Source organism: Enterococcus sp. DIV1059_2 (assembly GCF_051713685.1).
Lineage (GTDB): Bacteria > Bacillota > Bacilli > Lactobacillales > Enterococcaceae > Enterococcus_D > Enterococcus_D casseliflavus.
In genome coordinates this window covers 2,553,871-2,610,446 of record NZ_JBIOQK010000001.1, presented here as the reverse complement: position 1 = coordinate 2,610,446, position 56,576 = coordinate 2,553,871, and the positions used below count along the sequence as shown (strand labels likewise).

Below are 56,576 nucleotides of genomic sequence, written 5' to 3'. Positions count from 1 at the left end.
AAACAGGTCGTTTACTCGAAACTTCAACGATCGCTCAATTGGTCAAACAAGCACCAGACGACTTTATCGCAGCCAGTGAAGCGATCGTGCAACGCTGGTATGAAGCGTACAAGGAAAGTGAAGATGCGCCAAGTGCGGATGCGTTTGTCGTCTTATATGAATTAGATACAAGAATGCAGCTGGCTTTTTTGAAGGTCAATTATCAAGATGGCTATACGCATTTTATTGATAATGGGGAGGCTGGGATCGAAAATAATTTGATTTTGCATCGTGCCTTACTAGCTGGTAAAACCCAAAAGGCAGATGAAGGGATCACGATCGATGTGGAGAGCTTAGACTTTGAACTGATTGAAAAGAAATATAGCTTTTCAGGTGAAAAATACGCCTACTTTTCAACAAAAGTCATTGATGCCGAACCGATCCCATCTTTAGAAGAAAATGTCAAAGTCATCAAAAAAGTAGCCGAAAAAATTGGTCAGAAATTTGAAACACCCACCTATAACGTTGTTGCCGATTTGAAAGAAGCGGTCTACGATACGATCGAAGAGTCTGGTCATATCGATGTGAGTGAAGTGGCGCAAAAAGTCTTTAAAGACAATATTACTGCTCAGCTTTCATTTCAAGAAGAAGTGGTTGAAAAAGGATTCGTCAATCAAGCACCGATGATGCGGGATGTTCGTGAGATCTCGGAGAAAAAATTTGGTAAGCAAAAACTAAAATTATCGAATGGAATCGAATTGATCGTTCCTTTGGATGTTTACCGAGATCCGAATTTGATCGAATTTATCAATAACCCCGATGGCACGATTTCCGTAACGATCAAAAATGTAGAAGAAGTGATTAATCGGATGTAACAAGAGCTGTTTCTAAGCAGACGATGGCAAAACAAGTACAAAAAAGCGGCTCTTTGTCAATAATGAAAATGGGGCTGAAGAATCAATTCTGATTCATCAGGCCCATAAATTATAGAGCACAAAAAGCAGGGCGTCCTCATTTAGAAAGAGGACGGCCTGCTTTTTTACAGACGCTTGCTTGATAGCAGCAATTATTGAGGGGTCAACTTTTCAAGAGCCGCTTGAGGAACGTCTTCTTCAGAAACTTCTTCCCAGCTTATAACGCCTTTGTTTGGATTGACCAATAGTTTCAAATAGGCGCCTTCTTTCAAAGGAGCGGAACGGTGTTCATTCATTTTGACCGTTTTGACGTCACCAGAGGCGCTGTAGGCTGTTTGTGTATAACGATAGATGTTTTCAACGACCCCCTCGTTACTGACTTCGGTATCGTGTTCCCCCGCATCGTTGATAACTGTATAGTAGTCACTTCCACCATAGTAATAGTCATAAGTAAGGAAGCAGCCGCCAAGAAAAATTGCTGTAAAAACCAGCGCTGCAATGATTTTCTTCACATTTCTCACCTCATCTTCTATTATTCATAAAAACCAGGCTTGCGTCCAATGGATCACAAAAAGCAAAGAAATTCTTAGGGATTAGCTGCCGAGACCTCTCGCTTGACTTTGACTAATTTTGACCTATAATAAAGGTAGATTTAAACTTACAAAAAATAAGTTAATCCTTATCTCTTTGGAAGCGTAAATCGCAAAAATATGATTCGAGTCAACCAACGACTCAACTTTCTCTAGGAGGGAAACAATATGGCAAAACAACATTATGATCGTAGCAAACCCCATGTCAACATCGGAACGATTGGACACGTCGACCATGGGAAAACCACCTTGACTGCTGCAATTACGACAGTTCTTGGGAAAAAAGGGCTTGCCAATCCGCAAGATTACGCAAGTATCGACGCGGCTCCTGAGGAACGCGAACGTGGTATCACAATCAATACTGCTCATGTGGAATATGAAACGGAAAAACGGCACTATGCCCATATCGATGCACCGGGACACGCGGATTATGTGAAAAATATGATTACAGGGGCTGCTCAAATGGACGGCGCAATCTTGGTCGTATCAGCGACAGATGGCCCAATGCCACAAACACGGGAGCATATTTTGCTTTCTCGTCAAGTGGGTGTGAAACATTTGATCGTCTTTTTGAATAAGACGGACCTTGTCGATGATGACGAGTTGATCGATTTAGTTGAAATGGAAGTCAGAGAATTGCTGACTGAATATGATTTTCCTGGCGACGACATTCCTGTGATCAAGGGCTCTGCGTTAAAAGCTTTGGAAGGGGACCCAGATGCTGAAGCAGCGATCTTAACGCTGATGGATACAGTAGATGAATATATCCCAACGCCTGAACGAGATACTGACAAACCATTGTTGTTACCGATCGAAGATGTCTTTTCGATCACAGGACGGGGAACCGTTGCTTCTGGTCGGATCGATCGCGGCATGGTAAAAGTCGGGGATGAAGTAGAAATCGTCGGAATCAAACCTGAAACACAAAAAGCAGTCGTGACAGGGGTAGAAATGTTCCGCAAAACGATGGACTTCGGAGAAGCTGGCGATAACGTAGGGGTATTGTTACGGGGCATCACCCGTGATGAAATTGAACGTGGCCAAGTGTTAGCAAAACCAGGTTCTATCACACCGCATACGAAATTCCAAGCGGAAGTCTATGTGTTGACAAAAGAAGAAGGCGGTCGCCATACCCCATTCTTTAATAACTATCGCCCACAATTTTACTTCCGTACAACGGACGTAACTGGGAATATCGTTTTACCAGAAGGAACGGAAATGGTGATGCCTGGTGACAACGTAACGATCGATGTGGAATTGATCCATCCGATCGCTGTAGAAAATGGAACGACCTTCTCGATTCGTGAAGGTGGACGAACAGTCGGTTCTGGTATTGTTACCACGATCGAAAAATAATGATGAGTGAAACAGTGCTTCCTTTTGAAGAAGCGCTGTTTCCTTTTTCTTGTCGAAAGATCGCCAATCCCTCGGTCAGCTTAGGATTGCTTGTTTTTTTCTAAATAATCTTGTGATTTTATTAAGGATTTTTTAGGAGAGAAAAAATTCTAGTCAGCCCGTCCATTTCATAGTACGATAGATTCTGACTTAGAAAAGATGGGATGTATTTGATGAGAAAAATTCGACGTTTCCTAGGATTTATACTGAAGCTGGCCCTCGTGCTGCTACTGATCGGGGCAGGGGTTTGGGTCTATCGAAACTACACGGCATTGAAAGCTGTCTATGCGTATGAAGAAGCAATCGCGCAACAGACGCAAGCCCACGACATCTCTGAATATCAGTCATTAGCCATGAGCATCATGCTGACGGAGTCAAAAGGACAAGGCAACGACCCGATGCAAAGTTCTGAAAGTGTTTATGGAAAACAAAATCAGTTCGATACGCCAGAACAAAGCATCGAACAAGGTGTTTCCTATTTAGCTGAGTTGATTGAAAAAGCCGAGCAAATGAACTGTGATCTTTGGACCGCCGTACAGGCGTATAATTTTGGTACAGATTATATTGATTATGTCGCTGCCCGAGGGGGAGTGAACACCTTAGAGTTAGCAGAAACATATTCCAGAGAGGTTTTATCTCCATTGTTAGGCAATGATACGGAACAAACCTATCGTTACTGGGGCATCCAATCCGTTTTTTATAATGGTGGTCACCTGTATCATAACGGCGGCAATTTATTCTACGCTGATTTAATAAAAATGAATCAATGGAAGATCAATGTTACGGCGCGTTTCTTTTCATAAGCGTTGTAAAATAACTGAAACAAAAAAGCTTGAAATACAAATAAAATATGGTAAAATCATTATGAGTGATTCTGTCTAATTATTCTTCGCACTGATATCTATTAGTGCGTTTTTTTACCTAGTAAACCGATGAATACTTACCAAATGGAGGTGAGTGGATGGCACGAATTCCTCAAACAGTCATTGACGACATTCGCGAACGTAGCAATATCGTCGATATCGTGGGACAGTACGTCCAGTTAAAGAAGTCTGGAAAAAATTATTTTGGTTTGTGTCCGTTCCATAATGAAAAATCACCTTCTTTTTCCGTTGCAGAGGACAAACAAATTTTTCATTGCTTTGGTTGTGGTCGTGGTGGAAATGTGTATGGTTTCTTGCAGGAGCTTGAAGGGATCAGTTTTCCAGAAGCAGTCGTCAAAGTAGCAGAAATGAATGATATTCCTCTTGATCCGCAATATCAGCAGTCTGAAGGCATCAATGAAGCGACCTCACAAACGAGTCAATTGATTGCGTTACATGAAAAAGCCGCCGAAGTCTATCATCACATGTTGGTGAATACGGCTGCTGGACAAGAAGCGCTTGATTATTTATTAGATCGTGGATTGACGATGGCACTGATCGAAGAGTTCAATATTGGCTTTGCACCGAATGAACGCTCGTTTTTGGAGAAAGTTTTTTTGAATGAAAAAGCCAAAGCAGAGTTTTTTCCTGATACAGGACTCTTTGTTCAGCGCAACGATGGCTCACTGGCGGATCGCTTTTACCAGCGAATCATGTTTCCGATCCGCAATCCTCAGGGGAAAACGATTGGTTTTTCTGGTCGGTGGTTAGCAAGCGAAAAAGTCGGTGATCAAGACCAACCAAAATATTTAAATAGTCCTGAAACGATTCTTTTCAATAAACGCGAGGTTCTTTTCAACTTTGACAAAGCGCGACGAGCGATGCGTAAAGATGGCCAAGTGTATTTATTTGAAGGATTTATGGACGTGATCGCCGCTTGGCAAGCAGGGATCGAAAATGGGATCGCCTCGATGGGGACCAGCCTGACCAATCAGCAGATCGCTCACATCGAGCGAGTGGCACAAGAAGTGATTCTTTGTTACGATGGAGATAGTGCAGGGGTTGAAGCCACGAACCGTGGGATCGATCTTTTGCAAAACAATAGCCGCTTGAAACTATCTGTGGTTCGAGTGCCGGAACGGATGGACCCAGATGACTATTTGCGCAAATATGGGACAGAAGCTTTTTATAAATTAGCTGTACATGGGAAAGAAACCGTCTTTGCTTTCAAAATGGATTACCATCGAGCAAATCGAAATTTGGCCAATGAGAAAGAGCAGCTAGATTATGTCCAAGTCGTTTTAAAGGAATTACAGCGGGTGGATTCTTTGCTGGAGCAAGACCGTTATTTGACTCAGTTGTCCACAGAGTTCAACTTGAGCCGTGAGACCTTGCAGCAGCAGCTCAAGCAAAACCGGCAAGAGCAGCAGCCGCGGCAAGATGCACCGCCGCCAGCGCCAACAACCAATAATCCTATGGTCTTTACGCCGCCAACGCGGCAGCAGCCCAAAACACAGGTAGAAAAAGCACAAGAATTATTATTGTACCGTTTGTTTCATGACAGTACGTTAAACCATCGCTTTCGAGCGAGTGGCATATCCTTTATCCATGATCGTTACCAACAGCTTTATCTGCTGTTTGATGCGTATATGGAAACAGAAGAACACTTTGTTTTAGCAAAGTTCTTAGATTTTTTAAAAGAAGATTCAATGAAAAAAATGGTGATCGATATTGCAGATCTTAAAGCTTCTGAGGAAGGGACTGAACAAGAATTTCAGGACATTCTGCAGGTATTTCAAAAGTCGGGCATTGCTGAAGAAATCAATCAAAAACGAATCCAGCAGCAAGAAGCAAGACAAAAAGGAAACCAGCAATTAGAACTTGAACTTGCGATCGAAATCATTGATTTGACCAAACGGTTGAAACAAGCTAAATAGCGAACTGAAAGGGGCTTTCTTTCATGGCAGAAGAAACAAAAAAAACGTATGACAAAGCAGTTGCCGAATACATCCGAGAAAACAAAACAAAGGGGCAAGTTGTTTACGATGACATTACGAATCGTTTAGCAACGCCGTATACTTTGGATGCTGATGCAATGGACAAATTAATTCAAAAACTGGAGGATTCAGGCATCAGTGTCGTGGATGAAAATGGAGAGCCTTCAGTCCATAGTCTAAAGAGCAATGAAAAACGACAAGAAACACAACCTCAAGAAGATCTGTCTGCACCAACTGGTGTGAAAATCAATGACCCCGTTCGGATGTACTTGAAAGAAATCGGTCGTGTGCCGTTATTGACCGCAGAAGAAGAAGTGGCTCTCGCACTGAAAATCGAAGAAGGCGATCAAGAGGCAAAACAGCGTTTGGCAGAAGCCAACCTACGTTTGGTCGTTAGTATTGCCAAACGTTATGTGGGTCGAGGAATGCAATTCCTTGATTTGATCCAAGAAGGAAACATGGGCTTGATGAAAGCCGTTGAGAAATTCGACTACCGCAAAGGGTTCAAATTCTCGACGTATGCGACCTGGTGGATCCGTCAAGCGATCACCCGTGCGATCGCTGACCAAGCGCGAACCATTCGTATTCCTGTGCATATGGTGGAAACCATCAACAAATTGATCCGTATTCAACGGCAATTGCTGCAAGACTTAGGGCGCGAACCGACACCAGAAGAAATCGGCGCAGAAATGGATCTGCCGACGGAAAAAGTTCGTGAAATCTTGAAGATCGCTCAAGAACCTGTTTCATTAGAAACACCGATCGGTGAAGAAGACGATTCTCATCTAGGTGATTTTATTGAAGACCAAGATGCCACAAGTCCAGCAGAGCATGCGGCTTATGAGCTGTTGAAAGAGCAGCTAGAAGATGTACTGGATACGTTGACTGACCGTGAAGAAAACGTGCTGCGCTTGCGTTTCGGAATCGATGATGGTCGTACTCGGACATTAGAAGAAGTCGGCAAAGTCTTTGGGGTAACGAGAGAACGGATTCGTCAGATCGAAGCAAAAGCATTACGGAAACTACGCCATCCATCTCGTTCAAAACAATTGAAAGATTTCTTAGAATAATCAAGGTTTATCGACTTTCCAAAGGAACCCTTTGGAAAGTCTTTTTTATTCAGATTCTGTCCTCTCGACACAAGATTGGTAAAGAACTTAATAAAAACGTAACCAAGCAAGTGTTGGCTAATTGCCAAGAATGTGATAAATTTAATTTTGTGCATCTGCATCAAAACGTAACAAACAACGAAGTGTCAAAAAAGACCCATTATTTGCTGGTCTAAAAAAAGAAGCAGTAGGTACAGCAAGCGTCTGATGAAAGAGGCGACTGCTTCATAAAAGGAAATGCAAAAAACAAAAGGAGTCAGTTTGAATCAATGAAGAAGACATGTCCTGAATGTGGATTTCAAGCAATAGAAGAAACACCTGTTTGTCCCAATTGCGGGTTCCAATGGAACCAGGCAAAGGAGAATGAACTGGAACCAACATCTGACTCTTCCGTTACGCCAGAAGAGCCACAGAATAAAAATGATGATATTCGCTGGTCAGACTTTAAAAACGTCCCGATCGGAAAAATGGAGGAGCGCTTAGGTGATCGGCCATCCTCAAATGAAGAAACGATCGACCTCGCGCAGCAAGGGACTTTTTCCGATGAGCAACATGTAACCCCCACATCAGCCTCTAAGAAAGAAGCTGAGGAAAAAACGGAAGTAGAAAGTTCTAGCGCAACGCAAGAGCATGCGACATCAGCCAGTGAGGAAGCAAGTGAAACCGATGCATTAAGTACGGAGGAACAGCATGACGCTGATATTTTGGCTGCTTATATCCGCCAACACAAACTTGATGAAGAAGAAAAAGCCGCTGCTCTAGAAGCAGAAGCCGCCACTGATGATTTGTCTGCTACTGAAGAAGAAAGTCAGGAACAAGCCAGTGAGGAACCTCTACTGATAAGCGAAGATGAACCAGTGACGGATCCAGTCATTGAAGAAGCGAAGAAGCAGCCAGAACCAGTGATCGATCCAATTCCTGAGCCGATCACCGCAGCGGATGAAGCACCGAAAAAGGCGACTACTGAAGAAAAAACGTCGACGCCTAGCGAAAAAAAGAAGAGTCCTCGCAAAGCACTCTATATTACAGCGGCTTGTTTATTAGTGGCAGCTGGTGGCGGTTGGGCGTATTACTATCAACAGCAGCAACAAGAAACAGCCCGAGAAACGCAACTGGCGCAGGAAAACCGTACACTCGATCAAATTGAAAATGAGCTGAATGATTTTTATACAAATGATGAACGAGTGTTCATTAAAAACGACAAAACATCAGAACAGCTGACGGCTGTGACGAATCAGTTGGCAGAGTTTCAAGACCATGAACGGTACGATGCCTTGTCACAAGAAGCTGCGACGATCGCTGACAAACTAGCAACTTTGACCGAGATCAACAGCTATTTTAGCAGTCCTGCCGTTGTGGAAGATCAATTGGAAGAAGTCTCATTGAAAGAAGCGGCTGCCGTCACAATGGCGAAGCGTGAGAACGGGGATGCCTTTGATGAGTTGATCAATCAAGCCATCGACATGGGACAAAAAGAGTTCAGTGCGATCGAGGAAGTTCAAAATGCGGTGAAGAGCATGGTGGCTTTAAGTGGTGATGGTGAAGCACCTGAAAGTGTCACCCGTGAGAACTACAATGCCTTGATGAAAAAAGTCCAAGCTTTACCGATCGATTCATTGGTGGAAAGTCTCACTGCTGATCTGCGCAAAGTCGATACTGCGTTGACGAAGCGTGAAACCGCTACGCAAGAAGCAGCGGCACAACAACAAGCGGCCCAAGAAGCAGCACAAGCGGCGGCTTCTGAGAACAACGCTTCCGCTTCGAGCGGCGGTTCTACAAGCGCTGCGACGCCTGCACAAAGCACGTCTGAAGAAGAGTATGTGCTTTCGCCAAATACGCCAACAAATACCAATAATCAGCCAATTATTCCAGCCCGTCAAAGTGATTTGAATGATGTAAACAATAGCGCTTGGGTGTGGGCAGATGGTGTCCAAGAAAAAATCATTGCCACAGCGATTGCCCGTGGTTACGTGGTTGATGGTGGTTATACTTTTGAACGCGTGCGGATCGTCAACGGCGAAGGCTATTACAATTTTTATGCGACAAATGCCCAAGGCAGCTTGCTTAAAGGAACGGATGATTCAGCGTTCCCGCTATACTTATTTACGGTAAACGCCAAAACTGGCTATTTCAGAGGCAATGGGAACGATCATACCGTTCGCTAAGTCTCCTGAGTCACTAGAAAACTTTCAGAGTTATTACATGCACATGTGAAAAATACTTGTTTCCCCTCCCTGTTTTCGATATGATGAAAGATAATCGTTCAAACAGGGAGGGTTTTTTGTGCAGAAAATAGAAAGATATGATCGCTTTGAAGATGGGGTCATTGCTTGTGTACCAACGATTCTTGGGTACTTAGGGATTGGTTTTGCGATGGGGGTCGTAGGAAAAGGTGTTGGGTTGTCGATTCTTGAAATTATTTTAATGTCTATTATTGTCTATGCAGGCAGTGCTCAATTTATTATTTGTGCATTACTCGCGATTCAAGCACCTTTCATGACGATCGTCGCAACCGTCTTTTTAGTGAATTTACGACATTTCTTAATGAGCTTATCAGTGGCTTCCTATTTTAAAAAGACTCCTTTGCTTTCTGCTATTGGGATTGGGACGCTTTTGACTGATGAGTCCTATGGCGTTTTGACGACGGCACTGCAACAAGACAAACCAGTCACAGCGAAATGGACCCATGGGTTGAACGTGATGGCGTATTTGAGTTGGATCTTCGCAACCTTTTTGGGCGGACTATTAGGCTCGTTTATTCCAGATCCAGAAGCGTTAGGCTTAGATTTTGCCTTGGTAGCCATGTTTGTTGGTCTTTTTTTATTTCAAGTAGGGCGACCCCTCAAGAAGAAAACCCAGCAAACGCTCTTAGTACTCGGGTCAGTTGTGGGGACATTGATTTTATTTATGCGTTTTTCTACTGCTGAGATCGCGGTAATTGCTGCGACCTTGGCAGGATGTTTGGTTGGGACGGTGACACATCATGACTAATTTTGTTATACTAATGCTAGCATGTGGGTTGGTTACTTGGATTCCGCGGATCGTTCCTTTTTTATTTTCTAAAAAGCTCGTATTTCAGAAACCTTTCACCATCTTTTTGAGTTACTTGCCGTTGTGTATTTTGGCGGCATTGTTGGTTCAAAATTTGCTGATCTTTCGAGAAGGGCAATTTCCCATCTTGAAAGTCAAAGAAACTATTGCCTGTATCCCAGCATTGTTGGTGGGGTATTATACAAAAGATTTGATGAAGATCGTTATCACAGGCGTTATTGCTATGGCACTGCTGCGTTTCTTTTTCTAGCAACGGGCAGTTTTTATGAAGAAGGAGAGAATAGATGAAAGACTTATTAGCATCCGTATTTAGCGGATTGATCATTGATGAAAATGAACAGAATTATTTTGTTCAAAAAGGCGGGGTTACCTTCCGACTAGCCAAGGAAGAAGGCGAACATCATTTAGGTGAAGCCGTCGAAGGGTTTGGCTATCAAAACCAAAAGCAAGAAAATGTACTCACTACGAATATTCCGAAAAGCCGCAAAGGGCATTATGCCTTTGGTACAGTCACAGGAAGCCGTCGCGACTTAGGCGTTTTCGTCGATATCGGTTTAAAAGACAAGGACATGGTGGTTTCATTAGATGAATTGCCAACAATGCGGGAACTTTGGCCCAAAAAAGGCGATCGTTTGATGGTCAGCTTGCGCGTCGACGACAAAGAGCGTATATGGGCTTCGTTAGCAGATGAGAAAATCTTCAAGGCACTGAGTAAGAATGGTACGGAACAGATGAAGAATCAAGATGTTACAGGTACCGTGTATCGCTTAAAACTAGCGGGAACCTACTTATTGACGGATGATTTTTATATTGGCTTCGTCCACCCATCAGAGCGCTATCAAGAGCCGCGTCTTGGGGAAGTTGTCAAAGGACGAGTGATTGGGGTTCGTCCAGATGGGGTCTTGAACCTTTCGTTGAAACCAAGAGCTCACGAGGCGATTTCAAATGATGCCGCCATGGTCCTAACCTTTTTAGAACGAGCACCAGAAAATAAAATTCCTTTTACCGATAAATCAGCACCAGAAGAGATTTTACAAACGTTTGGTATTAGTAAAGGCCAATTTAAACGGGCGTTAGGAACCTTGATGAAACAGCGTTTGATTGAGCAAAAAGATGGCTTTACGATTCTTGTTAAAAAACCTAATTGAGAATACTTGTTTCTTTTGCTGTTCTAATTTATAATGATTACAATGTTTGTCTTGGGTGATTCTCACTCAAATTAGAATCGTTATAAATTAGCGGCATACGGAGGCAACTATGAACACAACAGCAGCGTTAAAAAAGACCAAGAAACAATTGCACGAGTCGGGGTTCAAATTAACTCCTCAGCGAGAAGCGACGTTGTTGGTCTTATTAGAAAATGAGAAAGATCATTTATCCGCCGAAGAGATTTTCTTCTTTGTGCGCAAAAAAAATTCTGAGATTGGCTTAGCAACCGTCTATCGAACATTGGAGATTTTGACGGATTTGAAAATCGTCGATAAAGTCAGTTTTAATGACGGTGTCGCTCGTTATGACCTACGTAAAGAAGGCGCCAAACATTTCCATCATCACTTGTTGTGTTTGGAATGCGGCAATATCGAAGAGGTTGAAGAGGATCTGTTGGGCACAGTCGAAGAGATCGTCGAACAAAAGTACCATTTTTTAGTAAAGGATCATCGGTTGACATTTCATGGTGTCTGCCAAAAATGCCAAAACAAAGCCTAGTGTCTGTAGCTGGGTAATTTGAAAAAAATTTGTTATCACCCGAATGATAGTCAGATGGTTTCGATAGGAAGAGTGCTCTTTTTTCCAATTTGAAAGAAACCAAAATATCTGCTATGATTCGGGTGTTTCCTTGGGCAAAAGATACGGGTAGATGCCTCTTTTTTGTTGGCAAGCTACTATCTAAACGAGCCAGAATTTGATATGATAAAAAAGCTGAAAGTAGAGGAAGCCCCATGAACGAACAAATTACTGATTATCTTCATTATTTGACCATTGAGCGCGGGCTATCCCAAAATACCCGTGCCAGCTACCAGCGGGATCTGCAACAGTATCTTGCGTTTTTACAAAAAAAACAAGTGACGCAGTGGCAACAGATCGACCGAGTGATCGTTTTGTCTTTTTTGCAAAGTTTGCAAGAGGCGGGAAAATCCTCGGCAACCGTGATTCGGATGGTTTCCAGTTTGCGAAGATTCCATCAATATTTGCGTCAAGAACGGTTGACAGATCATGATCCGATGCAACATATTGATTCGCCGAAAAAACAGCAGAAGCTACCTGACACTTTGAGTTTGCAGGAAGTGGAGCGCTTGATCGAAACACCAGATACTCGAGCGGTGTTGGGCATTCGCGATCGAGCGATTTTGGAAGTGATGTATGCGACAGGTTTGCGCGTCAGCGAGTTGATCGGTTTGAAATTGAATGATTTGCATTTAAGTATGGGCTTGTTGCAAACAACCGGGAAAGGCGACAAAGAACGGATCGTCCCATTAGGGGATCTAGCGATTCAATGGATCGAAACGTATCTCAGCGATGCACGTCCGTATTTGACGAGAAAAACACCGGATGAAAGCCACCTGTTTGTAAACAACCATGGCACACAGCTGTCTCGTCAAGGAATCTGGAAAAATTTAAAAGCCTTGGTTCGACAAGCTGGGATCACCAAAAATGTGACTCCCCATACGTTGCGCCATAGTTTTGCGACTCATCTATTAGAAAACGGCGCAGATCTGCGAACGGTTCAAGAGCTGTTAGGACACGCAGATATCTCGACCACTCAGATTTACACGCATATAACGAAGAAACGGATGACGGAAGTGTACAAGCAGCACTTTCCGCGCGCCTAGAAATCGAGGATGGAATGGAAGAAATCAAAATAAAATTAGCTGTCTTTGAAGGACCGTTGGATTTGCTGCTTCATTTGATCAAAAAACTGGAAATCGATGTTTATGACATTCCAGTTGCAACCATCACCGAACAATACATGCAGTATATCCATGCCATGAAAATTTTAGAATTAGAAGTCGCTGGTGAATATTTAGTCATGGCGGCAACTCTGATGGCGATCAAAAGCCAGATGCTGTTACCGAAACAAGAGCTGATTGCTGAAGTGGAAGAGTACGAAGAAGATCCACGGGATATGCTGGTGGCACAGCTGCTAGAATACCGCAAATTTAAGTATGCAGCCGAGCAGCTTTCCGAAAAAGCGGAAGAGCGAAGTTTGTATTATACGAAAGATCCGATGGATGTCGATGAATACAAAGAGGAAGAAGATCAGTTAAGAGCCAATCAATTCAATACGATCGATCTCTTTTTGGCTTTTCAAAAAATGATCGAGAAAAAGAAAAATCGCCAAGTACTAGAAACCAAAATTTCTCCTGATGAAAGCACCATCGATGAAAAGATGGCGGCGATTCAGCTGGAGATGCAACATGTCAGTGCCAAAAAAGGCCGCAGCTTTGATTCGTTTTTTACGACCTACAATAAAACAGAAGTTGTGGTAACGTTTATGGCACTATTAGAATTAATGAAAAAAGGAACGATTCGAGTAGAGCAAACAGACAATTATGCGTCGATTCTGCTCTATCCAACAGGTAAAGAAGATGAGTAAATATAGTGAATTAGAAGCGATCTTATTCGTCGTCGGTGATGAGGGGATCGGACTTGAAGAATTGAGTTACTTAGTCAAAAGCAATACTGCCAGTGTCTATCAGCATTTGCAGGAACTAAATCAGCAATATGAAGAAAATGAACATACTGCGTTGCATATTCTTGAAGTGGGCAATCATTTCATTTTGACCACCAAGAAACAATTTGCCCCTTTATTGAAGAAATATGCTGAATCACCGATGGGCAGCTCGTTGTCTCAGGCCGCTTTAGAAACGTTGTCGATCATTGCTTACAAGCAGCCGATCACTCGGATGGAAGTAGAAGAGATCCGCGGCGTCCAATCTAGCGGATCGGTTCAAAAATTGGTGGCAAAACGACTGATTGAAGAAAAAGGCCGCGTTGACGGACCAGGACGAGCGATCCTATATGGTACGACGGAATACTTTATGGATTATTTTGGCTTAAAAAGTTTGGCTGAATTACCCGATATCCAATCCATGGAAGATGAACTTGAAGAAGATGCACCGTTTGATCTTTTTTACGACCGCTACAAACAAGCAGAAACAGAAGGAGAATGAAGATGGAACGTTTGCAAAAAGTGATTGCCCATGCTGGCATCACCTCAAGAAGAAAAGCTGAAGGATTGATAACCGAAGGCCGAGTGCGTGTCAACGGGCAAGTGATCAAAGAATTAGGGGTCCAAGTTAGCTCAAAAGATGTTGTTGAAGTCGATGGTGTACCAATCGAACAAGAACAACACGTCTATTATCTATTCTACAAACCTCGTGGTGTGATCTCAGCTGTAACGGATGATAAAAAGCGCAAAGTCGTTTTGGATTATTTTGCTGAAGTTCCTGAACGGGTGTATCCCGTCGGGCGCTTGGACTATGATACCTCTGGTTTGTTATTGCTGACAAATGACGGGGAACTGTCACAGACACTGATGCATCCGAAACACGAAGTCGACAAAGTGTACGTTGCCAAAGTCAAAGGGATTGCGGATAAAAAGCAGCTGCTCCCATTGACAAAAGGGATTCGGATCGAAGGTCGTAAGACGGCACCTGCTCGCTTTGAGATCTTGTCGACAGACCAAACAGCGCAATCTAGTATTGTGCAATTGACGATCCACGAAGGACGCAACCATCAAGTCAAAAATATGTTAAAAGCAGTTGGTTTGCCTGTGCAAAAATTAAAACGGGAAAATTATGGTCCGTTAGATTTGAAAGGTCTTCGTCCAGGGGAATATCGAGAATTGTCGAAGAAGGAAGTCAGCCAGCTGAAAAACAGTGCAAAATAATTGAAAAGTATCTGAAAACGTAACTATTGTTAATTTTTAGATTTTGTGTATAATAGAACATGTAATAAATAGAATAAAGGTTCGTCTTCAGGGGCAGGGTGCAATTCCCGACCGGTGGTTATAGTCCACGACCTATTTCTTCGGAAATAGCTGAATCGGTGAAATTCCGATACCGACAGTACAGTCTGGATAAAGAAGATAGAGCGTATTTGATTTGCTTATGGCTATTTCGAATACCCTCTTTTTTCCCTGTGGAAAAAAGAGGGTATTTTTTGTCTGGCGCCGACAAGAAAGCCGAGGAAATTTAATAGGTTCGTTTGAAGAGGAATCCTGAATTTAGGAGGATTTATACTGATGAACAACAAAACAAGAAAAATGGTGACGATCGCCATGTGTGCTGCTATGGGAACAATTTTGCAATTTATCGCTTTTCCGATTTTCCCAGCATTCAGCTTTTTAAAGATCGATTTTAGTGATATTCCCATGATGATCATGATGTTTTTATTTGGTCCTTGGAGCGGGGGATTGACTGCTTTCATTCGTTCGGTGCTGCATTTGTTCTTATCTGGTTTTTCACCTGCTGATATGGTGGGGGATACGGCAAGCTTTTTAGCATCATGTGCCTTTACTTTGCCAATGTACTACTTTTTCCGCAAAGGTATTCACACCAAAAACAAAATGGTTGGTGTCATCAGCGGTATCTTGTCGGTAACGATTTTTATGAGTGTGGCGAACCTATTTGTGATCACACCGCTTTACCTGCGCTTTTTCGGGGTCACAGCCGATCAATTTTTAGGAATGTCTTTGCCGCAATATGTGGCGATCGGGATCTTACCTTTCAATTTGGTCAAAGGCGCAATCGTCAGTGCCGTCTTTTTAGCACTTCACGCCAAACTGCTGCCATGGTTGGCTCGTAAGCAGCCCCATCATTCTGCTATAGGAAAATAAAAAAATGAGCCGACTTGCTGTTGCAGACGAAAGGTCTGTCAATGGCAAGTCGGCTTTTTTTATTTTTCCATGATAATCGCACGGGTAGGGCATTTGCGATAAGCAGTTTTGACTTTTTCTTGTTGGTCTTCTATGATAAACTGTTGCCGAGCATTTGGTTCTTGGGCAAATAAAACGATCCCGTCTTCATCATAATCGAAGATCTCGGGGGCATAGATCGCACATAGGCCACAAGCAATGCAGCGCTCAGGAATAATTTTACAGCGTTGTGACATTTTTTAGTCCTTTCTGGAGGGGAAATATGGATTCTTTTATTTTAGCGCTGTTTTCTGATACTGACAAGCTGCGCCCATCAACACTTTATCAAATTCTCATTGGTAAGCGTACTAGCTCTGTCTTGAGTTATGCCTTTTTTTATGATCGCTTAGGTCTCTTTCAATCGTTGCCCCAGTTGAATGAGAAAGCGTATCAACAGACGCTCGCTGACTTGATCCAACGAGGGGCTCTAAGTCGAGATTCAGATGGTCTGCTGCTCAAAACGACCGCTAGAAACAGCCAGCAGCCAGGTGAACGATTGTTGCGTTATGCGAATTACTTTCGTTATGGACGAACGACGGAGGAGGCTTGGCGTTTTGTTCGGCTGCTGGTTCAAGCAGCTGCGTATCAAGGCGTGACCAATCAGTATATTCCCGTTGAAAACACGCCACTCTATACAGAACCTGTCCGTCAGCTGATCCGTCACAATCCTGACATCAAAACGTGCCTGTATCAAGAGCTATCAGCAATTTTTGACCAGCTTCCCGCAGAAATGGCAGATTTTTTAGCGGGCACCTTATCTGGTCCAGATATTCTAGGGCAGGCGTTTTTTCAGCTTTTACCAGAAAATGTTCAAAGTAAGCCTTGGGACACTCTTTATGTAGGAGCTTCGATCCATCAATTTTTAACCTTGATCGAAAAAACGCCCCAGACGATCCTGTTTCGAGGATTGTCGCCTTTTCTAAAGAGAAATTTAAACCAAAGCATGGTGGAAAGCCGAGCATTGTTTTTGCGAGGCGATTCTGTCGAGCAGATTATGGAAAAAAGAAGGATCAAACGAGGAACTGTTAATGATCATTTGATTGAGTGGGCATTGCTTGATCCCACGTTTCCTTTTCAGCGCTTTGATACAGCGTTGTTGAAAAAGCTGCCAGAAGCTTCTTGGAAAAATAGCTATCAAGAATTACAGGCGCTTCTTACGACTGATTTTTTGACGATTCGTTTGTTACAGATTGCTCAGAAGCGGGGGATTCGATGTTAGAAGATGCACTGAATCAGTATTTTGGTTTCAAAACATTCCGCCAAGGACAAAAAGAAGTCATCGAAAGTGTTTTAGCACAGCAAGATACGTTAGCGATTCTACCTACTGGGAATGGCAAAAGTCTGTGCTATCAGCTGCCAGGGTACCTAGTAGACGGGATCGTGATCATTATCTCGCCGTTAGTCTCTTTGATGGAAGATCAAGTCTACGGCTTACAAAAGCAAGGGGAAAAACACGCGATTGCGTTTAATAGTCAATTGGACCTTGCTGATCGCCAGTATGTGATGCAGCATTTGCAGAAGTACAAGTTTTTGTTTTTAAGTCCAGAAATGATCGTACAAGAAGCTGTTTTGCATCAATTGGAACAGGTTAAGATCGCCATGCTCGTGGTGGATGAAGCCCATTGTGTTTCGCAATGGGGCATTGATTTTCGACCAGAGTACTTGCAGCTTGGTGAAGTAAAGAAACGCTTGAAGGCACCCGTCACATTAGCCTTGACGGCTACTGCAACAGCACAAGTGGAAGCAGACATACGGCAAGTATTATTAGCAAAGAACGCCAATGTCTACCGTTATTCGATGAACCGCAGCAATATCGGCTTGTTCGTAGAGCAAACGACAGACAAAGATGCGGCATTAGCAGACTATCTCAGCCGCTTAGGCGGGGCTGGGATCATCTACTGTTCCACAAGAAGCAAAGTCGAAGAAGTCTATAACAAACTGCGTCAGCGCTATTTGGTAGGCTATTATCATGGTGGTCTCGCGAGTGATCAAAGAAAAACGTTGCAGCAGCAGTTTTCTCAGAATAAATTAAAATTACTCGTTGCTACCAATGCCTTTGGGATGGGGATCAATAAGGAAGATATTCGCTTTGTGATCCATTATGATCTACCTGATTCGTTAGAGAATTACAGTCAAGAAATCGGGCGAGCTGGTCGTGATGGCAAACAAAGCAATGCGATTTTGCTTTATCAGGAACATGATGAGCAGATCCATTACTTCTTTCAGCGAGAAAATAAAGAAGAACGCCTTGCTTTAGAACGAATGGTTCAGGAGAAGAGGAAAGAACCCTTGACACCGTTGCAAGAAAAGTGGCAGCAAAAAATGAAAGAGTTGGGGACTTCCTTTTGGCTGGAAACATTAAAACGCAATGAACAGCAAAAACAAGAACAATTACAGAAAATGTTGGCTTATATTCATTTTACAGGTTGTCGCCGACAATTTTTACTGGCGCATTTCGGAGAGGAAGCCCAGGAGAATCCTTATTGTTGCGACAATGACGGGATCGAAATAGCGGGTGAAGAACAGCTGCCCGAGAAAAAGGAAGCCCATCATTGGCAGGAACGTTTAATAAAAATTTTTAAAGATATAAATTGAATCGTATTTTGTAGGACAGTTTTTATTTACCTATGGTATAATACATCGGAAGGAAACTAGGAGGGAATACGAGTGAGCAAGAAAGACAATGACTACAATTCAGAAAATCAAGAACCGTGGGAACAACCAATCTATGATACAGAATACGATGATTCTGCATCAAGATCCCAACAAAGAAAACAAAAGCGTGGGAATTCACTCTTTTTGACGATCGTTTTAGTTTTGCTTTTCTTGATCGTGGCAATTCCGGTTGGTGCCGGTATTTGGGTATTGAACCATAACAATGATGCCCCAACCACAGCAAGTTCGAGCAGTACTGTAGAAAGTACGACAGAGTCTTCAACAACCGAATCATCAACGACGGAATCATCCACTACGGAATCGACAAGTGAAACGAGTTCGTCAACAAGTGAATCAAGTTCTTCATCAAGTAGCAGTAGTTCTGCACCAGCTTCAACGACGCCATCAAGTAGTGAACCGGCGCAACAAGAAAACAATGCGGGACAAGAGAATACGCAAACTGATCAAGGTCAAGGCGCAACTGGTACCGAGGAATACACGACAGTCCAAGCTGGCGAAGGTCCTGAACAAGTGGCAGCCCGTACAGGCATCTCAGTTGAAACCCTATATCAATTAAATGGGATTGATCCAAACAACTACATGCTTTACCCTGGCGACACCTTACGAATTAAATAAAAAACCGCTTTGGCGGTTTTTTTTCTTGAAAGAAAGAAGCCAAGGTGGGCGATAAGCAGAAACGATGAAGGAATACACATCGTTGGGAAACGAGGAGTAAGAAAAATGAAAAAAATCAACATCGCTATTGATGGTCCTGCGTCATCTGGGAAAAGCACAGTGGCAAAAATCATCGCGAATGACCTGGGATTTATTTATACGGATACTGGTGCCATGTATCGAAGCATCACGTATTTAGCTTTAAAAACGGGCTGTTCACTTGAAGATGAAGCGGCGATCGCTGCTTTGATCGATCAATACCCCATCACTTTTGAACCGACTGAACACGGTCAAGAGGTCTTTGCAGGAGGAGAGCAAGTCACCGAAGCGATCCGTCAGCCAGAAGTAACCAACGCAGTTTCGAAGGTGTCGGCATACCCTGCGATCCGCGAAAAACTCGTCCAACAACAGCAGATGATCGCTAAAGATGGCGGTGTCGTGATGGATGGCCGCGATATTGGTACGGCGGTTTTACCACAAGCAGAAGTCAAGATTTTTCTGGTAGCAAGTGTGGAAGAACGCGCACAGCGCCGTTTTAAAGAAAATCAGCAAAAAGGGATCAAAACCGATTATGAGACGTTGAAAGAAGAGATCCAGCAAAGAGATTATCTGGATTCTCACAGAGAAGTCTCCCCTTTGAAACAAGCGGAGGATGCGGTTCGAATCGATACGTCTGGTTTAACGATCGAGCAAGTCGTCAAAGCAATCAAAAAAAACATCAAAGAAAAAATTGATTAACAAAAACAATGGGTGTTCCCCATTGTTTTTTTATTTTTCGAAACCAAAAGATGAAAGTGAGTAAGAAAACAGAGGTGAAAAGACTTTTTTAACGAAAAAACCGTAGTTTTTTAGGAAAATAAGAGAAATCGCTTTATTTTTTTTTCATTCTATTTTAAACTAAAAGATGTAGTGCAATTATTGCAGAATTGTTGGTTAGGAGGACATGAGAGATGACAGAATTTGAAAATAATCAGGTTGAGAGTGGAAATGAATCAATGGAAGCCGCTTTAGACAATTTCCAAGAAGTAAAAGTTGGAGATATCGTTAAAGGTGAGGTATTGGCCATTGAGGATAAACAAGCGATCGTAGGGATCGAAGGCGCCGGCGTTGAAGGCGTTGTTCCTGCAAAAGAATTATCAACTTTACCTGTTGAAGACATCAACGAAGCAGTCAAAGTTGGGGATGTCTTAGAATTGGTTGTGATTTCAGCAATTGGTAAAGACAAAGAAAACGGCAGCTATCTCCTTTCTAAACGTCGCTTAGACGCGAAAAAAGTTTGGGAAGATATCGAAAAAGATTTCCAAGAAGGAAAAATCATTGAAGCACCAGTCACCAACGTCGTTAAGGGCGGGTTAGTGGTTGATGTAGGTGTTCGTGGGTTTGTCCCAGCATCAATGGTCGAAGACCATTTTGTTGCGGATTTCGAAGATTACAAAGGGAAAACATTGACCTTCAAAATCGTTGAGATCGAGCCTTCAGAAAACCGTTTGATCCTTTCTCATAAAGCAGTTGTCGAAGCAGAAAAAGCAAAACAAAAAGAAGCTTTATTAGCTGATTTATATGAAGGACAAGAAGTAGAAGGAAAAGTAGCGCGTTTGACCGACTTTGGTGCCTTCGTAGACCTTGGCGGCATCGATGGACTTGTCCATGTCTCTGAAATTTCTCATGGACATGTTGGCAAACCGAGTGATGTTTTATCTGTTGGCGATACCGTCAATGTGCGTATCTTATCTGTTGATGCAGACAAAGAACGTGTGTCACTTTCGATCAAAGACACATTGCCTGGACCGTGGACCAATATTGAAGAGCAAGCGGCTGTTGGCAGTGTCTTGACGGGGACTGTTAAACGCTTGACAAGCTTCGGTGCGTTTGTGGAAGTCTTCCCAGGTGTTGAAGGGCTGATCCATATTTCACAAATCTCCCATAAACACATTGCGACACCACATGAAGTCTTACAAGAAGGTGATGAAGTGCAAGTGAAAGTGCTTGAAGTGAACCCTTCAGAACACCGAATCGCATTAAGTATCAAAGCATTAGAAAAAGCCGAAAACACCAACGAAACACAAGAGGTTTCAGAGGACGACTATCAATTGCCAGAAGAATCAACTGGTTTTACTATGGGTGATATCTTAGGTGATGCCTTAAAAGACAGCGACGAAGAGTAATTGTATGCCATCAGCTTATAACGATTCGATGTTTGAATTTGTTATAAGCTGGTTTTTTGTTTGCCAGGAAAGCTTGCAACTTTCCATGGCTTTAGGTAAACTAAGTAAGATTGAATACAAGAAGCAGCGTACAAGGACTGCTTTTTTAAATGGAGGGTAAAAAATGTCAAATCCAACAATAGCGATCGTTGGACGTCCGAATGTGGGGAAATCGACCATTTTCAACCGGATAGCTGGAGAACGAATTTCGATCGTTGAGGATACTCCAGGAGTGACCAGAGATCGTATTTATGCCACTGGTGAATGGCTAGGCCGTGAGTTTAGCGTAATCGATACAGGTGGGATCGATTTAAGTGATGAGCCGTTTATGGATCAAATCAAGCATCAAGCAGAAATCGCCATCGATGAAGCAGATGTCATTGTTTTTATTACGAGTGCTCGTGAAGGAGTAACCGATGCTGATGAGCTTGTGGCTCGTTTGCTGTACAAAAGCAACAAACCCGTGATTTTAGCCGTCAACAAAGTTGATAATCCCGAGATGCGTACCGACATCTATGAATTTTATGGTTTGGGTCTAGGCGATCCATACCCAATCTCAGGAAGTCATGGATTAGGGATCGGGGATGTTCTTGATGAAGCAGTCAAACACTTCACCATTGAAGCAGAAGAAGAAGATGATTCCATCATCAAGTTTAGTTTGATTGGTCGACCAAATGTCGGTAAATCCTCTTTGATCAATGCAATTCTTGGGGAAGAGCGAGTGATCGTTTCTGATATCGAAGGAACGACTCGTGATGCGATCGATACCCATTTTACCAGCGAAAGCGGTCAAGAGTTTACCATGATCGATACCGCCGGCATGCGTAAAAAAGGGAAGGTCTACGAGTCTACTGAAAAATACAGTGTCATGCGGGCGATGCGGGCCATTGAACGCTCAGACGTCGTCTTGATGGTCTTGAACGCTGAAGAAGGGATTCGCGAGCAAGACAAACGGATCGCTGGCTATGCCCATGAAGCAGGCCGTGGAATCATTATTGTTGTCAATAAATGGGATACTTTGAAAAAAGAAACGAATACGATGCGTGATTTTGAAGAAGAAATCAGAGACGAATTCCAATATTTGGATTACGCGCCAATCATTTTTGTTTCCGCAGTGACGAAACAGCGCTTGAATAAGCTGCCGCAATTGATTGAAGAAGTCAGCATGAATCAAAACATGCGTATTCCATCTGCGTTGTTGAATGACGTCATTATGGACGCTGTGGCGATCAACCCAACCCCAACAGACAAAGGCAAACGTTTGAAGATTTTTTATGCGACGCAAGTAGCTGTCAAACCGCCAACTTTTGTTATTTTTGTCAACGAAGAAGAACTGATGCATTTCTCTTATGCACGTTTCTTAGAAAATCAAATCCGCAAGGCATTCACTTTTGAAGGAACGCCGATTCGGATCATTCCTCGCAGAAGAAAATAGAGATTTTATCATACTTTGTTTCTTTTTACAAAGAAATCTGTCCTTTTCTAGAAAAATGGGAAAAAACCAAAAAAAAACCCCCTAAAAACGTTAAAATCCTTGATATTACAAGGTTCTTATGATAACGTTATATCAGAATATTGATGGTAATCAATATTTGACAAAAACCTTGGACCACTCAAGATTTTTGTTGATGCATGACATCAAAAAAAATATCAGGAGGTGAAACCATCCATGGCAAATAAAGCAGAATTAATCGAAAAAGTTGCAGCAGCTACTGACTTAACTAAGAAAGACGCAACTGCAGCAGTAGACGCTGTATTCTCAACAATTCAAGACGCTTTAGCTAACGGTGAAAAAGTTCAATTGATCGGCTTTGGTAACTTTGAAGTTCGTTCTCGTGCAGAACGCAAAGGACGCAACCCACAAACTGGTGAAGAAATCAAGATCCCTGCTAGCAAAGTACCTGCATTCAAACCAGGTAAAGCTCTTAAAGACGCAGTGAAATAATTGAGTCTTGTAGAAACCCTTGAGTAATCAAGGGTTTTTTCTTTTGTCTAACTAGGGACTGCCACCATGCAGGCGGATCGAATGGGAAAAGAAACGGTTATTATTGTCAGAAAATTCAAAAATATATTTTGTTTTTCTTTTGGTCTAAAAAAAACAAGGGTTGCGGGCACACTTTAATTCTCAAGCAAGAATAAAGGTGATTTAAAAGTCATTTTTATCAAAAGAAGCAAGCGATTAAATGACATCTAATGTGAGGAAGGGTTCCTTGGAATTGTCATTATTGAAAAAAAATTCAGAAAATTCGTTGACAAGTGTTTTTGCAAAGGGTATATTGGTAAACAATTACAAGAACGTTACTATTTCTAATGAAGGAGCCATTTTCTATGCGCAATTTTAATCAATATTTATTAGTCATTATTATTGATACCAGGACTTAGAACACGGAAGCAAAAATTATCCGTTTGTTTGAGTCCTATTTGCGTAAGTAAAATGGGATTCTGGCAAAGCATCCCAGTTTTTTATAACCGGGATGCTTTTTTTTATTCCAAAATGCAGGAGATGATGAGTGTGAGAAGTGATCAGATTAAAAAAGGGATCGATGCAGCGCCAGCTAGGAGTCTGCTCTATGCCACAGGACAAGTAAAAAATATCCATGACATGAACAAGCCATTTATTGCGATATGTAATTCCTATATCGATATTGTGCCTGGACATGTGCATTTACGGGAGTTAGCAGATATCGCTAAGGAAGCGATTCGTGAAGCTGGCGGCATCCCTTTTGAGTTCAATACGATCGGTGTGGATGATGGCATTGCGATGGGCCATATTGGTATGCGTTATTCGCTACCCAGCCGAGAATTGATCGCTGATTCCGCAGAAACCGTGATCAATGCTCACTGGTTTGACGGCGTATTTTATATCCCGAATTGCGACAAGATCACTCCTGGCATGATTTTAGCAGCGATGCGGACGAACGTACCGGGGATCTTTTGTTCTGGCGGTCCGATGAAAGCCGGTATTGATCCACGGGGCCACCAGATAACCTTGTCTTCCATGTTTGAAGCCGTGGGGACTTACAAGACTGGCAACATGACGAAAGAAGACTTTGAATTTATGGAGCAAAATGCCTGTCCGACTTGCGGTTCCTGTGCAGGGATGTTTACTGCCAATTCAATGAACTGTCTCTTAGAGATCTTAGGATTGGCAATGCCAGGCAATGGTACGATTCTTGCCGTGTCTGAAGAACGACGAGAACTAGTTAGACAAGCCGCCTTTAAGTTGATGGATCTTGTTGAAAAACAAGTGAAACCTCGAGACATCGTGACCAAAGAAGCTATTGATGATGCCTTCGCTTTAGACATGGCGATGGGGGGGTCCACCAACACAGTGTTGCATACCTTAGCGATCGCCAATGAAGCTGAGATCGATTATGACTTAAGACGGGTCAATGAAATCGCTAAAAGAGTGCCTTATCTCTCAAAAATCGCGCCATCATCAGCCTATTCGATGCACGATGTTCATGAAGCTGGCGGCGTTTCGGCAATCATAAGGGAGCTTTGTGATATCGAGGGAGCGATACATCCTGATCGACCGACTGTCACAGGCAAGACGTTACGAGAAAATGTCGCTGAAGCGAAGATCCACAACGAAGAAGTTATTCATCCCAAAGAAAACCCGTATAGTCCTGTGGGTGGTCTATCGATCTTGTACGGTAATATCGCCCCAGAAGGCAGTGTCATCAAGGTCGGTGGGGTCGATCCAAGTGTCCAAGTGTTCAAAGGCAAAGCGATCTGTTTTGATTCACATGATGAAGCAGTTGCTGCCATCGACAATCATACCGTACAAAAAGGACATGTTGTAGTGATCCGCTATGAGGGACCAAAAGGAGGACCAGGTATGCCAGAAATGTTGGCGCCTACCTCAAGCATCGTTGGACGTGGGTTAGGCAAAGATGTCGCCTTGATCACCGATGGTCGCTTTTCAGGAGCGACCCGAGGAATCGCCGTTGGCCATATTTCGCCAGAAGCCGCTGCAGGCGGTCCATTAGGCCTTGTCAACGATGGCGATGAAATCATTATCGATTTACCAAATCGAACGCTGAATCTGCAAGTATCTGATGAAGAGCTTGCCCAGCGTGCGCAAGAACGACCGAAGTTTCGTTCAAAAGTGAAAAAAGGATGGCTTGCACGTTATACCGCTTTAGTGACTTCTGCCAATACGGGCGGGATTATGCGAGTACCTGATGAGGAGGAGTAGCAATGGAAAATATCGAGTATCAAGCATCGCATCTAAGGACTGGCGCACAAGTATTAGTGGACAGCTTACAAGAGCAAGGCGTCGAAATGATCTTTGGCTATCCGGGCGGCGCCGTCCTGCCGTTATATGATCAATTATATGATGCAGCGATTCCGAATATTTTGACGCGTCACGAGCAAGGCGCGATCCACGCCGCTGAAGGCTATGCCAAAGCTACTGGCAATGTTGGGGTCGTTTTAGTGACGAGCGGACCAGGTGCTACAAATGTCGTCACGGGCATTGCCGATGCTATGAGTGATTCCGTACCATTGGTAGTTATCACAGGGCAAGTGGCGGTACCAGGAATTGGCAAAGATGCCTTCCAAGAGGCGGATATTCTGGGTATCACGTTGCCGATCACGAAGCACAACTACCAAGTCCGCTGTGTCGATGAGCTGCCAAAAGTGATCGCTGAAGCCTTCCATATCGCTTCCACAGGGCGAAAAGGACCGGTTGTCATCGACCTTCCGAAAGATATTACATTACAAGAAACCGCTGAAACCTGCTCATTGCCGATCACAAGGAAAAGTTATCAGCCGACGGCAGAGCCATCCCGTCTGCAAATCGAAAAACTGATGCAAGTCTTGGAAAAAGCTCAGCGACCAGTGGTACTGGCGGGTGCAGGCGTGATCGCTGCTGAAGCTGCAGCTGAACTAAATGCATTTATTGCCAAGTACAAGTTGCCGACAGTGACAACGTTGCTTGGCTTAGGCTTACTGCCAAGTGATCATCAATTTTTCTTAGGCATGGGCGGTATGCATGGCACCTATGCGGCGAACATGGCTTTATCAGAAGCCGATTTGATTATCAATATCGGCTCTCGCTTCGATGATCGCCTAGCAACGGCCGGCAGTCAGTTCGGCAAGCAGGCGATCGTTGCTCATATCGATATTGACCCAGTGGAGATCGGCAAGATCGTAACGACAAAGATCCCAGTCGTCGGCGATGCCAAGGCTGCTTTGCAGCAAATGCTGCGATACCCACCAACAAGAGGAACCTGGACGACTTGGTTGGATCTATGCCAAAAACGGAAAAAGGAAAAACCTTATCGCTATGATCGCACTCAGACACAAGAGATCAAACCACAAAAAGTCATCGAAGAAGTAGGGCGTTTGACCAAAGGAGAGGCTTACGTCATCACCGATGTTGGTCAGCATCAAATGTGGGTCGCGCAGTATTATCCTTTTCGCTTTCCCAAACAATTGATCACCAGTGGCGGACTAGGGACGATGGGCTATGGCATCCCTGCAGGAATCGGCGTTCAATTTGCTCATCCAGAAAAAATGGTCGTGGTGTTCGTTGGCGATGGTGGATTTCAAATGACGAACCAAGAATTTGCGATTTTGAATGAGTATGGCTTGAATGTCAAATTTGTGTTATTGAACAACTGCTCTTTAGGAATGGTTCGCCAATGGCAAGAAACATTCCATGGCAAGCGGCGCTCTGCCTCCGTTTTTGCGCAGCAGCCTGATTTTGTCAAACTGGCACAGGCTTATGGCATTGAAGGCTGTCGGATCAATGCCCCAGAGCAACTGGTTGATCAATTGGCAGCAGCTTTTTCTCAAGCAGGGCCGCAGCTGATCGAAGTAATGGTCTCACCATCTGAGCATGTGCTGCCGATGATCCCACCGGGGAAAGCCAATCATGAAATGATGGGGGTCTAAGGGGATGAAACGGGTATTAGCAGCAATCGTCCATAATGAAGCAGGTGTTTTGAGCCGTATCACGAGTGTCTTGAACCGTCGTCAAGTCAATATCGAGAGTATCTCTGTCGGTACGACAGAACGACCAGAGTTTTCACGTATGACGATCATTGTCAACGTGAACGATTTGGCAGAAACAGAACAAGTGACTAAGCATCTGAACAAGCAGATCGATGTCTTGAAGGTTTCTGATATTACAGAAGTTCCTCATATCGAACGGGAGCTGGTGCTGATCAAAGTCAATGCGCCAACCACAAGCCGTTCGGAGATCCAAGCAGTGATCGATCCATTTCGAGCACACATTGTCGATGTGGCACTAAAAACAATCGTTGTGCAAGTTGCTGGCGATACGAAAAAGGTAGAAGCGTGCATCGAGGTTTTACGTCCATACGGCATCAAACAATTGGCACGGACGGGTGTCACTGGCTTTACAAGAGGGTAAGTGCAATTTTGAATTGCTTAAAATAAAGAAAGAATTCGGAGGAAACAAGTATGGTAAAAGTATATTACAACGAGGAAGTTACAGATAATTTAGGAGACAAGAAGATTGCGATCGTCGGCTACGGCTCTCAAGGGCACGCTCATGCGCAAAATTTACGGGACACAGGTCATGAAGTCTTTATCGGCATTCGTGAAGGAAAATCAGCGGAAGCCGCAAGAAACGATGGATTTGAGGTTTTCCCAGTAGCCGAAGCCGTTCAAAAAGCGGATGTAGTCATGATCTTGGCACCCGATGAGATCCAAGGATCGTTGTATAAAAATGAGATTGAACCGAATCTTTCTGCGGGCAATGCATTAGCATTTGCTCATGGTTTCAATATTCATTTTGATGTGATCGCGCCACCAAAAGAGGTGGATGTTTTTCTAGTTGCGCCAAAAGGACCAGGTCATTTGGTGCGTCGAACCTTTACCGAAGGGTTTGCGGTACCAGCCTTGTTTGCAGTTTATCAAGATGCGACTGGTAACGCACAAGCAACGGCTTTATCCTATGCAAAAGGCATTGGTGCCACACGGGTCGGCGTTTTGGAAACGACCTTTAAAGAAGAGACCGAAACCGATCTTTTCGGTGAGCAAGCCGTACTTTGTGGCGGTTTGACCAGTATGATCGAAGCGGGCTTTGAAACATTGGTAGAAGCGGGGTACCAACCGGAATTGGCTTATTTTGAAGTTTGTCATGAATTGAAACTGATCGTTGATTTGATTTATGAAGGAGGCTTCAAAAAAATGCGCCATTCGATCTCGAATACGGCTGAGTATGGTGACTACGTTTCTGGTGCTCGGGTGATCACTGCACAAGCCAAAGAAAACATGAAAGCCGTATTGACAGACATCCAAAACGGCCAATTTGCGAAAGGATTCATTGAAGACAATCAAAACGGCTTCCCTGAATTCCATAAAATGCGTGAGGAAAACGGCAATCATCAAATTGAAAAAGTCGGCAGCGAGTTACGGAAAATGATGCCGTTTGTTGCGAAAGATTAGGAGGGACGCGTTTGTTGGTGACAGTTTCTGCAATCGAACAAGCCTACGAGCGACTGCGGGGAGCAGTTAGTCATACGCCGCTGCAGTATGATCGCTTTTTATCTGAGAAGTATCAAGCGACGGTCTTGTTGAAGCGAGAGGACTTGCAAAAAGTCCGCTCCTTCAAATTACGCGGTGCCTACTATGCGATCACCCAGGCAGATCCTGAACTGACTCGTCGTGGCGTCGTCTGTGCCAGTGCCGGAAACCATGCGCAAGGTGTTGCTTATACCTGTCAAGAACAGCAGATCCGAGCGGTTATTTTCATGCCGACAACGACGCCACAGCAAAAAATCGCGCAAGTCCTCTTTTTCGGTGGAGATTATGTCAAAATCGAATTGGTGGGAGATACGTTTGATGCGGCAGCCCAAGCGGCTAAACACTTTGCAAAAGAACAGCAAATGGCTTTCATTGCTCCCTTTGACGACCCTAATATTATCGCAGGACAAGGAACCGTTGCTGTGGAGATGCTGGCGGATGCTGAAAAAAAACAAGTAACGATCGATCTGGTCGTGGCAGCGATTGGCGGGGGCGGCTTGATCAGCGGAACCGCAGCCTATTTGAAAGAAAAGCAACCGAAGATAAAAGTTGTTGGAGCAGAACCTGTAGGGGCAGCCTCGATGCAAGCAGCCTTTGATCATCAAGGACCAGTGGCACTGGAGCATATTGAAACCTTTGTGGATGGTGCAGCGGTCAAACAAGTCGGAGCTCAAACCTATGCCCATGCCAAACGCTACGTGGATCAATTGGTAGCTGTGGAAGAAGGCGCAATCTGTCAAACGATTCTGGAATTGTACAGCAAGCAAGCGATCGTCGCTGAACCAGCTGGTGCCTTGAGTGTGGCAGCTTTGGATCTGATCAAAGAGCAAATCAAAGGCAAAACAGTCGTCTGTATTGTGAGTGGCGGTAACAATGATAGTTCCCGTATGGCAGAGATCGAAGAGAAATCACTGATCTATCAAGGATTGAAACATTATTTTATCGTCAATTTCCCACAACGTCCCGGTGCGTTGAAGGAATTTGTTAGCCATGTATTAGGTCCCGATGATGATATCACTAGGTTTGAATATACAAAAAAAATCAATCGTGGAACAGGACCAGTAATGCTGGGAATCTTGTTGAAACACAAAAAAGATCTCCCCGCATTACTGTCACGAATTGAACAGTTTGACAAAAACTATATTAACCTTCAGCAAAATCAATCACTCTACTCACTTTTGGTTTAAGAAAAAACATGATTTTCCTTTGGAAGAAGAGGAAATCATGTTTTTTGCTTTTTATCGAATCATTGAACCAATCACAGGAAAATACTTCCTAATCATTAGCGATTTAGTAGGTGTTTAAGCTCCTTCTTGTTATAATAGGAAGTAGTAGCAAAGGAGTGAGCCGATGGAAGCTGTTTTTTTCCGAAATGAACAAGAAACCCAAATTTCTTATGGTGAAACACTAGCATCGGTCATGAGAGAACAGTCGATCGAGCCGCAGCAGGTGATCATTTTGACGAATCAGCGCTATTATGACCGCTTTTCAGAAAAATTGACCCGCCTGTTTTTGCCACGAGAGGTCAATTGGTATATTTGTACCAATCAAATGTATTGCAACAACTTTAGCGAGTTTAAAGCTGCAATGGATTTCTTCGGTCGCTTTTCAAAACAAGAGCCGCTGCTGATCGTCGGTTTTGGGAATGAAGGCGTGTTGGCATTGAGCAGTTTTATCCACGCGACGTCGGTTCTGACGACACAGCTTTGGCTGGTTCCCGTTTCCTTGCGGGCCTTAGCTAAAAGTGTGAAAGAAACAGCGATCGTTGTGAAAAAGCCAGATATCCCGATGCTGGAAAATCCTAATACACCCGAATTTGTTATTTACGATCAGACGATCGCAGAAAAACAGATCGATGGGAAATTGGTCGATTTTTTGACTCTGATTCGTTGTGGCGTGCTTGCCGATAGTGAGTTTTTAAAAGAGCTTTATCGAACCTATCCCAGTCATCAGGCGTTGATGAGACATTCGTTGGCTGCGTATACCGATCGGTTGATCCAACTATACCAGCAATCAGGCGGCGAATTGGAGGAGTTTGGCCAACTCTTTGCCGATGCTGCTTATCGAACGGAAAATGGGCACTTGCTGTCTGATGCGATGAAATTATTCTTTGGCTTTTTGTTTCATTTTATGTGGACCGTCCAGCAGCAGCAATTGACTGTCGATCTGCCCGTGTTCTGCCAATGGCTTGCCCGATTGGGTTTTCCTATCGAATTGCCCGAGTCTTTTTCATTAAGCGAATATTTCAGTCATGTACTGGAATTGCAGCAAAAAGAAAAAAAACTGTTATTTTTGGCAAAAGTTGGTACAATAGGGGGCAGAACGAAAATCGAGGAAAAAGATCTCGTCCAGACGATGGAGACTTATCAGCGATTAATCAATGAGATTCGAGGGGTTTAAATGGAAACATATAGTGAAAAAATGTTAAAAGCATTAGCCGCGGAAGAACTGGCTGAAGCACAATTAAATTTTACCGAAGCTCTGCAAAAAGATGATGATGAGACATTAGGCGCTTTAGGTGATGAACTATTGCAGATCGGCTTTTTGGAAGAGGCGAAAACGTTATTTGAAACCTTGCAGCAACGACATCCTGATAATGAAGCTTTGCTGCTTCCTTTAGCAGAAATTGCGATGGAAGAAGACCAGATCGAAACGGCTTTTGCCTATATTGATCAAATACCACCGACCAGTGAAGCGTATTTGCAAGCCTTGCTATTGAGTGCGGATCTTTACCAATTGATCGGTATCCCTGAAGTTAGTGAAGCCAAACTAAAAGAAGCGCAAAGCATTGTGCCAGATGAACCTTTGATACGGTTTGCCTTAGCTGAGTTAGCCTTTTCGACTGATCGCTATCAAGAAGCCGTTGACCTTTATCAAGGATTGCTGGAAGAAGAAATCACGGATATTTCGGGGATCTCGATCGTTGAACGGACTGGTACATCATTGAGTATGGCGGGCAAGTTTGAAGAGGCATTGGAATATTTTGAAGCAAGCCTAGAAGACGAACAGACCGATGAGCGTCTTTTTCAAACAGCTTTAGTCTATTTGCAGCTAAAAGAAAATGAACAAGCGATTCGCTACTTGCAGCAGTTGCGGGTCATGAATCCGCAATACCGTGCCTTGTATCTTTATCTTGCAGAAGCATTGCAAGAAGAAGAGCAGCTGGAAGAAGCGCAGCGTGTGATCGAAGAAGGGATTCATGAAGATCCATATCAAGTGGATTTCTATCATTTTGCTGCCGAGAATGCTTACCGACTTCATGACAGTGAAGCAGCAGAATCATTTTTACTAAAAGCATTGGAGACTGGTGACAAAGAAGATGATACGTTACTGACCTTAAGTAATTTATACTTGAATGAAGAGCGTTGGCAAGAAGCGATCTTGACCATCGAACGAATGGAAGACAATGAGCAGCCGCATGCCCTTTGGAATTTGGCGCAAGCGTATAATGCGCTGGAAGATTTTGACAAAGCAGCAAACTATTACGAAGAAGCCAATGCTGATTTGCACCATGAGCCAGCATTTATGAAAGAATATGGAATTTTCTTACGTGAAGAAGGGCGTTTACCTGAAGCACTTCATTTGCTGCAACATTATTTGGCGCATGAGCCAGGTGATTTAGAAGTACAGTCGATCGTGGAGGACTTATTAGAAAGATAGGTGAGAGAAATGAACATCAATGTACAAGAAAAGAAAAAGTTTCTTAATTGGTTAGTTTCGACCGTTTCCTTCAGCCGCCGAGAAGTCTCTTGGGTGTTAAACTATCTGGCGAACCATGAAGCGATCTTGACCAATGTTCATTTTGTAGAAGGGGCAGCCGCAGCCAAACGGGGCTTGAGTGTCCGCAGTACAGAAATTGGGGGCGAACCGTTTGTCTTGAGCATCGAAGGGCAGACCTTTTATGACATTGATCAGATTTTTCATGAGATTCGCATGAATTGGAAACAACCCTTGTATCTTGAATGTCTCTTCCCAGATTCTTGGTCGCAATCCTTTTATTTAGCAGTTTTAGAAGACAATCCTTATGAACGTTGGAACGACCACTTGGATCAAGAAATGACCCAACATGTTACTCAGTATCTTGAAAAAGAAGAAACAAAAACCAAAATCGATACCTTGTATCGGCAAATCGATCTAGCCTTGGAAAATGGGGATCGTGATGCCTTCTTAGAACTTTCCGATGAAGTAAATCGACACTTGCTCCAGCAAAAAGAAGAAAGCCGGTAACAAGCAAAAAGCAGCCCTTTAACCGGGGCTGCTTTTTTCAGTCTCTATTTTGTTTTAGGAACAGCGGTTTTGCGCTGTAAGAACCGCGACTTAGGTCTTAAGTAGGTAAAGCCTTCACCTTCGACTTCATGGACATTAATGACAGAAACAAACGCTTGCGGATCAAAGTCATGAACGATGCGCTTGACTTCAGAAATCTCCCGCCCGCTGACCACCATATAAATGATTTGTTTCGACACTCTTGAGTAAGCCCCTTCGCCCTGTAAAAACGTGACGCCTCGTTCTAATTCATCCATTAAAACAGGAGCCATCTCTTCGCTGTGATTGCTGATCACTAAGATCCCTTTGGCTGAATAGCCGCCATCTAGGATCGAATCGATCACGCGCGTGAAGACATAAGAAAAAATCAAGGTATACATCATGCGGTTCAAATCTATATAAGTCAAAGAAAGCAACAGGACGAACACATCAAAGATCAAAAGCGAACGACCGATCGTCACCCCAAAGTTTTTCTCTAAAATACGTGCCAATACATCGACTCCGCCAGTCGTTCCCCCGACCTTGTAGACGATCCCACTACCGATCCCTGCAATCAAACCAGCCAAGAGCGCAACGATCAGCAGATCGTGCTGCAGATCGATCAACAGGGGAACACTCTGCCAAAATGCCAACCAAAAAGACAAACCAAAAGTTCCTAAAATCGTATACACTAATGAGCGTCGACCAAGAATTTTGCCACCGATCAAAATGATCGGAATATTTAAGATCAGTGTACTGATGGCAGGATTGATTCCCCATAAGGCTCGCAGGATCAAGGTGATCCCCGTCACACCGCCTTCTGCTAAGTCATTTGGGATATTTAGATAGACTAGACCGAAGCCATAGATACTTGTACCAAAAATAATCAAAACAATATCGCGAATCGTTCGCCATGAAAAAAATGCCCGCATCCTGTTTCCTCCGTTATTCAACTTCCACAAGTATCAATGTAGCACGAAATCATTGAATGCACAACAAATCCTGAAGGGGGCTCTATCTAGGCAGTCAGCCATTCTTTTGGTAAGATAAACGAGAAAGGGTGGAGAAAATGACAGAAAAACGTTCTTTGGCATCGATGCAAGAAGAAGTCGATGCGTATATTCAGCAATTCAAAACTGGCTATTTCAGCCCCCTCGCCCAAATGGCTCGTTTGACCGAAGAAGTCGGCGAATTGGCGCGAGAAGTGAATCACTATTACGGGGAAAAAAATAAAAAAAGCGATGAAGTTGAAAAAACAGTGGCAGAAGAGCTCGGTGATGTACTCTTTGTGACGATGATCATGGCCAATTCACTAGACATCGACCTGACTGAAGTGTTTGAGGAAAATATGGCAAAATTCAATCAGCGGGATGCGTATCGTTTTGAAAGAAAAGATGGGAAAGTAAATGAAACTGACTAAACTACCAAAAGAATTTGCAGAAGCTGCACCGCTTTTAAAAAAAATCGAAGCCGCAGGCTATGAAGCATACTTTGTCGGCGGCAGCGTGCGAGACACGATCTTAGGCCAGCCGATTCATGATGTCGATATTGCTACCAGTGCATTTCCAGCCGAAATCAAGGCGCTTTTTCCTCGAACCATTGACATTGGCATCGAGCATGGGACGGTGTTGGTTTTGTGGGAGCAGGCGCAGTATGAGATCACTACGTTTCGAACGGAAGCAGCCTATCAAGATTACCGCAGACCCGACAAAGTGGATTTTGTCCGTTCCCTGAAAGAAGATCTAAAACGGCGGGACTTTACCATCAATGCGTTGGCACTTCAAGAAGATGGTGTCATCATTGATCTTTTCGATGGTCTGGCAGATATCGATAATCAGATTTTACGAGCAGTGGGTCACCCCCAGGAACGTTTCCATGAGGACGCCCTACGAATGATGCGGGGGCTGCGTTTTGTCAGTCAATTGGGCTTTGTTTTAGAAACAGAAACATTGGCTGCTATCCATGCGAATCATGCCTTGTTGGGAAAAATCTCTGTTGAACGGATCATGATTGAATTCGTGAAATTGCTGTTAGGCAATCATCGGAACCAAGCACTACGGGCGCTAGTAGAAACCGAATGCTATATCTATTGCCCAGGCTTGCGGGAATACGGTGAGGCGTTACTGCGGATGGCAGACCTGCCAGCGATCCCATTAGAAAACGAAACGGCGGCCTGGGTTTTGCTCATTGACCAAATGGGTTTAGCGCCAGAGGCAGTCCGCAGCTTTTTAAAAGCTTGGAAATGTTCCAATGACTGCATCCGCCAAGTACACACGGCTTATCAAGCACTGCTCGCGCGTCGAAACGGCGAATGGAATGACCTAGTGTTGTATCAGTTCGGTCTAGAAGCAACCTGTTTAGCCGAAGGATTATTGCGTTATGACAATCAGCCCAACGATCCAGCAAAAATCAGTCAGCGCTATCAGCAGCTGCCGATCCATTCACTGAAGGAGTTGGCGATCAATGGACGTGATTTACTGCAAACGATCGATCGTTCTTCTGGTCCGTGGCTCAAAGAAGTCTTGACCGCTGCCGAAGCTGCAGTCATCACACGAAAAATCCCTAATGAAAAAGAAGCACTATTAGCGTTTGTCCAAGCGTATTTAGCAAAGGAGGGATAACTGAAGAATGGAAAGCAAAAAAGAATTTATCGTGGGACAGCAAGACACTGCGGCTGTTTTGGGTTCTGGAGGATTAGACGTTTTAGCAACCCCGCGATTGGTAGCAATGGTGGAAAACACCTGTTGGAAAGCCCTTGAGCCTACTTTAGATAAAGGGTTTACTACCGTCGGTACAAAGTTTTCGATCAATCATTTGAAGCCTTCACCAGTTGGAGCGACAATCACAGTTCTTGTGCAGTGGGAAAAAGAACAGGGGCTCCAATTTCATTATCAGGTAATAGACGCGAAACAACAGATCATTGCCAATGGGACGCATCAACGAGCAGCAGTGGAAATCTCTCGGTTCATGAAAAAAGTCAACGAAAAACAAAGTTAATTTGTGTGCCGATGGCGACTATGTGTTAGAATTAAAGTGTATTACTAATAAAAAGGAGCGTTTTGTCATGGCTAGAGAAATGAAAGCTTTAAAATTTTATTTCCGTAATGGAGAAACATGGACGATTGAGCGCCGTTACATCGGTGACTTGTGGATCAAACAAATCACGACCAGTTTTGGCCGCATCCACGGAAGCGAATTTGTTGAGATTCATCCATGTGCTGGGTTCAAAATTGAAATCTTCCAAGAAGGCGATCATGTGGCAACGCATGACATCAACTTAGGTGGGCTTGAATTAGGGATGTTTGCCCGTGCGTTGAAATATGAAGATATCGAACGGATGGAAATTCTTTACCGTAACGGTACACCGGATCTTGTGTATTTCCCATATAAGGACAAAGATACGGAAGGATTGGATAACGTATACCAATCAACAAAAATCAGTGAGAAAACGAAGAGCCTTTATATCGTGATCGACCCGAACCAGACAGTCGATGATGTTTATAAAGAACATTTCGAAGAATAAGAAAAACGCAGAACCAGCTGGTTCTGCGTTTTTTTTTAGAATGATTCTTGGAACATATCCGTATACTTTTTTAATAAAAGATAATCTTCGGCATATTCATCTTTTAAAACGATCGTATCGCCAAAGAAACTCTTACGCGCATGTTGGATGATACGATGCTGAATATCTTTTTCTAAAAGGTAATCGATCTCAGACTGTTTCAGGTTTTGTGCAGCAGTCGCCCGATTCTTTTCTAAATATTGCAGCAAATCGTACTCAAGGTGTCCCGCACCGTTGATGACTCGTTTGTATTCGATTTTGTCAATTTTCATCTGCTCACACTCCTTGCTATTAAAGTACCTTAGAAAAGAACAAAGGGGGAGGTGGGCGAATCGAAATTACATAAATCTTTAAAAAATGGACCGTTTGTTAATGTTATCTTAAGATTTGTCAGCAAAAAGGAAAGAAAAACGAATCAAGTGCCAGTATTTTTCGAACCATCAGCAAACGGTTCTTTTTCCTTTTGCTGATGGACGGGTCCTATATTAGCGATCCCATCTAGACCACCGGCATGTCCGCCGACTAATTTGCTGCGAGCAATGGCGCGAGCGCCTTCCATTCGGCTTGTGGCATGAACGATCGAAGTGAAGCCATATTTCTCACGAATCTTATCGATGATCAAATCTAATTTACGCTGGCGCAACTGCGCTTCTGCTTGCTCAAAAAGATCCAGCTGGACATTTTCTGTATAAACCAATTTTGAATAGGTAATACCAATGTGGCGAACGACTTGCCCCGTATAAAATTTTCGAAAGAGAAACAGGCAATGAGCCACAAGTTTGCGGGTATTGTCAGTTGGCGGGATCTTCATTTGTCGGGAAAAACCAGAGGCAGTTTCACCAAAGGCTACGCCGATGTAAACATTGATACAAGCGGTCTGACAATGATGACGGCGAATCCGAGCGGCAACTTGCTCCGCCATTTCCTTGATGACGATCTCGATTTCTTCTTGTAAATAATAATTGCGATGTAAGACTTGACTATTGCCGTAGCTTTTTTCCATCACTTGTGGTGTCGGTTCAGATAAAATCGTACGATCAATGCCATGGGCGTGATGATAGAGCTGCTCGCCAATGATCCCCATGCGACTGCGTAAAAGATCAGGACTGGCGTGAGCCAGTTGCTCGATCGTTTCAATCCCCATCAAGTGAAGTCGCTTTTCTGTACGCCGTCCGATCCCCCAGAACTCTGTCATAGGGGCGATCTGCCAAACTTTTGTCGGTACATCGTCATAGGTCCATTCAGCGATCAAGGAACGATTGTGTTTGGATTCGTTATCTAAAGCCAGTTTTGCTAACAATGGATTGTCGCCAATGCCGATGGTGACATACAATTTCGTTGTTTCGTAAATGTCTTTTTGAATTTGCTGGGCAATCAACCAACGTTTTTCTTCGCGAGAGATCGTTTTATCGGGAATGAAAAGATCCAGTGTACGGGTCAGATCCATCATCGTTTCGTCGATCGAATAGAGCAGCAAGTCGTCTTGTCCAACATATTTGCGAAAGACATTATTGACTTTGGTATTTTCTTTGATATAAAAACTCATACGCGGCGATGCTTTGTACAAATCGGGATGTGTCGGCAGGTTGTCATTGCGAGTCACATTTGAAATCCCCAATACCGATTTTGCCTTTGGGGAAGCTGCTAAGACTAAGCCGTTACCAGTATTGTCAGAATGTGACATGACGACCAGCATCGCTTGGATAGGATCTAACCCGCGAGAGATGCATTCGACAGAAGCATAAAAACTTTTGACATCGATAAATAAGATATCGCGTTTTGGCTCGAGCGCATAATTAAAACCACCCATTTTTATCACTCCTTACCGAGATTATACGAACGTTTGTTCTTTTTTGTCAAGCGAACAGGAGTGGATGAGGGGGATTTGTTTTTTTATAGAGAGATTATTTTTGTTTTATAATGATGGGAAACATTGGTTTATAAGGAATACATTCATTTCATATTATCAGAATTCGATTGGACATAAATACGGGGTTTTGTCTTTTTACCCGAAAAACGGATAAAAAAACAGCCGCTCCATTGGACCGACTGTCGTAGCTTAAATCAATTTTCGGCAGGTAGGGTTGCAAACAAACTTAAGAGATTGCCGTCTATATCTTTGACAATGGCATAGCGTTGCCCCCAAAAGGCAGACCAAGGTTCTTTGAAAGATTGATACCCGGCAGCAACGACTTTTGCATGAAGGGCATCAACTTCTTCAGGAGAATCACATAAAAAGGCTAATTCAATCGTATCACCCACAGTCATTGGTGCATGTCCGTAGATCCCAGCAACCATCTGGCGGCTATTCAAGGAGATGCGAACCCCGTCGTTTGCTAATTCCATATAATCTTCTGAGTGCTGACCTAATGGCGTGAAGCCAAGTACTTGATAAAAAGCCAGTGCCTGTTCCATGTTTTTTGTGATAATACCGACCATATCTAGTTTCATTGTTTTCTTCCTTTCATGTGGGCGTTCTTTACATAACAGTCAATGCAGTTGCTAGCAATGAAGATCACCTCGTTTTTGTCAGACGGTAATGGTGCAACCGTTCAGCCAACGTACCAGTATGCAATTCAAATAAATGGTTGTCATCGTCATAAAAATAAATAGAAGCACCTTCGCCTTTGATGCGGGAACGATCTTTTTCGATCTTCAATCCTAGTCCTTGGATGCGCGTAATCAAGGAATCGATTTGAGCTTGATCGATTTTAAAGGCAATATGGTTATACGTTTTTGGCAGCTTCTGGGAGGCATCCTCCATAACAGCAAGCCATAAGCCATCGATCAAAAAGAATTTTTCTGGGAAGTAAGAATGGGCCTGGTCCTGACTATCATAAACTTCCTCTGCATCAAACAATGTTTCCAGCATCGTTGTCGTCTTTGCTAAATTCTGTACGATCAACGTGATATGGGAAATCTCCATCGCATCAACACTCCTTTGTTATGACGAAATAGGGGAAAGAGAAACAATCAGTATCAAAAGAAGCATTATGTTAGTGATTGTGAAATACCAAGAGGAAGAGCAGAACATAAAACAGTGCATCTGTTGCGCAAGGAATAAGTTTCTTCGTGTATTTTGTCCAAAAGAAGACATTTATTAAGAAGAGGACAATCACCGTCGGTAGACTAAAGGTCCAAGCAGGGTGTTTGATGAAAATGAAAAGCATATTTCCAATAAGTGCAAAAAGAAAAGCGCCATAAAACAGACGATAGTTACTAGGTAGATACGCAAAATTGCCAAGCATGGGTTCACCTCCTATAGGCAGTATAGCATGAAAGAGCTGACTGGCACTCAAAGTATATTGAAAGGGCAGCTGGTTGTATCAATTGTATCCATACTGAAATTTTCCATCTCGCTTCTCCTCTGGGAGTCACTCCGTATAGGGGGTGGTCGCTTTATTTGGCCGACAAAAATTCCTTCAAATTAATCTGGTTACCATATTTTTTCGAAGCTTCTTTATCTTTTTCTAATATTACGGAGGTTAAATCGATGTTAGCAACACTAGCAATAGCAATTGTGTAATGTAAAACATCAGCAAGCTCTTTCTCAAGAGATGTATCCACTCCGTTTTTTCTTCCATTTGCTTGATTGAGAGCCTCAGCTACTTCTCCAATTTCTTCGACGAGTTTCATGAATAAACTTTCAGGTGTTCCTTTATCATTGTATTTATTTGACAGGTAATCTTGAATATCTTTGATTGATAAACTTTCCATTAAGCTCCTCCTCATTGAACTGAAATTTTTTATTATCACTTATTAAAATCTTAGAAGTAGTATATTACTAGACAAAGTTTATAGCAACAGCTAATTGTAGTGAAAGAATTCGAAAAAAACATTGAAGAACAGATTTGGATCAAATACCAGTAAAATAGATCTGAAATTTTAGAGTATGTAGGTTTTAACCTCGTATAGGAGTGAATAAAATGAATGCAATTCAAAGCGGGGGCTATAAAAATAAGATGTCTTTGATTTTTGAGTTGTGCTTTTATCGCTATTGCAACGTGGTTTACTTTACTTATGAGAGAAATTATCCAGTGGAAGAAGTTTTGTTAGGTAAAGATACTATTTATAACTTATTGACAGTTAATACAATTTTTACAGGGTTCTTGTATAGTATGCTTGGTAATATGGTTGAGTTTTCTGCCAGAGAAGATATTCAAGAATTAGACGCAGCTGATTACATAGACTCTTGTTTTAGTCCTATGTACTTTGGTTTATTTTTCTTTCTTATTTCAATCTTTATAGAATTGCTTCTAGTGTTTTTTGATATAAAATGGCAATTGAATTTTTTTAATTATTTGCATCAGGCAGTTTATTAGGTTTATTTTTCTTTGCTAGAAGTACTTTGAAAATGCGTAAGAAAATTTGATTATTTTTTATTGATAAAGTGTCGAATCTATGTAGATGATGTAGAAATGACACAACTACTGTCAATATTGATAAAATCATATCTAAAAAGCCCTACCCTTAATTGGATAGGGCTTTTTTGCGTTTTTTTTACATGATGAAGGGGCAACTTACAGTTTACACTATAGGTGCTACTAGGATGTAAACAATATGTTGCTATTGTTTTTGAGGGAGATATGCGATAGTTATTGTATAAATAAATTAAATTGGCACATTATGAATAGAGGTGATATTTATGAAAAAAATACTGTTATTTTTATTGGCCATTTTGGTTATGGGATCTTGTGTGACTTATGCATACCAGATTCCGTATAAAAAATATGTTGCTGAAAAAGAATTATATCGATTACTTGAAAATGAACATGGCTTAAAGCCAGACGAAATCCATATTATTCAGGTAATTAAAGATATAAAAAGTGTGCGGGGAGGTGTAGATATTAGATTTACCATAAGAAATAGTCCTGTGACGTATAGCTATGATTATTCGGTTACAAAAGAGGATTGGATTCGTGGGTATGTAGAAAGGGGCTATTACCATAGTACTGACCAAATATTTTTAGAAGAGGAATGATTATGAAAAAAATCATTTGGATTTTGGGCTTTATCGGAATTCTTACTGTCGTAGTATTTAATGGTGAAAAAGTAATCGCAGATGAGATGAAAGACTTTTTGAGTAAATATGCCTTGACCGGAGAAGACCTAGATAAGTTTGAGGAAAACGAGTTAAGACAGAACCAACAGCGATCATCAAAAAGTTTTGATTTAGAGACGTTACGAGATCAATATGAACAGTACCGAGAATTAGGAATTTTCGACGAAGAAGTAACGTTTGAGATATATGTCCAATTAGCTACCACGCCTCCACCGACAGATACGGTTGCACCAGAATTCCGAAGTGTCGCTGGAAACCCACAGGCGGGTGATATTTTAATTACGAACGGAACCTCTCTAGGAGGATTGACTGGCCATGCAGGAATTTTTTTAGGTACATTAGGTAATGGCGGGATTTTATCTATCCAAGGTCCGGGATATAAACCGGAAGTAATTGGGATTTTTGAATGGATGAGACGTTACAGCGGAACAAATAGATGGACTAAGTTGTATCGTCCGACCTCACAATACCGACCAACAGATGCGGCTCGATGGGCTAAGAATAACTATGAATTCAAAAACTATAGTTACGGAATCAATATGAAGATCTTTGAAAAGGATCCTACATATTGTTCAAAGATTGTCTGGCAGGCATATTGGTACTCATCCGCGGCTGCTCAAGTGGGCGGAATGTATCAACCTTTGATCGCATCACCATACGATTTACCTAATTATTTCGACAAACGACCAACGCATGTCGCTACATGGCAATAATATAGTCGATCGCAATATGACAATTCAAAAGCCCTGTCCTAAACTCGATAGGGCATTTTGCGTTCTGCGATCAACTTCTCTAATTCCTGCAATTCTTCAAGAGATGCGTTTTTGATGTATCCCTTAGCTACAGGGCGATTGCGGACGTGCTTCATTTGTTCTTTATTCTTTTCTTGCCATCTTCTCGATGCTTTAAGTTGAGCATCAGATGTTTTCTTTTCAATCAACACTCGCTCTCCTTCCTAAAAAAGTTGAATAAGTTTCATTACGATAGAGATGGCGATTAAAACCACAAGTATCACCAAGGCGGAATTTAGAATTTTCCTTCTTTTCATATTCTTCGACATTAGATTCATTCCTTTCATTTGCATCAAGATAAAGAGTAGTGACGATTGATGATGAACTGCAAAAAAAGTAGCACTAGTTTCAAAAGTCATGGTTGCTGTTTACGTCTGACGAGCTGGATCGGAGCAGTGGAAACTGTTGCTCTTCGGCAGTAATCTAAGTCAATTACTGCAAAATTAACCCCTCGCCCATGAAAAAGTAGGCGAGGGGTGTTTATGTTCGAATGGTAATCTTAAATCTACGGTGAAAGTATTGATTCAAAAAAGAAGTTCGCAAACGCCTTGGTTATCAGCGTTTGCGAACTTCTTAAATAGCATTATTTTGTTTCGCGGTGTAAAGTAACTTTTCTTTCGCGTGGGCAATATTTTTTCTTTTCCAAACGATCAGGATTGTTACGTTTGTTTTTGTTTGATAAGTAGTTGCGTTCTTTACAAGAAGTGCACTCTAATGTGATGTTTACGCGCATGATTTTCCCCCCTAACGATACAAGAATCCTCTAAGAAATCTCTCAGACTAAAATATAATAGCATGTTTCGTGAGGGAATGCTAGCTTTTTCCTGAAATTTGTTAAGTAGTTTTACTTGACGAATTTCTTGAAACGCATTAGTCCAATTTGCTCTGGATATCTTCGATCATTTTGGTGTAGGCGATCGGACCGTTGTAGAGCCAGCTTGATTCAGGGCCGAATTCCCATAAATGATTGTTTTTGACTGCATCAAGATTTTGCCAGACTTGTTCACTGAAAAAATCAGCGCCTTTATCACTATTCACTAAAATCAGGTAATCGGCATCCAATTCTGCTAATTTTTCCAGAGAAACGGCAGACCAATCAGCAGTGGCACTTTCACTGATTTCCGAAACCAGTGCGGGAACTTCAAACCCGAGTTCGTGATACAGCAGCTGACCGCTTGATTTTGTTTCTGAAACCATGAAGACAGAGTTATTGACCACCCATAAAACAGCGATCGACTTGCCTTGGATTTGATCAGCGTACGTTTCCTTGGTAGCAGCGACTAAGTCATCATAATCAGCTTCTACTTGGGCAGCTTGCTCTTCTTTGTGTAACACCTTTGCAATATCTGTCAGACGTTCCCGCCAGGTCACGTCTTCGCCATTTGTGACCACATAGGTCGGCGCGATTTTACTGTATTGATCATATTTGTCACCTTCCACCATGGAATTGCTATCCATCAGTAGCAGGTCTGGCTCAAAGCTCAAGACATCTTCAAAGGGCAGATCGTAGTTGATCCTTGGAACCTCCGCCAGTTTGTCTTGCAAGTATGCTTGATCACTGTCATTGCCGACGGTCCATTGAGCAACCGGTGTTACCTCTAAAGCGACCAAATAATCTTCCAAATAACTACCAATCACCCGCTGTGGGTTTTCGGGAACAGTGACTTCATTTCCCATCGCATCGGTAAAGGTTGTTGCTATTTCTGAAGAAGTAGTGGCTGATCCACTGCTATCCGTTGAGTCATTATTCGTGCTGCAAGCACCCAGTAGGGTAAGGGAGCAGGCAGCTAGCAGGGTAAGCCAAGTACTTCTTTTTGACCATTGTTTCATAGAAACACTTCCTCCTTTGTTACATGTTGAGCACTTATTGTTTTAATTGAGAATAGTTCTCATTTGCTGATAGCTATTATCACGAAGAAACGCGCCTTTGTCAATCTTATTTTTTTATTTCCTTTTTTTAGAACTATTGACGAATAGTAGGATTACATTCATAATTGATAAGCATTATCAATCATTTGTTTTGGGGACGAATATGGCGAAATTACGAACAGTTGACTTGAGTGTCGGCTATCAAAAACAAAAAATTGTGCAAAATCTAACAATTGAGATGCCAGAAGGGAAAATCATCGGCTTGATTGGTCCGAACGGCAGTGGGAAATCGACGTTTTTAAAGGCACTTGCCCGAATTTTACAGCCATTGTCTGGTGAGGTCCTCTTAGATGCACAAAACCTGCAAAACATCAAAACCAAAGAAGTAGCAAAAAAGATTGCGCTGCTCTCACAAGTTAGCGATTCATCGATTGGCTTGACGATTCGCGAAATTGTTTCTTATGGTCGTTTTCCCTATCAAAAAGGACTAAATAGTTTATCGGAACAAGATCTTGCGGCGATCGACTGGTCTTTGCAGGCAACGGGTTTGACAGCACTAGCAGATGAAACGATCAGCACGCTGTCAGGGGGACAAAAACAGCGCGTTTGGATCGCCATGGCACTTGCGCAAGATACGGATATCGTGATTTTAGATGAACCAACGACCTTTTTAGATCCAGCGCATCAATTAGAAATTTTGCTCTTATTACAGCAAATCAATAAAACCTACGGGAAAACGATCATTATGTCGATTCATGACCTGAATCATGCCTCACGTTTTTCTGATTATATTTATGCATTAAAAGGTGGAGAACTGTTGGTCTCTGGTACACCAGAAACAGTGCTGACCAAAGAGTGGCTACAGCGTTTGTTTGAGATCGACGCCATGTTAGGAACCTTTCCTAATAGCACAAAGCCATTGGTCTTGACCTATGAGTTAGGAGCCCAAGCATGAAAAAGTTTTCTTGGTTGCTGCTGCTTTTTAGCTGCTGCTTTATTATCTGTTTCTTTTTGGCGATCACCCAAGGCGCTGCAGACCTTTCCTTTGAAACGATCTGGGATGCTATCTTTGCTTTTGATTATGAGAATCAGCTGCATCAAGTCTTGCGCAATATTCGATTGCCCCGTGTGTTGGCTGCTTTTCTAGTAGGAAGTTGTTTTGCTGTTACGGGAGCTATCATGCAGGGAATTACGAAAAACGCTCTGGCAGATGGCGGTCTTTTAGGTGTCAACAGTGGGGCTGCGATGGGATTAGCGATCGCATTTATCCTATTTCCTAGTATTCAACCGAGTCAAGCGGCGCTATTTTCGTTTTTTGGTGCCTTTGCGGCAACTGCGCTGCTTTTTTTATTGACTCGCTATGCCAAATTGGGTATGTCACCTACAGGTTTGATTTTGGCTGGTGTGGCACTAAGTTCTTTTTTCTCAGCCATCAGTCAGACCCTGTCACTGCAATTTGATTTAAATCAAGAGCTAGCCTTTTGGTTTATCGGTGGTGCCGCAAATGTGACTTGGCAGCAACTGCGTTTTGTGGGCCCCATCTATCTGATTGCCATCGTTTTTGTGCTACGTCTAGGAAAAGCGTTGAATCTGTTAGCGCTAGGAGATGACACCGTGATTTCATTAGGCAAGCACCCGCATCTGATTCGGGCATCTGCCTTACTGTTAGTCGTAGTTTTGGCGGGAATGGCGGTTTCGCTTGTTGGACCGGTCAGTTTTGTCGGCTTAATGGTTCCTCATGTCGTGCGGGGAATGGTGGGCAAAAACTATCAACTGATTTTGCCTTTGACGATTCTTGGAGGAGGAACACTGGTGATGGCCGCTGATCTGGCTGGCCGCCTGATCAATCCGCCCTTTGAGACACCCTTTGGGATACTGATGGCATTGATTGGTGTGCCTTTTCTATTGATCAAGATACGGAGGGAAGGCTGATGAAAAAAACACTCTCTGTTTTTTTCCTACTGCTGATGGTCGCTTTTTTAGGAAGTGTCATGGTGGGAAAAACAATTTTATCCTTTCAGGCATTAGGGGCAATCTTTCAAGGAACGGCATCTTCGAGTCAAGTACTGACTTTTACTGAGTTTCGACTACCACGGGCTTGTCTAGCGCTGATCGCTGGTGGTGCCTTTGGTTTTTCTGGGTTTGTCTTGCAAGGAGTGACGAGAAATGAGTTGGCTGATGCAAGTATCGTAGGAATCAACAATGGGGCAGGGCTCTTTGTGATGATCTACTTGGGTTTTTATACCCAAGGATCGCAGCTTTTGCCTGTCGTTGGGATCATCGGTGGTTTATTAGCTGCTGTACTGGTCTATTTGATTGCCTATAAACACCGCCAATTGTTGTCGATGGAGCGAGTACTGCTGGCGGGAATCGCCGTCAATGCAGGGCTGGCGGCGGCTACCTTACTCTTTACGGTGGAATTATCAAAAGACCGCTATCGCTTTGTAACAGCGTGGCTTTCTGGTTCGATTTGGGGAACTTCTTGGCAGCAAATCACCAGTCTGCTTCCTTGGGTCATCGTATTGTCTGCCGCAGCTTTCTGGACCGTACCAAGGCTTAACTTACTTGGCTTTGGCGAGGAGCAGGCAATTAGCTTAGGGGTTTCTTTGACCCGTTTGCGGACGTGGTTTTTAGTGATCGCGGTTGGTTTGGCTGCCAGTACGGTTGGCTATACTGGTAATTTAGCCTTTGTGGGCTTATTGGCGCCTCATATCGCTAAGGGACTCATCGGCAGAGAATCTCGCAGTGCCTTTTTCTTAGCGGGAATGATCGGCAGTCTGCTAGTCTTAGTCAGTGATACGATCGGTCGTTTGCTATTGACAAGCGGCGAGATCCCAGCTGGTATCATCATTTCTATCGTAGGGGCACCATACTTTGTCTTTTTGCTGATCCGACGTAAAGAAGGATGAGCAACTAGTCATGATCTTGTCAAGAAATCTGCGATTCTAGTTTGCTATTTGGACACAGTTTTTGGTACTATTTCTGAGAGGAGTGATCCAATGGAAAAACCAGTCATTAGAGAGCACATGATCCAAACATTAAAACAAATGCCAATCAAACAAAAGCAGCAGAAAGAAACGGTGATTTTGCAGTTGCTGTTTTCTTCTCAGATTTGGCAAACAGCTGAGTCAGTAGGTGTGATCCGTTCGTTGCCATTTGAATTTGACACAGCGGCTATTTTTGCTAAAGGATTTGAACAAAACAAACGAATCGCAGTGCCGAAAGCACAACAGAAAAAATTGCAGTTTTATCATGTGGAGCCGACAACGCGTTATGAAGCGTCGGCATTTGGGGTTGAAGAGCCGATCAGTGAGCAAGAAGCCCATCACTTGGATTTGCTGATTGTTCCCGGTTTGGCGTTTTCTAAAAACGGCTATCGCATCGGCTTTGGCGGCGGCTATTATGATCGTTTCTTGTCAGCTTTCGATGGCAAGACCGTTTCTTTGGTCTTCGGAGAGCAATTCAACGATCAATGGACACCAGATGTATTCGACATCCCAATCGATAAAATCTATACGGATTCTCTTATTCGCACGTAAAGGAGCACGTCAATGAATTCTCAAATGAAAAGATGGCTGAATCAGCCGGTCTTCACGTATCTGTTTTTAGCTATCCAAACAATTGTGTTTATCTTAGGTTATTTTAGTCCCTCTATTCAATCAGGCGGGGTGATGTTTGGTCCGTTTGTCGTTTATTTAAATGAATATTGGCGTTTCGTTACCCCGATCTTTCTACATTTCGGTTTGGCTCATTTTGCGATCAATTCTGTGATTCTGTATTATATGGGGCAGCAAGTAGAAGCCATCTATGGTCATAGCCGTTTTTTTGCCTTGTATTTGCTAAGCGGCATCATGGGCAATACCATGAGTTTTGCCTTCAACCAAATAGGGGTTCAATCAGCAGGCGCTAGTACTTCTTTATTCGGACTTTTCGGGGCATTTTTGATTTTAGGTTGGCATTTTAGAAATGATTACCGCATCCAAGCAATGGTACGGCAATTTGCCCTATTCGTTGGATTGAACCTGGTTTTTGGGGTGTTTGATCAAACGATCGATATGTGGGGACACATTGGGGGGATCCTCGGTGGGTTATTGTTAGGGAATCTTTTGGCATTGCCAAAGAACTATGGAAAATATTCGATCCACACCAGAATCCTCTCTGGCGTACTCTTTGTTTTCTTATTGGCTATTTTTGTGATATATGGTTTTAAAAAATATTAATTACTTGTATAATAAGCAGGAAGTGGTTAAATGGAAACGTTATATGACGTACAACAATTACTGAAACAATTTGGTGTTTACGTATATGTCGGCAAGCGGATCTACGATATAGAACTGATGCAAATCGAGCTGAAAAACTTTTATGACAGTCGCTTGATAGAGCGGGATGTATATCTGACTGCCCGGCGAATTCTTACGCGGGAGCATCGAATTGAAGAAAGCCGGGAGGAAAACAAGTGATGGACAAAAAAATCATCGGAATTGATTTAGGCGGAACAACGGTGAAATTCGCTATTTTAACGAGCGAAGGCGAGATTCAGCAAAAATGGAGTATTGAAACCAATATTCTTGATGAAGGCTCACATATTGTGCCAGAAATCGTGGCATCGATCAATCATCGCCTAGAATTATATGGCTTACAGCCAGAAGCATTTATCGGTATTGGTATGGGGACACCAGGAAGTGTCGATCGTGACAAAGGAACCGTCATCGGTGCCTACAATCTGAACTGGAAAACACTTCAGCCAGTCAAAGAACTGATTGAAAAAGGCACAAAAATCCCCTTTGCCATCGATAACGATGCCAATGTAGCAGCTTTAGGTGAGCGCTGGAAAGGGGCAGGGGATAACAATCCTGATGTCATCTTTATCACACTAGGTACAGGTGTTGGCGGCGGTATCATCATGGAAGGGCAATTGCTTCATGGGGTTGCTGGTTGTGCTGGAGAAATCGGTCATATCACTGTTGATCCTGAAGGGTTTGAATGTACTTGCGGCAAACGTGGTTGTTTAGAAACGGTTTCTAGTGCGACGGGTGTTGTGCGAGTTGCTCGACAGTTGGCAGAAGAATATGCTGGCGATTCGGCATTGAAACAGCAGCTGGACAATGGGGAAGATGTTTCAAGTAAAGATATTTTTGAAGCGGCTCAAGCAAACGATCCATTTGGCTTGATGGTCGTTGATAAAGTGTGCTTCTACCTTGGGTTGGCATGCGGAAACTTAGGAAACACATTAAATCCATCGAGTATCGTTTTAGGTGGAGGCGTATCAGCAGCCGGTGAATTTTTACGTGAACGGGTTGCTGCCTACTTTGCTCAATTTACCTTCCCACAGGTAACGGAAAGTACCGAAATCAAATTGGCTGAACTTGGGAATGACGCCGGTGTGATCGGGGCAGCATCATTAGCTTTGCAATTTGCAGCAAAAGCTTAGATGTCAAGCTGCTAGGCAATGATACATTCAAGCAGCATAAATCAAAAAAAGAATGATTGTTACAATAGAGAGGAATAGAAGAAATGACACCAATTATGTGGCTAAACTTGGTTTTGGGATTAATCATCTTAGCAATCGCTTTGAACTGGGCGTATTTTCAAATCATGGGACGCCGTTCAGCAACGATCATCACAGAAGATGAATTCAAAGCAGGAATGAAGAAAGCCCAAGTGATCGATGTTCGGGAAAAAAATGAGTTTGACAGTGGACATATTTTAGGGGCGCGTAATATTCCCTTTACTGTTTTAACCAATTCCTTCAGCGCATTTCGTAAAGATCAACCGATCTACTTATATGACACGCGTAAATCGTTGAGTATTCGCGCAGCGAATAAATTACGTAAAGAAGGCTTTACCAATGTCTATATCCTAAAAGAAGGATATGAAGGCTGGAGCGGCAAGACGAAAAAGAAAAATAGTTTATAAAATAGAGAACTCAAGGCAAAAGAACACAAGCAAATTTGAATGAGTGACGAAACACCAAACGGAGTGTTTCAAGTAAGTCATTGTTCAATTTACATTGTGGGCTTTTGCCTTTATTTGAACTTAGGTCTATTAATAAGGAGAGTGTGCGTTGATCAAGCGAAAAAGAATTTATGAAGCGGCGGAAACGACAGATGGCTATCGGGTATTGGTGGATCGCATCTGGCCTAGAGGGATGAAAAAGGAAACAGCTCAGATCGATCTATGGCTCAAAGCAGTCGCACCAAGTACTGAATTGCGCAAATGGTTTGGGCATGATCCTGAACGTTTTGATGCGTTTAAAGACCGCTATCTACAAGAATTAGAGAAAGCGCCCGCAAAAGTTGCCCTGGCGCAGTTAAACGCGTTGGTTGCTGAACAAGAGACCGTGACCTTACTATACGGAGCGAAAAATGAAGAACAAAATCAAGGCGTGATTTTGCAGGACTTATTGGAGAAGGAAGAATGATTACCTAAAAGAGCCGCCAGCCTATTGAAGGCTGACGGCTCTTTTGTAGCTAATGATTAACGGGCAACGCTTTTACGCATCGCACGTTTCCGTTTTTCATCATGATCCGCTTGTTGTTCATCAATTGGATCAATCACTTGTTTCTTGACCGTCATAACAACACTTGCAGCTGCAGCAACCGTTGCGACTGTTCCTACTAAAAATCCTGAAAGAAATCGTTTCATCATTAAACACCTCGCCTTTAGTTATAGGTTCATTATGAATGAAAACGGAAAAAATATCAAAAAAAATCACTTTTGGGATTGAAAACGCTTGAAATAATTTAGTAAATATTTTACAATAAGTTTACTAAAAAGAAAGTGGGAGTGAGAGAAATGGAGCAATTGCAACAGATATTTATTGATAAATTTGGAACAGAAGGCACAGGCATGTATTTTGCACCAGGGAGAATCAACTTGATCGGTGAACACACGGATTACAATGGCGGTTATGTTTTCCCGGCGGCGATCACATTAGGGACGTATGCAGTAGCGCGAAAACGTGAAGACCAGTTGATCCAACTCTATTCAGAGAACTTTCCAGAAAAAGGCGTGATCTCCTTTTCGTTAGATGAGCTGGATTACCGAAAAGAAGATGATTGGACAAACTATCCGAAAGGAGTCGTTCGTTTTCTAAAAGAAGCGGGGCAAGTGATCGATCGAGGCTTTGACATCGCTTTTTATGGCAACATTCCGAATGGCGCAGGTCTTTCTTCTTCGGCATCGATTGAATTGCTGACGGGGGTTTGTCTAAAAGATCTCTTTGATTTAACCCTGACGACCTTGGACTTAGTTAAAATCGGCAAAAAAGTCGAAAATGAGTTTATTGGCGTTAACTCAGGGATCATGGATCAATTTGCGATCGGAATGGGTCAAAAAGACCATGCATTGCTTTTAGATACGAACACGTTAAATTATGAAGTCGTACCAGCGGCATTTGGCGATTATGTCGTAGCGATCATGAATACCAATAAGCGACGCGAATTGGCTGATTCTAAATACAATGAACGACGTGCAGAATGTGAAGAAGCATTGGCTCGTTTGCAAAAATCATTAGCCATTGATTCATTGGGCGCATTAGACGAAGCAACCTTTTTTGCAAATACAGCATTGATCGATGATCCACGCTTGATCAAACGGGCGAAACATGCGGTGACGGAAAACCAACGGACATTGAAAGCAAAAGCTGCTTTGACTGCTGGTGATCTTGAAGAATTCGGCCAGTTATTAAATGCCTCCCATGCTTCATTGCGAGATGATTATGAAGTGACAGGGCATGAACTAGATACACTAGTCGCAGCCGCTCAAGCGCACCCTGCTGTTCTAGGTGCGCGGATGACGGGTGCGGGCTTTGGCGGTTGCGGGATCGCATTGGTCAAAGCAAGTGAATGGGCTGATTTCGAAGCGTCAGTCAAAGCAGCCTATTTAGCAGAAATCGGCTACGCAACCGACATTTATCAAGCAAGTATTGATGATGGTGCACGAAAACTGTAGAATAAGAAACGATGAAGGAATGAAGAAAGAAGGCTGAAAATATGGCGATTTTAGTATTAGGAGGAGCCGGCTATATCGGTTCTCATGCAGTCGATCAATTGATCGAACAAGGAAAACAAGTCGTTGTCGTTGACAATTTGCTGACAGGACATCGCCAAGCGATTCATCCAGCAGCAACCTTTTATGAAGGAGATATTCGCGACAAAGCATTTTTACAATCGGTATTTGAAAAAGAAACGATCGATGGCGTGATTCACTTTGCTGCCAGCTCTTTGGTGGGAGAATCTGTGGAAAAACCATTGAAGTATTTCAACAATAATGTGTATGGGATGCAGGTCCTCTTAGAAGTGATGAAGGAACATCAAGTGAAACATATCGTCTTTTCCTCTACAGCAGCAACTTATGGGGAACCTGACCATAGTCCAATCACGGAAGAAACCCCAACAAATCCTAAAAATCCATATGGCGAAAGCAAGTTGATCATGGAAAAAATGATGCGTTGGTGCGATGAAGCTTATGGAATGAAGTATGTCGCATTGCGTTATTTCAATGTGGCTGGCGCGAAGTCGGATGCTTCGATCGGTGAAGACCATGATCCAGAAACACACTTAGTACCGATCATCTTGCAAGCTGCTTTAGGACAACGTAAAGAGGTAGCGATTTTTGGGGAGGATTACGATACTCCAGATGGTACTTGTGTTCGCGATTATGTCCATGTCGAAGATCTGATCGCTGCTCACCTGTTGGCATTAGAATATTTACAAAAAGGCAATGAGAGCAATGTCTTCAATCTAGGCAGCAATCATGGGTACTCTGTGAAAGAAATGGTGGAAGCTGCTCGCAATGTAACGAAAAAAGAGATCCCAGCCAGAGTGGCGCCTCGCCGTGCCGGTGATCCAAGTACCTTAGTGGCATCGAGTGAAAAAGCACGAAAGGTTTTAGGCTGGAAACCAGTCTATACCGACGTCGAAGCAATCATCGAGACTGCTTGGAATTGGCATGTCAGCCATCCAAATGGGTATCAAGGGCAGGAGGAATAACCAATGACGATCAGCCAAACAATCAGCGATTTCGTCACTTTAGCAATCAAGGCTGGCGGCTGGATGGAAATGGATCGTATTTATTTGCAAAACCGAGTACTAGCCATGATCGGGGAAGCTGTTTTTGAGCCCAGCGAAATTCGTTCTGTCGATCGGTCCTCCACTGATTTGATGGACGAGCTGGTGGCATGCGCTTTGAGCAATCAGCGAATTGGCGATTCTCACGCAGAAAGAGAAATCTTTGAAGCCCAGTTGATGGACTTTTTGACGCCACCGCCTTCGGTAGTCAATGCTTTTTTTGCGCAGCATTATGCCAATGATCCTAAAGAAGCGACGGATTATTTCTTTGAGCTGTGCCGTCAAAATGATTACATCAAGACTCGGGCCATCGCAAAGAATATCGTGTTCCCAGTTGATACCGAATATGGGGAGATCGAGATCACGATCAATTTATCAAAACCTGAAAAAGATCCCAAGCAAATAGCGAAAGAAGGAGCTGCTGCTTCTGTAGATTATCCGAAATGTATGTTGTGTTTGGAAAATGAAGGCTACCAAGGACGAGTCAATTATCCAGCGCGGACCAACCATCGGATCATCCGTATGAATTTGGATAATGAAGCATGGGGCTTTCAATATTCGCCCTATGCCTACTACAATGAGCATTCGATTTTTCTCTCTTTAGACCATCGTCCTATGAAAATCAATTTGCAAACCTTCGCTCGCTTGTTGCAGATCATTGAAGTGATGCCGCATTATTTTGTCGGGTCCAATGCCGATCTGCCGATCGTTGGGGGTTCGATCTTGTCTCATGACCATTATCAAGGGGGACGGCACACGTTTGCCATGGCAAAAGCGCCGATCGAGCAACACTTTTCTTTAACTGGTTTTCCTGATGTCGCTGCGGGGATCGTGAAGTGGCCAATGTCGGTGATACGACTACAAGCGAAAAACAAACAAAAATTAGCCGCCGCTTGCCAATATGTGTTAGCCCAATGGCAACAGTACTCAGATCCAAGTGTTTCGATCAATGCCTTTTCAGAAGATGGAACGCCTCATCATACGGTGACACCGATCGCACGCAAGCAAGGAGAGCTGTTTGAAATGGACTTAGTCTTGCGGGATAATAATGTTTCCCAAGAACATCCTGACGGCATTTTTCATCCGCATCAAGAAGTGCAGCATATCAAAAAAGAAAATATCGGATTGATTGAAGTCATGGGCTTGGCAGTTCTCCCGCCGCGTTTAGCTCCGGAACTAGAAGAAGTGACTGCTTATCTATTGGATCAGCCCAATCAAATCGCGGCATACCATATTCCTTGGGCAGATGCGATCAAAGCCCAGCACCCAGAATGCAATGCCGAAAACGTGTCGCAGATTTTACGTAATGCATTAGGGGAAGTCTTTACACAAGTATTGACGCATGCAGGCGTCTTCAAGCGAGACCAGACAGGGCAAGCGGCCTTTGCTCGCTTTATAGCTACTTTATAAAAAAGTTCCCCGCAAAAAAAGGAGGCTGGAAGATGGCAACGATCAAAGATATTGCACAACAGGCTGGCGTCTCGCCAGCCACTGTATCACGGGTGCTGAATTACGATTCAGAATTGTCGGTCAGTTCTGAAACCAAAGAGAAAATTTTTAAAGCCGCAGAAGCACTCAATTACACAAAACATAAAAAAAAGAGTCAGCCAGAAACCAGTAGTATGCGCTTGATCCAATGGTTTGATACCGAGGAAGAATTAGCGGATCTTTACTATTTAGCGATCCGTATCGGGATTGAAAACAAAACCGAAGAATTAGGGATTCGTTTGCTGAAAGAACCCTACGAAGGATTGACTGATACCGCAGTCGATGGAACGATTGCACTAGGAAAATTCGATGATCACCAGATTCGACAATTGAAAAAAAGCCAATCCAATTTGTTGATGGTCGATTTTGACGCATTGGCTCAAGGCGTCAATTCCCTGGTGGTGGACTTTCAACAAGCGGTGGATTTAGTGATCGATGACTTTATTGCAAAAGGCCACCAAAGGATCGGCTTGTTATCAGGCGTTGAGTTTACCAAGGATCATCACCAAGAAATCGAAGACCCTCGGCGCCGAATTTTTGAGGAACGGCTCCGTCGGTTGAAGCTGCACCACCCGCAATATCACCTCAGCGCACCGTTTACAGTAGAGGGCGGTTATGAGGCGATGAAAGAGTATTTGCAGCAAAACAGAGAGTTGCCAAGTGCTTTATTTGCTTCCAGTGATGCCTTAGCGATTGGCGCTATGCGTGCTTTGCAAGAAAAAAACATCAAGATTCCTGAGGAGATCGCAATTATCGGCTTCAACGATGTCAGTGTTGCAAAGTACGTCTTTCCGACGCTGTCAACCATCAAAGTTCATACGGAATGGCTGGGGGAGCTGGCAGTGACGACCTTGCTGGATATCATTACGAATGCAGCCCCCGTTCCTCGCAAAGTTACGATCGCAACGGAACTGATCACGCGCCAATCCTCCTAGCAACCAGTTGAATCACCGAAGGATGTCGTTACACACGTCAACTGAGTTTTAATGGAATAACAAAAAAAATGACTATCGTCTTACCCGAACCTTTAAACAGCCTCGTCGGTTTGCAGCTGCAGCCGTGCTTGCTTTTTTCAAAGGTTCGGGTATTGTTGTCCTATTGCTTTTTTTCTAAACGCAGGCATCTTTTTGGAGACTTGGTTGGGCATTTGATTAGAATATGGTAGAATATGAGAGAGTTTTTTGAATGGGGAGAAGATAGATGAAAACATTAGCGATTGATACCTCAAACCAGACACTGGCGGTTGCGGTGGTCGATGGTCAAGAAGTGTTGGGACAAAGCCAGACGATGGCGATCAAAAACCACAGCACAGCATTGATGCCTGCCATTGATGGATTGATGCAAGCGGTGGGGATGGCACCTAAAGAGCTGGAGCAAATCGTTGTTGCGAAAGGTCCTGGTTCGTATACAGGTTTGCGAATCGGCGTCACAACAGCAAAAACGCTGGCGCAAACATTGAACATCCCGCTGATTGGTGTTTCTAGTTTGAAAGCAGTCGCTGCCAATTGTGTGGGCGTATCGCAAGTGATCGTGCCGTTGTTTGACGCTCGCCGTCAAAATGTCTACGCAGGTGCCTACCAATGGCATAATGGGACCTTAGAAACAAGGATCAAAGACCAGCATATCTCACTGTCTG

At 43.1% G+C, this 56,576-nt stretch carries 64 protein-coding genes and 1 riboswitch (2 of these 65 only partly in view); of the genes, 51 read left to right on the top strand and 13 right to left on the bottom strand.

The annotated features are described in order from the left end of the window. A protein-coding gene (locus tag IGI72_RS12095) for a nucleoid-associated protein (RefSeq protein ID WP_005229284.1) crosses the window boundary here: on the top strand, window positions 1-854 show its 3' portion. The gene continues 151 nt to the left of window position 1, outside the view; the window shows 854 of its 1,005 coding nt (coding positions 152-1,005); its start codon lies beyond the left edge, outside the window; it ends in the stop codon at window positions 852-854. 191 nt (window positions 855-1,045) lie between these two features. Here IGI72_RS12095 and IGI72_RS12090 read toward each other — a convergent pair whose 3' ends face one another. After that, window positions 1,046-1,405: a YxeA family protein gene (locus IGI72_RS12090; RefSeq protein WP_438754337.1), complete on the bottom strand. Its 360-nt coding sequence runs from the start codon at window positions 1,403-1,405 to the stop codon at window positions 1,046-1,048. 246 nt (window positions 1,406-1,651) lie between these two features. Here IGI72_RS12090 and tuf point away from each other — a divergent pair, with 246 nt between their 5' ends. The 14 genes from tuf to IGI72_RS12020 all read left to right on the top strand — a co-directional run bounded on the left by tuf (window position 1,652) and on the right by IGI72_RS12020 (window position 15,737). After that, entirely contained in the window at window positions 1,652-2,839 is a 1,188-nt protein-coding gene (gene tuf, locus IGI72_RS12085; protein ID WP_005229289.1) for an elongation factor Tu, read from the top strand. A 212-nt stretch (window positions 2,840-3,051) separates the two neighbouring features. Continuing rightward, the gene (locus IGI72_RS12080) at window positions 3,052-3,681 is read left to right on the top strand and encodes a lysozyme family protein (protein WP_005229291.1); all 630 of its coding nucleotides are present in this window, start codon (window positions 3,052-3,054) and stop codon (window positions 3,679-3,681) included. Between the two features lie 158 nt (window positions 3,682-3,839). Further along, window positions 3,840-5,678 (top strand): DNA primase, encoded by a 1,839-nt coding sequence (dnaG, locus tag IGI72_RS12075; protein WP_015510081.1) that lies wholly within the window; start codon window positions 3,840-3,842, stop codon window positions 5,676-5,678. A 23-nt stretch (window positions 5,679-5,701) separates the two neighbouring features. After that, entirely contained in the window at window positions 5,702-6,808 is a 1,107-nt protein-coding gene (gene rpoD / locus IGI72_RS12070) for an RNA polymerase sigma factor RpoD (RefSeq protein ID WP_005229298.1), read from the top strand. A 308-nt stretch (window positions 6,809-7,116) separates the two neighbouring features. Then, window positions 7,117-9,012, top strand: coding sequence for a cell division site-positioning protein MapZ family protein (locus tag IGI72_RS12065; RefSeq protein WP_438754335.1), 1,896 nt, complete (start codon window positions 7,117-7,119; stop codon window positions 9,010-9,012). A 118-nt stretch (window positions 9,013-9,130) separates the two neighbouring features. Further along, window positions 9,131-9,838, top strand: a complete 708-nt coding sequence (locus tag IGI72_RS12060) for an AzlC family ABC transporter permease (RefSeq protein WP_438754333.1) — start codon at window positions 9,131-9,133, stop codon at window positions 9,836-9,838. Continuing rightward, window positions 9,831-10,148 carry an AzlD domain-containing protein gene (locus IGI72_RS12055; protein ID WP_438754331.1) on the top strand — a complete coding sequence of 106 codons (318 nt, stop codon included), beginning with the start codon at window positions 9,831-9,833 and terminating at the stop codon, window positions 10,146-10,148. The genes IGI72_RS12060 and IGI72_RS12055 overlap by 8 nt, the downstream gene beginning before the upstream one ends. A 34-nt stretch (window positions 10,149-10,182) precedes the next feature. Then, on the top strand, window positions 10,183-11,046 hold the full coding sequence (locus IGI72_RS12050; protein ID WP_015510077.1) for a CvfB family protein: 864 nt from the start codon (window positions 10,183-10,185) through the stop codon (window positions 11,044-11,046). Window positions 11,047-11,155: 109 nt separating this feature from the next. Then, the gene (gene fur, locus IGI72_RS12045) at window positions 11,156-11,605 is read left to right on the top strand and encodes a ferric iron uptake transcriptional regulator (protein ID WP_015510076.1); all 450 of its coding nucleotides are present in this window, start codon (window positions 11,156-11,158) and stop codon (window positions 11,603-11,605) included. 233 nt (window positions 11,606-11,838) lie between these two features. Further along, window positions 11,839-12,729, top strand: a complete 891-nt coding sequence (gene xerD, locus IGI72_RS12040) for a site-specific tyrosine recombinase XerD (protein WP_438754329.1) — start codon at window positions 11,839-11,841, stop codon at window positions 12,727-12,729. Window positions 12,730-12,743: 14 nt separating this feature from the next. Next, complete coding sequence (locus IGI72_RS12035) at window positions 12,744-13,493, top strand: segregation/condensation protein A (RefSeq protein WP_005229314.1); 750 nt, start codon at window positions 12,744-12,746, stop codon at window positions 13,491-13,493. Then, the gene (scpB, locus tag IGI72_RS12030) at window positions 13,486-14,070 is read left to right on the top strand and encodes an SMC-Scp complex subunit ScpB (protein WP_005229316.1); all 585 of its coding nucleotides are present in this window, start codon (window positions 13,486-13,488) and stop codon (window positions 14,068-14,070) included. The genes IGI72_RS12035 and scpB overlap by 8 nt, the downstream gene beginning before the upstream one ends. A gap of 2 nt (window positions 14,071-14,072) precedes the next feature. Beyond that, window positions 14,073-14,789: a pseudouridine synthase gene (locus IGI72_RS12025; RefSeq protein WP_060792339.1), complete on the top strand. Its 717-nt coding sequence runs from the start codon at window positions 14,073-14,075 to the stop codon at window positions 14,787-14,789. A gap of 79 nt (window positions 14,790-14,868) precedes the next feature. Further along, window positions 14,869-14,993: riboswitch (FMN riboswitch) on the top strand. Window positions 14,994-15,143: 150 nt separating this feature from the next. Continuing rightward, the gene (locus IGI72_RS12020; protein ID WP_438754327.1) at window positions 15,144-15,737 is read left to right on the top strand and encodes an ECF transporter S component; all 594 of its coding nucleotides are present in this window, start codon (window positions 15,144-15,146) and stop codon (window positions 15,735-15,737) included. 59 nt (window positions 15,738-15,796) lie between these two features. Here IGI72_RS12020 and IGI72_RS12015 read toward each other — a convergent pair whose 3' ends face one another. Then, the gene (locus IGI72_RS12015; RefSeq protein WP_005229322.1) at window positions 15,797-16,012 is read right to left on the bottom strand and encodes a ferredoxin; all 216 of its coding nucleotides are present in this window, start codon (window positions 16,010-16,012) and stop codon (window positions 15,797-15,799) included. 26 nt (window positions 16,013-16,038) lie between these two features. On the opposite strand from IGI72_RS12015, the gene IGI72_RS12010 reads away from it, so the two are divergent. The 15 genes from IGI72_RS12010 to IGI72_RS11940 all read left to right on the top strand — a co-directional run bounded on the left by IGI72_RS12010 (window position 16,039) and on the right by IGI72_RS11940 (window position 33,079). Then, a complete protein-coding gene (locus IGI72_RS12010; RefSeq protein WP_438754325.1) occupies window positions 16,039-17,034 on the top strand; it encodes a helix-turn-helix domain-containing protein in 996 nt (331 codons plus the stop codon). After that, entirely contained in the window at window positions 17,028-18,410 is a 1,383-nt protein-coding gene (locus IGI72_RS12005) for a RecQ family ATP-dependent DNA helicase (RefSeq protein ID WP_086338031.1), read from the top strand. The genes IGI72_RS12010 and IGI72_RS12005 overlap by 7 nt, the downstream gene beginning before the upstream one ends. A gap of 72 nt (window positions 18,411-18,482) precedes the next feature. Next, window positions 18,483-19,106, top strand: coding sequence for a LysM peptidoglycan-binding domain-containing protein (locus IGI72_RS12000; protein WP_015510072.1), 624 nt, complete (start codon window positions 18,483-18,485; stop codon window positions 19,104-19,106). 105 nt (window positions 19,107-19,211) lie between these two features. Beyond that, window positions 19,212-19,883: a (d)CMP kinase gene (gene cmk, locus IGI72_RS11995; RefSeq protein WP_438754322.1), complete on the top strand. Its 672-nt coding sequence runs from the start codon at window positions 19,212-19,214 to the stop codon at window positions 19,881-19,883. A gap of 212 nt (window positions 19,884-20,095) precedes the next feature. Then, window positions 20,096-21,310 carry a 30S ribosomal protein S1 gene (rpsA, locus tag IGI72_RS11990; protein ID WP_005229333.1) on the top strand — a complete coding sequence of 405 codons (1,215 nt, stop codon included), beginning with the start codon at window positions 20,096-20,098 and terminating at the stop codon, window positions 21,308-21,310. 163 nt (window positions 21,311-21,473) lie between these two features. Beyond that, on the top strand, window positions 21,474-22,784 hold the full coding sequence (gene der / locus IGI72_RS11985; protein WP_438754320.1) for a ribosome biogenesis GTPase Der: 1,311 nt from the start codon (window positions 21,474-21,476) through the stop codon (window positions 22,782-22,784). Window positions 22,785-23,018: 234 nt separating this feature from the next. Next, window positions 23,019-23,294: an HU family DNA-binding protein gene (locus tag IGI72_RS11980; RefSeq protein ID WP_003126821.1), complete on the top strand. Its 276-nt coding sequence runs from the start codon at window positions 23,019-23,021 to the stop codon at window positions 23,292-23,294. Window positions 23,295-23,861: 567 nt separating this feature from the next. Next, on the top strand, window positions 23,862-25,550 hold the full coding sequence (ilvD, locus tag IGI72_RS11975) for a dihydroxy-acid dehydratase (protein ID WP_015510070.1): 1,689 nt from the start codon (window positions 23,862-23,864) through the stop codon (window positions 25,548-25,550). A gap of 2 nt (window positions 25,551-25,552) precedes the next feature. After that, a complete protein-coding gene (gene ilvB, locus IGI72_RS11970; protein ID WP_438754318.1) occupies window positions 25,553-27,253 on the top strand; it encodes a biosynthetic-type acetolactate synthase large subunit in 1,701 nt (566 codons plus the stop codon). A 4-nt stretch (window positions 27,254-27,257) separates the two neighbouring features. Continuing rightward, window positions 27,258-27,734, top strand: coding sequence for an acetolactate synthase small subunit (gene ilvN / locus IGI72_RS11965; protein ID WP_005229349.1), 477 nt, complete (start codon window positions 27,258-27,260; stop codon window positions 27,732-27,734). A 50-nt stretch (window positions 27,735-27,784) separates the two neighbouring features. Continuing rightward, window positions 27,785-28,774 (top strand): ketol-acid reductoisomerase, encoded by a 990-nt coding sequence (gene ilvC, locus IGI72_RS11960; RefSeq protein WP_005229350.1) that lies wholly within the window; start codon window positions 27,785-27,787, stop codon window positions 28,772-28,774. A gap of 11 nt (window positions 28,775-28,785) precedes the next feature. Next, complete coding sequence (gene ilvA / locus IGI72_RS11955) at window positions 28,786-30,039, top strand: threonine ammonia-lyase IlvA (protein WP_005229352.1); 1,254 nt, start codon at window positions 28,786-28,788, stop codon at window positions 30,037-30,039. Between the two features lie 163 nt (window positions 30,040-30,202). Continuing rightward, window positions 30,203-31,252 (top strand): hypothetical protein, encoded by a 1,050-nt coding sequence (locus tag IGI72_RS11950; RefSeq protein WP_438754316.1) that lies wholly within the window; start codon window positions 30,203-30,205, stop codon window positions 31,250-31,252. Beyond that, on the top strand, window positions 31,253-32,512 hold the full coding sequence (locus IGI72_RS11945) for a tetratricopeptide repeat protein (RefSeq protein ID WP_005229356.1): 1,260 nt from the start codon (window positions 31,253-31,255) through the stop codon (window positions 32,510-32,512). 9 nt (window positions 32,513-32,521) lie between these two features. Continuing rightward, on the top strand, window positions 32,522-33,079 hold the full coding sequence (locus IGI72_RS11940) for a YpiB family protein (RefSeq protein WP_005229358.1): 558 nt from the start codon (window positions 32,522-32,524) through the stop codon (window positions 33,077-33,079). 44 nt (window positions 33,080-33,123) lie between these two features. On the opposite strand, the gene IGI72_RS11935 is transcribed toward IGI72_RS11940, so the two are convergent. Then, window positions 33,124-34,029: a YitT family protein gene (locus IGI72_RS11935; protein ID WP_128432492.1), complete on the bottom strand. Its 906-nt coding sequence runs from the start codon at window positions 34,027-34,029 to the stop codon at window positions 33,124-33,126. 137 nt (window positions 34,030-34,166) lie between these two features. On the opposite strand from IGI72_RS11935, the gene IGI72_RS11930 reads away from it, so the two are divergent. The 4 genes from IGI72_RS11930 to IGI72_RS11915 all read left to right on the top strand — a co-directional run bounded on the left by IGI72_RS11930 (window position 34,167) and on the right by IGI72_RS11915 (window position 36,620). Beyond that, window positions 34,167-34,517 carry a nucleotide pyrophosphohydrolase gene (locus IGI72_RS11930; protein ID WP_005231912.1) on the top strand — a complete coding sequence of 117 codons (351 nt, stop codon included), beginning with the start codon at window positions 34,167-34,169 and terminating at the stop codon, window positions 34,515-34,517. After that, a complete protein-coding gene (locus IGI72_RS11925; protein ID WP_005229364.1) occupies window positions 34,504-35,718 on the top strand; it encodes a CCA tRNA nucleotidyltransferase in 1,215 nt (404 codons plus the stop codon). Before IGI72_RS11930 ends, IGI72_RS11925 begins: the two co-directional genes overlap by 14 nt. 7 nt (window positions 35,719-35,725) lie before the next feature. Beyond that, window positions 35,726-36,094, top strand: coding sequence for a thioesterase family protein (locus tag IGI72_RS11920; protein ID WP_438754314.1), 369 nt, complete (start codon window positions 35,726-35,728; stop codon window positions 36,092-36,094). A gap of 67 nt (window positions 36,095-36,161) precedes the next feature. Beyond that, window positions 36,162-36,620 (top strand): hypothetical protein, encoded by a 459-nt coding sequence (locus IGI72_RS11915; RefSeq protein WP_005229368.1) that lies wholly within the window; start codon window positions 36,162-36,164, stop codon window positions 36,618-36,620. Between the two features lie 35 nt (window positions 36,621-36,655). On the opposite strand, the gene IGI72_RS11910 is transcribed toward IGI72_RS11915, so the two are convergent. The 6 genes from IGI72_RS11910 to IGI72_RS11885 all read right to left on the bottom strand — a co-directional run bounded on the left by IGI72_RS11910 (window position 36,656) and on the right by IGI72_RS11885 (window position 40,376). Further along, window positions 36,656-36,931, bottom strand: a complete 276-nt coding sequence (locus tag IGI72_RS11910; RefSeq protein WP_005229370.1) for a hypothetical protein — start codon at window positions 36,929-36,931, stop codon at window positions 36,656-36,658. 143 nt (window positions 36,932-37,074) lie between these two features. After that, complete coding sequence (locus IGI72_RS11905; protein ID WP_015510066.1) at window positions 37,075-38,469, bottom strand: Y-family DNA polymerase; 1,395 nt, start codon at window positions 38,467-38,469, stop codon at window positions 37,075-37,077. A 254-nt stretch (window positions 38,470-38,723) separates the two neighbouring features. Beyond that, complete coding sequence (locus tag IGI72_RS11900) at window positions 38,724-39,110, bottom strand: VOC family protein (protein WP_086338038.1); 387 nt, start codon at window positions 39,108-39,110, stop codon at window positions 38,724-38,726. Between the two features lie 64 nt (window positions 39,111-39,174). Beyond that, the gene (gene fosX / locus IGI72_RS11895; protein WP_438754312.1) at window positions 39,175-39,585 is read right to left on the bottom strand and encodes a FosX/FosE/FosI family fosfomycin resistance hydrolase; all 411 of its coding nucleotides are present in this window, start codon (window positions 39,583-39,585) and stop codon (window positions 39,175-39,177) included. 70 nt (window positions 39,586-39,655) lie between these two features. After that, the gene (locus IGI72_RS11890; protein ID WP_005229381.1) at window positions 39,656-39,907 is read right to left on the bottom strand and encodes a hypothetical protein; all 252 of its coding nucleotides are present in this window, start codon (window positions 39,905-39,907) and stop codon (window positions 39,656-39,658) included. A gap of 151 nt (window positions 39,908-40,058) precedes the next feature. Then, on the bottom strand, window positions 40,059-40,376 hold the full coding sequence (locus IGI72_RS11885) for a MazG nucleotide pyrophosphohydrolase domain-containing protein (RefSeq protein ID WP_213335545.1): 318 nt from the start codon (window positions 40,374-40,376) through the stop codon (window positions 40,059-40,061). A gap of 209 nt (window positions 40,377-40,585) precedes the next feature. Here IGI72_RS11885 and IGI72_RS11880 point away from each other — a divergent pair, with 209 nt between their 5' ends. The 3 genes from IGI72_RS11880 to IGI72_RS11870 all read left to right on the top strand — a co-directional run bounded on the left by IGI72_RS11880 (window position 40,586) and on the right by IGI72_RS11870 (window position 42,434). After that, window positions 40,586-40,981: a hypothetical protein gene (locus tag IGI72_RS11880; protein ID WP_016610715.1), complete on the top strand. Its 396-nt coding sequence runs from the start codon at window positions 40,586-40,588 to the stop codon at window positions 40,979-40,981. Between the two features lie 323 nt (window positions 40,982-41,304). Beyond that, window positions 41,305-41,640, top strand: coding sequence for a DUF3139 domain-containing protein (locus tag IGI72_RS11875; RefSeq protein WP_438754310.1), 336 nt, complete (start codon window positions 41,305-41,307; stop codon window positions 41,638-41,640). A 2-nt stretch (window positions 41,641-41,642) separates the two neighbouring features. Further along, window positions 41,643-42,434 (top strand): hypothetical protein, encoded by a 792-nt coding sequence (locus IGI72_RS11870; RefSeq protein WP_413157833.1) that lies wholly within the window; start codon window positions 41,643-41,645, stop codon window positions 42,432-42,434. A 38-nt stretch (window positions 42,435-42,472) separates the two neighbouring features. On the opposite strand, the gene IGI72_RS11865 is transcribed toward IGI72_RS11870, so the two are convergent. From IGI72_RS11865 to IGI72_RS11855, 3 genes are all read right to left on the bottom strand, one after another. Further along, window positions 42,473-42,664, bottom strand: coding sequence for a hypothetical protein (locus IGI72_RS11865; RefSeq protein ID WP_413157832.1), 192 nt, complete (start codon window positions 42,662-42,664; stop codon window positions 42,473-42,475). Window positions 42,665-43,095: 431 nt separating this feature from the next. Continuing rightward, window positions 43,096-43,245 (bottom strand): 50S ribosomal protein L33, encoded by a 150-nt coding sequence (rpmG, locus tag IGI72_RS11860; RefSeq protein ID WP_005229384.1) that lies wholly within the window; start codon window positions 43,243-43,245, stop codon window positions 43,096-43,098. A gap of 137 nt (window positions 43,246-43,382) precedes the next feature. Continuing rightward, window positions 43,383-44,342 (bottom strand): ABC transporter substrate-binding protein, encoded by a 960-nt coding sequence (locus IGI72_RS11855; protein WP_395997763.1) that lies wholly within the window; start codon window positions 44,340-44,342, stop codon window positions 43,383-43,385. A gap of 202 nt (window positions 44,343-44,544) precedes the next feature. On the opposite strand from IGI72_RS11855, the gene IGI72_RS11850 reads away from it, so the two are divergent. From IGI72_RS11850 to IGI72_RS11810, 9 genes are all read left to right on the top strand, one after another. Next, a complete protein-coding gene (locus IGI72_RS11850; RefSeq protein ID WP_015510060.1) occupies window positions 44,545-45,336 on the top strand; it encodes an ABC transporter ATP-binding protein in 792 nt (263 codons plus the stop codon). Further along, entirely contained in the window at window positions 45,333-46,313 is a 981-nt protein-coding gene (locus tag IGI72_RS11845; protein ID WP_142968316.1) for a FecCD family ABC transporter permease, read from the top strand. The genes IGI72_RS11850 and IGI72_RS11845 overlap by 4 nt, the downstream gene beginning before the upstream one ends. Continuing rightward, entirely contained in the window at window positions 46,313-47,290 is a 978-nt protein-coding gene (locus tag IGI72_RS11840; RefSeq protein WP_087627760.1) for a FecCD family ABC transporter permease, read from the top strand. Before IGI72_RS11845 ends, IGI72_RS11840 begins: the two co-directional genes overlap by 1 nt. 90 nt (window positions 47,291-47,380) lie before the next feature. Continuing rightward, window positions 47,381-47,920 carry a 5-formyltetrahydrofolate cyclo-ligase gene (locus IGI72_RS11835; RefSeq protein WP_005229392.1) on the top strand — a complete coding sequence of 180 codons (540 nt, stop codon included), beginning with the start codon at window positions 47,381-47,383 and terminating at the stop codon, window positions 47,918-47,920. A gap of 12 nt (window positions 47,921-47,932) precedes the next feature. Then, window positions 47,933-48,601, top strand: a complete 669-nt coding sequence (locus tag IGI72_RS11830; RefSeq protein ID WP_005229393.1) for a rhomboid family intramembrane serine protease — start codon at window positions 47,933-47,935, stop codon at window positions 48,599-48,601. 30 nt (window positions 48,602-48,631) lie between these two features. Then, window positions 48,632-48,841: a YqgQ family protein gene (locus tag IGI72_RS11825; protein WP_438754306.1), complete on the top strand. Its 210-nt coding sequence runs from the start codon at window positions 48,632-48,634 to the stop codon at window positions 48,839-48,841. Continuing rightward, a complete protein-coding gene (locus tag IGI72_RS11820) occupies window positions 48,841-49,812 on the top strand; it encodes an ROK family glucokinase (protein ID WP_438755099.1) in 972 nt (323 codons plus the stop codon). The genes IGI72_RS11825 and IGI72_RS11820 overlap by 1 nt, the downstream gene beginning before the upstream one ends. An 83-nt stretch (window positions 49,813-49,895) precedes the next feature. Further along, window positions 49,896-50,297, top strand: coding sequence for a rhodanese-like domain-containing protein (locus tag IGI72_RS11815; RefSeq protein WP_438754304.1), 402 nt, complete (start codon window positions 49,896-49,898; stop codon window positions 50,295-50,297). A 148-nt stretch (window positions 50,298-50,445) separates the two neighbouring features. After that, window positions 50,446-50,802: a DUF488 domain-containing protein gene (locus IGI72_RS11810; RefSeq protein WP_438754302.1), complete on the top strand. Its 357-nt coding sequence runs from the start codon at window positions 50,446-50,448 to the stop codon at window positions 50,800-50,802. Window positions 50,803-50,858: 56 nt separating this feature from the next. Here IGI72_RS11810 and IGI72_RS11805 read toward each other — a convergent pair whose 3' ends face one another. After that, entirely contained in the window at window positions 50,859-51,026 is a 168-nt protein-coding gene (locus tag IGI72_RS11805) for a DUF3042 family protein (protein WP_017144401.1), read from the bottom strand. Between the two features lie 150 nt (window positions 51,027-51,176). Between IGI72_RS11805 and IGI72_RS11800 the strand changes: the two genes are divergently transcribed. The 5 genes from IGI72_RS11800 to tsaB form a co-directional block, all read left to right on the top strand. Then, window positions 51,177-52,334, top strand: a complete 1,158-nt coding sequence (locus IGI72_RS11800) for a galactokinase (RefSeq protein ID WP_010749309.1) — start codon at window positions 51,177-51,179, stop codon at window positions 52,332-52,334. Between the two features lie 41 nt (window positions 52,335-52,375). Beyond that, entirely contained in the window at window positions 52,376-53,374 is a 999-nt protein-coding gene (gene galE, locus IGI72_RS11795) for a UDP-glucose 4-epimerase GalE (protein WP_005229400.1), read from the top strand. 3 nt (window positions 53,375-53,377) lie between these two features. Then, entirely contained in the window at window positions 53,378-54,862 is a 1,485-nt protein-coding gene (galT, locus tag IGI72_RS11790) for a UDP-glucose--hexose-1-phosphate uridylyltransferase (RefSeq protein ID WP_438754300.1), read from the top strand. A 32-nt stretch (window positions 54,863-54,894) separates the two neighbouring features. Then, window positions 54,895-55,875 carry a LacI family DNA-binding transcriptional regulator gene (locus IGI72_RS11785; protein ID WP_438754298.1) on the top strand — a complete coding sequence of 327 codons (981 nt, stop codon included), beginning with the start codon at window positions 54,895-54,897 and terminating at the stop codon, window positions 55,873-55,875. A gap of 265 nt (window positions 55,876-56,140) precedes the next feature. Next, a protein-coding gene (gene tsaB / locus IGI72_RS11780) for a tRNA (adenosine(37)-N6)-threonylcarbamoyltransferase complex dimerization subunit type 1 TsaB (RefSeq protein WP_010749312.1) crosses the window boundary here: on the top strand, window positions 56,141-56,576 show its 5' portion. The gene runs 290 nt beyond the window's last position; only the first 436 of its 726 coding nucleotides appear in the window; it begins with the start codon at window positions 56,141-56,143; its stop codon lies off the right edge, out of view.

Bases quoted from the DNA above. Each gene is read 5' to 3' on its own strand.
- IGI72_RS11925 (WP_005229364.1), top strand. From the start codon at position 34,504: ATGAAACTGACTAAACTACCAAAAGAATTTGCAGAAGCTGCACCGCTT.
- IGI72_RS11850 (WP_015510060.1), top strand. From the start codon at position 44,545: ATGGCGAAATTACGAACAGTTGACTTGAGTGTCGGCTATCAAAAACAA.
- rpmG (WP_005229384.1), bottom strand. From the start codon at position 43,245: ATGCGCGTAAACATCACATTAGAGTGCACTTCTTGTAAAGAACGCAAC.
- IGI72_RS12080 (WP_005229291.1), top strand. From the start codon at position 3,052: ATGAGAAAAATTCGACGTTTCCTAGGATTTATACTGAAGCTGGCCCTC.
- IGI72_RS11820 (WP_438755099.1), top strand. From the start codon at position 48,841: ATGGACAAAAAAATCATCGGAATTGATTTAGGCGGAACAACGGTGAAA.
- IGI72_RS11880 (WP_016610715.1), top strand. From the start codon at position 40,586: ATGAATGCAATTCAAAGCGGGGGCTATAAAAATAAGATGTCTTTGATT.
- fur (WP_015510076.1), top strand. From the start codon at position 11,156: ATGAACACAACAGCAGCGTTAAAAAAGACCAAGAAACAATTGCACGAG.
- IGI72_RS11875 (WP_438754310.1), top strand. From the start codon at position 41,305: ATGAAAAAAATACTGTTATTTTTATTGGCCATTTTGGTTATGGGATCT.
- IGI72_RS11915 (WP_005229368.1), top strand. From the start codon at position 36,162: ATGGCTAGAGAAATGAAAGCTTTAAAATTTTATTTCCGTAATGGAGAA.
- ilvC (WP_005229350.1), top strand. From the start codon at position 27,785: ATGGTAAAAGTATATTACAACGAGGAAGTTACAGATAATTTAGGAGAC.
- IGI72_RS11840 (WP_087627760.1), top strand. From the start codon at position 46,313: ATGAAAAAAACACTCTCTGTTTTTTTCCTACTGCTGATGGTCGCTTTT.
- IGI72_RS11835 (WP_005229392.1), top strand. From the start codon at position 47,381: ATGGAAAAACCAGTCATTAGAGAGCACATGATCCAAACATTAAAACAA.
- IGI72_RS11785 (WP_438754298.1), top strand. From the start codon at position 54,895: ATGGCAACGATCAAAGATATTGCACAACAGGCTGGCGTCTCGCCAGCC.
- IGI72_RS12005 (WP_086338031.1), top strand. From the start codon at position 17,028: ATGTTAGAAGATGCACTGAATCAGTATTTTGGTTTCAAAACATTCCGC.
- fosX (WP_438754312.1), bottom strand. From the start codon at position 39,585: ATGGAGATTTCCCATATCACGTTGATCGTACAGAATTTAGCAAAGACG.
- IGI72_RS11885 (WP_213335545.1), bottom strand. From the start codon at position 40,376: ATGGAAAGTTTATCAATCAAAGATATTCAAGATTACCTGTCAAATAAA.
- IGI72_RS11855 (WP_395997763.1), bottom strand. From the start codon at position 44,342: ATGAAACAATGGTCAAAAAGAAGTACTTGGCTTACCCTGCTAGCTGCC.
- dnaG (WP_015510081.1), top strand. From the start codon at position 3,840: ATGGCACGAATTCCTCAAACAGTCATTGACGACATTCGCGAACGTAGC.
- IGI72_RS11825 (WP_438754306.1), top strand. From the start codon at position 48,632: ATGGAAACGTTATATGACGTACAACAATTACTGAAACAATTTGGTGTT.
- IGI72_RS11935 (WP_128432492.1), bottom strand. From the start codon at position 34,029: ATGCGGGCATTTTTTTCATGGCGAACGATTCGCGATATTGTTTTGATT.
- IGI72_RS12015 (WP_005229322.1), bottom strand. From the start codon at position 16,012: ATGTCACAACGCTGTAAAATTATTCCTGAGCGCTGCATTGCTTGTGGC.
- galT (WP_438754300.1), top strand. From the start codon at position 53,378: ATGACGATCAGCCAAACAATCAGCGATTTCGTCACTTTAGCAATCAAG.
- IGI72_RS12055 (WP_438754331.1), top strand. From the start codon at position 9,831: ATGACTAATTTTGTTATACTAATGCTAGCATGTGGGTTGGTTACTTGG.
- rpoD (WP_005229298.1), top strand. From the start codon at position 5,702: ATGGCAGAAGAAACAAAAAAAACGTATGACAAAGCAGTTGCCGAATAC.
- scpB (WP_005229316.1), top strand. From the start codon at position 13,486: ATGAGTAAATATAGTGAATTAGAAGCGATCTTATTCGTCGTCGGTGAT.
- IGI72_RS11920 (WP_438754314.1), top strand. From the start codon at position 35,726: ATGGAAAGCAAAAAAGAATTTATCGTGGGACAGCAAGACACTGCGGCT.
- IGI72_RS12010 (WP_438754325.1), top strand. From the start codon at position 16,039: ATGGATTCTTTTATTTTAGCGCTGTTTTCTGATACTGACAAGCTGCGC.
- IGI72_RS12025 (WP_060792339.1), top strand. From the start codon at position 14,073: ATGGAACGTTTGCAAAAAGTGATTGCCCATGCTGGCATCACCTCAAGA.
- IGI72_RS11815 (WP_438754304.1), top strand. From the start codon at position 49,896: ATGACACCAATTATGTGGCTAAACTTGGTTTTGGGATTAATCATCTTA.
- der (WP_438754320.1), top strand. From the start codon at position 21,474: ATGTCAAATCCAACAATAGCGATCGTTGGACGTCCGAATGTGGGGAAA.
- IGI72_RS11830 (WP_005229393.1), top strand. From the start codon at position 47,933: ATGAATTCTCAAATGAAAAGATGGCTGAATCAGCCGGTCTTCACGTAT.
- IGI72_RS11950 (WP_438754316.1), top strand. From the start codon at position 30,203: ATGGAAGCTGTTTTTTTCCGAAATGAACAAGAAACCCAAATTTCTTAT.
- IGI72_RS12065 (WP_438754335.1), top strand. From the start codon at position 7,117: ATGAAGAAGACATGTCCTGAATGTGGATTTCAAGCAATAGAAGAAACA.
- IGI72_RS11945 (WP_005229356.1), top strand. From the start codon at position 31,253: ATGGAAACATATAGTGAAAAAATGTTAAAAGCATTAGCCGCGGAAGAA.
- IGI72_RS12020 (WP_438754327.1), top strand. From the start codon at position 15,144: ATGAACAACAAAACAAGAAAAATGGTGACGATCGCCATGTGTGCTGCT.
- IGI72_RS11845 (WP_142968316.1), top strand. From the start codon at position 45,333: ATGAAAAAGTTTTCTTGGTTGCTGCTGCTTTTTAGCTGCTGCTTTATT.
- IGI72_RS11980 (WP_003126821.1), top strand. From the start codon at position 23,019: ATGGCAAATAAAGCAGAATTAATCGAAAAAGTTGCAGCAGCTACTGAC.
- xerD (WP_438754329.1), top strand. From the start codon at position 11,839: ATGAACGAACAAATTACTGATTATCTTCATTATTTGACCATTGAGCGC.
- IGI72_RS11870 (WP_413157833.1), top strand. From the start codon at position 41,643: ATGAAAAAAATCATTTGGATTTTGGGCTTTATCGGAATTCTTACTGTC.
- IGI72_RS11800 (WP_010749309.1), top strand. From the start codon at position 51,177: ATGGAGCAATTGCAACAGATATTTATTGATAAATTTGGAACAGAAGGC.
- IGI72_RS11940 (WP_005229358.1), top strand. From the start codon at position 32,522: ATGAACATCAATGTACAAGAAAAGAAAAAGTTTCTTAATTGGTTAGTT.
- IGI72_RS12035 (WP_005229314.1), top strand. From the start codon at position 12,744: ATGGAAGAAATCAAAATAAAATTAGCTGTCTTTGAAGGACCGTTGGAT.
- IGI72_RS11910 (WP_005229370.1), bottom strand. From the start codon at position 36,931: ATGAAAATTGACAAAATCGAATACAAACGAGTCATCAACGGTGCGGGA.
- ilvB (WP_438754318.1), top strand. From the start codon at position 25,553: ATGGAAAATATCGAGTATCAAGCATCGCATCTAAGGACTGGCGCACAA.
- galE (WP_005229400.1), top strand. From the start codon at position 52,376: ATGGCGATTTTAGTATTAGGAGGAGCCGGCTATATCGGTTCTCATGCA.
- IGI72_RS11905 (WP_015510066.1), bottom strand. From the start codon at position 38,469: ATGGGTGGTTTTAATTATGCGCTCGAGCCAAAACGCGATATCTTATTT.
- IGI72_RS11930 (WP_005231912.1), top strand. From the start codon at position 34,167: ATGACAGAAAAACGTTCTTTGGCATCGATGCAAGAAGAAGTCGATGCG.
- IGI72_RS12050 (WP_015510077.1), top strand. From the start codon at position 10,183: ATGAAAGACTTATTAGCATCCGTATTTAGCGGATTGATCATTGATGAA.
- IGI72_RS11805 (WP_017144401.1), bottom strand. From the start codon at position 51,026: ATGAAACGATTTCTTTCAGGATTTTTAGTAGGAACAGTCGCAACGGTT.
- tuf (WP_005229289.1), top strand. From the start codon at position 1,652: ATGGCAAAACAACATTATGATCGTAGCAAACCCCATGTCAACATCGGA.
- IGI72_RS11900 (WP_086338038.1), bottom strand. From the start codon at position 39,110: ATGAAACTAGATATGGTCGGTATTATCACAAAAAACATGGAACAGGCA.
- cmk (WP_438754322.1), top strand. From the start codon at position 19,212: ATGAAAAAAATCAACATCGCTATTGATGGTCCTGCGTCATCTGGGAAA.
- rpsA (WP_005229333.1), top strand. From the start codon at position 20,096: ATGACAGAATTTGAAAATAATCAGGTTGAGAGTGGAAATGAATCAATG.
- ilvN (WP_005229349.1), top strand. From the start codon at position 27,258: ATGAAACGGGTATTAGCAGCAATCGTCCATAATGAAGCAGGTGTTTTG.
- IGI72_RS11890 (WP_005229381.1), bottom strand. From the start codon at position 39,907: ATGCTTGGCAATTTTGCGTATCTACCTAGTAACTATCGTCTGTTTTAT.